Below are 55,564 nucleotides of genomic sequence, written 5' to 3'. Positions count from 1 at the left end.
GATCGCGTGCGGGTATTCGCTGCGCACGTAGATGTAGCCGACGGTCGCGCCGGTCGCGACGCCCGCGATGATCATCCCTTCGATCAGGCAGTACGGATCGCATTCCATGATCAGGCGGTCGGAGAAGGTGCCCGAATCGCCTTCGTCTGCATTGCAGACGATGTATTTCTGCGCGGCGCGCGCCTGCCGGACCGTGCGCCACTTGATGCCGGCCGGGAACGCTGCACCACCGCGGCCGCGCAGCCCCGATTCGATCAGCGTTTCGCACGCGGCATCGCCGTCGAGCGCGAGCGCGTTCTTCAGGCCGGCGAGCCCTTCGTATCGCAGGTAATCGTCGATCGACAGCGGGTCCGTCAGGCCGATGCGTGCGAACGTGAGGCGTTGCTGGCGCGCGAGATAGGGCAGTGCGTCGACGAGCCCAACACCGCTCGGATGCGTGCCGCCTTCGAGCCAGTTCGCGTCGAACAGGGCCGGCACGTCGGCGGCCGACAGGTTCGCATAGCCGACGCGGCCGGCGGCCGTGCCGACCTCGACGAGCGGCTCGAGCCACAGCAGCCCGCGCGAACCGTTGCGGACCAGTTCGATGGCGATGCCGCGGCGTTCGGCTTCCGCCTCGATCGCGGCGGCGAGCGCGTCGGCGCCGAGTGCCAGAGCGGACGAATCGCGTGGAACGTAGATGCGGGTCGTCATGCGGCCTCCGGGGTGTGAGCGGCCGCGTCGGCGAGCAGGGCGTCGAACTTCTCCGGCGTGACCTTCGCGTGCAGCACGCCATTGACCGTCATCGACGGCGACTGCGCACACAGTCCGAGGCAGTAGACCGATTCAAGCGCGACGTCACCGGGCGCATGCGCATCGGCGGCATCGCCGTGCGCCGCGTCGAACCGGCAACCCGTGCGGGCTTCCGCATGCGCGGCCAGCGCTTCGCAGCCCATGCTGCGACACGCTTCGGCACGACACATCTGGATCGTCACGCGGGCGGGCGGTGCGGTGCGGAAGTGGTGGTAGTAAGTCAGGACGCCGTGCACTTCCGCGCGCGACAGGTTGAGTGCGCGGGCGAGCGGAGCGACGCAGCCTGGCGGCACGTAACCCGCGTCGTCCTGGATCGCGTGCAGGATCGCCACGAGCGACCGGCCGGCGCGTGCATGGCGCTCGACAAGTGCGTCGGGTGCTTGGGAATTCGGGGACATCAGTCGTGCTCCTCCAAAGCCTCATATGTGCTCGAGATTCATATAGTGCACATTGAAACTTCGTTCTGATTGATTTTGAACAACGATAAGCGGAAGATTTGGCGGTCGCAATAGGAAATCGGAGTGCATAATTGATTCGTATCGAATGCGACGCGTATCTGACCGTACGCGACACGGAAGGTCGTGCGGCCAGTCTGTCGGATGTCGCGCCGTTGCTCGAACTCGTGGCCGACACGGGCAGTATTGCGCAGGCCGCGCAAGCGAAAGGGCTGTCCTACCGGCACGCGTGGGGCATGCTGCGCGCGCTGGAGGCGTGCATCGGCGGGGAACTGATCGAAACCGCACGCGGCAAGGGCTCGACGCTGTCGGCGCTCGGGCTGGCTGTCGTCGATGCGCAGCGCCTCGCGCTCAGCCGTCTCGACGGGAACCTGCGCACGCTGGCGGCCGAAGTGGCAAGCGACCTGAACCGGCGGCTCGCGCAGCGCGACGGCGCCGTGCGCATCCACGCGTCGCACGGCTACGCGGTCGCGACGCTCGTCTCCGCGCTCGTCGATGCGCAGGCGGCCGTCGACATCAAGTATCGCGAGAGCGTCGAGGCCGTGCAGGCGCTTGGCCGCGGCGAGTGCGACCTGGCCGGCTTCCATCTGCCGCGCGGCGCGTTTCGCGCGCAGTGCGCGCAGATCTACCGGCCGTGGCTCGACGACACGCGCCATGTGCTGATCCACCTGACACGACGCCAGCAGGGGTTGTTCATTCCGCGCGGCAACCCGAAGCAGGTTCGCGGGCTCGCGGATCTCGCGCGCAATGACATCCGCTTCGTCAACCGCCAGCCGGGGTCGGGAACGCGCATGCTGCTGGATCTCGCGCTGCGCGCGATCGGCATCGATCCAGAGCGCATCGACGGCTATGCGTCGGCCGAGCTCACGCATTCGGCGATCGCGGCGTTCGTCGCGAGCGGGATGGCCGATCTCGGCTTCGGCGTCGAGCCGGCCGCCCGTCATTTCGGGCTCGATTTCATCCCGGTCGTGGACGAAGACTATTACTTTGCATGCGAACGCGCGCGGCTCGACGCGCGGCCGCTTGCCGGTGTGCTGGCGCTGCTGCGCGATGCGCGCTTTGTCGAGCGCGTCGCGCATCTCGACGGCTACGATCCGGCTGCGTGCGGAACGCTGACGAGCATCGCGTCGGGGCTCGCCGGCGGCGACGGCGCGAGCGTGCCGGAGGGCAATTCCCGGTAACGCGGACGCAATCTAACCGCGATGCAGCAGCAGGGGATTTGCGCTACGCTTGCCGCTTGACCAACGTTCCAACAAGCACGCCGTTCAAGCGTCATCCCGCCATGAAATTTTCCGTTCCCCTCACCGCGGCAGTGTTGACCGCGGGGCTGCTGGTCGCTGTTTCGCCGTTTGCGCTCGCGCAGAATTCGCCCGGGGTCCCCGGCGGTATCCTGAGCGAACAGTTTCGCCTGAACGAGCATCCGCAGATGCCGTTCGCGGCGTCTGCGCCGTCGCAGAAATACCAGAGCGGCAAGAAATCGGCCTTGCGCCGCAAGGGCGACCTGGGCGATCCCAACGGCTGCAACCTGAAGTGTCCGATGGATAGCCGGTAACGTGGCTGACGGGCGCCTTCGCACGAGGGCGCCCGCGGCACGGGTTCGACTGGCGGGTGTTGCGCTCGCACGCCGACCTGGCTGACCGGTGGCAGTCGGACTACCGTGCGATTCCGATTTTGTCCGAGCCCCGCGAAGCGTCGCCGTTTCGCGGGGCTTTTGCTTTCCGGCAGATCGTCATGCGATTCGATGCCGGGCGATGCAGGGATATGCGCATCGCCGGCCTGGTGGGTGATTTAGGGTTAACCCGTAAATCAGCAAGGATGACTTCCCGAAATCCGTCTTATTCTTAAGCATCCACCTACATAAACTTCGGGTTGTCAGCGATGAACAAGGTGTTCACCGCGAACACAGACAAATCTGGAGGTAGGTCATCATGAAGTCGCTCGTTCAAGCTGTTGTCGTTGCTGCCGCTCTCGTTGCCCCGGTCGTGTCGTTCGCCCAGTCGGGCTCGACGATCACCCGCGCGCAGGTTCGCGCCGAACTGGTCCAGTTGCAGCAGGCAGGTTACAACTCCGCTCGCGGCGAAGATCCGCACTATCCGGAAGCGATCCAGGCTGCCACGGCGCGTGTTGCAGAGCAGCAGCGTGCCGCGCTGGCGCAAGCGCAAGGCGCTGATGCCAGCGGTTACGGCGCACAGGCGCAGGGCGTATCGGCATCGGGTTCGCGTGCGATGGGCGTGCGTCCGGCGACCGCTGAAGAAATGAAGTCGCTGTATCGCGGCAGCTAAACCGCGTATCACCCGGTGTGCGTGAATACCGGGTGCGACGACGCGTCGCGCCTGGCGCCGCAGCATCCGGGCGGGCCGCTGCCCGGCGCGACCGATGAGTGCGCGGGCACGGCAGGACATCCGTCACCTCCTGTCGCCGGAAGTCCGGTGGCATTCCGCCCGGCCCACCCGTGGCTGGGCGCTTTTTCGAAAGGAGAGGGTGAGTGCGTTTCGCCGGCAACAAAAAACCCCGCAGACTTTCGTCATGCGGGGTTCGTGCGGCGAGCGCGGAATTTGGTGGAGGCGGCGGGAATCGAACCCGCGTCCAGAAGCGCTCCACGACTAGTTCTACATGTTTAGTTCAGTCATTTGATTTAACCGCAGCGACGCGGACGAACACGCTGCACTACGGCGATTCGCTAGGTTTTCGACCCTGGCGTCGCGACGCCGACAGGGCTTAACTGACGTAAATGACCTCTGGCGGTATTGCTACCGGTCTTGCGACACTAGCCCGTCAGTGAACTAGGCAGAGGACGGCGGCCGTTAGGCTGCCAGTGCGAACGTATCGTCGTTTGCAGTTACGATTTTCCCATTGATTAACGAGGTGACGGGTCCTCGACATGCCCTAGCCGCTTCACAACCCCTGTCGAAACCAGGTCGCCCCCGCGGATAAGATCAATCATTATAGCCCAACATCGCGCAGCAGTTCGCGCAGTTGCTGCGTCGTGTCGACGAGATGTTGCGCTTGCCAGTCGGCCGGTGCGGCGCCATCGCCGCAATAGCCGTACGCGGCCGCGACCGTCGCCATGCCGGCGGCGCTGCCGGCTTGGATGTCGCGCAGGTCGTCGCCGACATAGACGATGCGCGCAGGTGCGAGCGTCAACTGGTCGGCCGCATGCAGCAGCGGGGCCGGGTGCGGCTTCGAGTGCGGCGTTGTGTCGCCCCCGACGACGCAGGCGGCGCGTGGCGCGAGGCCGAGCAGGTCGACGAGCGGCGCCGTGAGCCGCATTGCCTTGTTCGTGACGATGCCCCAGCGCACGCCGCGCGCATCGAGTTCGTCGAGCACGTCGCCGATGCCGGGGAACAGCGTCGTATGCACGCACAGATCCGTCGCGTAGTTGGTCAGGAACTCGTCGCGCATTGCTTCGTAACCGGGCGTGTGCGGATCGATGCCGAACGCGCCGCCGAGCAGGCCGCGCGCGCCGGCCGAGGCCAGCGGCCGCAGCACGTCGAGCGGTGTTTCGGGCAGGTCGCGCATGCGTTGCATCTTGTTGACGGCAGCCGCGAGATCAGGGGCCGTGTCGGCGAGCGTGCCGTCCAGGTCGAACAGCACGGCATCGCAGTGCAGCAGGCGCGGTTCGTCGAATGCAGCCCGCGCGGTCGAGAGTGGAGTCGTCATGCCGGTTGGAGGGTCACGCGCCGCGACGGCACGCGACGAGGTAGTTGATGTCGGCGTCGTTCGACAGCGCGAAGCGCTTGCCGATCGGGTGATACGTGATGCCCTTGATTTCCACGATGTGCAGATCCGTTGCCCGCACGAAGCCGGCCAGTTCCGACGGACGGATGAAGCGCGCGTAGTCGTGCGTGCCCTTCGGCAGCATTTGCGCGATGTATTCCGCGCCGATCACGGCGAACAGGTAAGCCTTCAGGTTGCGGTTCAGCGTCGAGAAGAACACCCAGCCACCCGGCTTCACGAGCGTCGCGCAGGCGGCGACGATATCGCCGGGCGAAGGCACGTGCTCGAGCATCTCCATGCACGTGACGACATCGTAGGTGCCCGGTTCGCGCGCGGCGATCGCTTCGGCTGCGATGGCCTCGTAATCGACCGAGATGCCGCTTTCGAGACTGTGCAGGTCGGCGACGCCGAGTGCTTCGGTCGACAGGTCGATGCCTTTCACCTGCGCGCCGAGTCCAGCCATCGATTCGGACAGGATGCCGCCGCCGCAGCCGATGTCGAGTGCACGCTTGCCGGCGAGGTGCGCATGCGCATCGATCCAGCCGAGCCGGACCGGGTTCAGGTCGTGCAGCGGCTTGAATTCGGCATTCGGATCCCACCACCGATGGGCGAGGTCGCTGAATTTCTGGAGTTCGTGCGGATCGGCGTTGGTCATGTCGGCAAACGGGCTACGGGAGGAGGGCGGTGCTGCGATTCGTCAGCCCCGAGTATATAAGAAGCGGACGAGCGGCGAAGCGGCGAGCGCCTGGGCGGGCGTCAATGAAAAAGCCCCGCCGGAGCGGGGCTTTGAAGCAGTCGAAAACCGCGGCTTAGTTTGCCGGAACGGTCGTCTTCTGGACTTCTTGCGTACCGACCACTTCGACTTCCACGCGGCGGTCCGGTGCGAGGCAGGCGATGAGTTGCTTGCGGTTCTTCTGGTTGCAGCCAGTCGTAACCGGGTTGCGCTTGCCCTTGCCTTCCGTGTAGATCTTGTTGGCCGGCACACCCTTGCTGACCAGGTACGACTTCACGGCTTGCGCACGGCGCAGCGACAGACGGTCGTTGTACTTGTCCGAACCGATGCGGTCCGTGTAGCCCGTTGCGACGACCACTTCCGTGTTCATGCCCTGGATCTTCGACGACAGTTCGTCCAGCTTTTGCTTGCCCAGCGGCTTGAGCGTTGCCTTGTCGAAGTCGAACAAAGCGTCAGCTTGATACGTGATCTTCTGGCTCGTGATTGCCGGAGCGACCGGAGCGACCGGAGCCGGTGCCGGTGCCTGGGCGACCAGTGCGCCATCGCACTTCGCGTTGGCGGTGGCCGGCGTCCAGAACGCATCGCGCCAGCAGAGCTCGTTCGTGCCGTTCATCCACACCCATTCGCCCGTGCCGTTCACCCAGTTGTCATTGACGGCTTGACGCGACGCCGGCACCGACTGTGCCGAAGCGGATGCAGCCATAACTGCGGTAGCTGCAATGAACGCGAGCTTTGAAAGTTTATTCATATTTCTCCTCTCGAAATTGAGATTACCGCAGGTTTACTGCGAGCCTGTTGACGGTGACAAGTCATACATTGCTCGAAGTATAACATTGGTGCGGCACAAAAAACGCGGCACCGCTCTGTGTAGACTTCGAGCAGCGTCTAACTTTCAGTGCGTTGGCATTTTGCCATATCGTTCCCTTCCTACGAAAAAAAATCCTCCCCACCCCAAGATCGCTTCAACTTTGTGGTGCATGCGCAACACCGACCTGCCGTAACTTTTAGAGATTGTCAAGAGCGTGGCGGCGAAATTGCGCAATTGCATGCAGTTGTTTACTCGTGCGCACGAAGCGCGGCGGATGCAATCGCCTGCGACGTCGAGTCGCGCGCGATTTCAGCCGATGATTTCGCCGATTCGTCGCGGCCGCGATTTTTGCTGTTTACATATAGTGGGGGAAGCGAATTGCGGCTGATGGGCGCATGTTAGAATCTCGCGTTGCGTTGCGCATGCAGCGCCCACGCGAAAGGCGTTCGCCGTCTTCGCTCCGAAACGATACGGATACATGGATCAATTCGCCAAAGAGACCCTGCCCACCTCCCTAGAAGAGGAAATGCGCCGTTCGTATCTCGATTACGCGATGAGCGTGATCGTCGGACGTGCCCTCCCGGATGTCCGCGATGGCCTGAAACCCGTGCACCGGCGCGTGTTGTTCGCGATGCACGAACTGAACAACGACTGGAACCGCGCGTACAAGAAGTCGGCGCGTATCGTCGGCGACGTGATCGGTAAATATCACCCTCACGGCGACACCGCGGTCTACGACACGATCGTGCGGATGGCGCAGGACTTCTCGCTGCGCTACATGCTGATCGACGGGCAGGGCAACTTCGGCTCGATCGACGGCGACAATGCCGCGGCGATGCGTTACACCGAAATTCGCATGGCGAAGATCGGTCACGAGCTGCTCGCCGACATCGACAAGGAAACGGTCGATTTCGAGCCGAACTACGACGGCAACGAAATGCAGCCGTCGGTCCTGCCGTCGCGCATCCCGAACCTGCTGATCAACGGCTCGTCGGGTATTGCGGTCGGCATGGCGACCAACATCCCGCCGCACAACCTGAACGAAGTCGTTGACGCGTGCCAGCACCTGCTGGGCAACCCGGAGGCGACGATCGACGAGCTGATCGAGATCATCCCGGCGCCGGACTTCCCGACGGCCGGCATCATCTACGGCGTCGCCGGCGTGCGCGACGGATACCGTACCGGGCGCGGCCGCGTCGTGATGCGCGCGGCCACGCACTTCGAGGAAATCGACCGCGGCCAGCGGATGGCGATCATCGTCGACGAGCTGCCGTACCAGGTGAACAAGCGCTCGCTGCTCGAGCGGATCGCCGAGCTCGTCAACGAGAAGAAGCTCGAAGGCATCTCCGACATCCGCGACGAGTCGGACAAGAGCGGCATGCGGGTCGTGATCGAGCTCAAGCGCGGTGAAGTGCCGGAAGTGGTGCTGAACAACCTGTACAAGGCGACGCAGCTTCAGGATACGTTCGGCATGAACATGGTCGCGCTCGTCGACGGCCAGCCGAAGCTGCTGAATCTGAAGGAAATCCTGCAGTGCTTCCTGTCGCACCGACGCGAAGTGCTGACGCGCCGCACGATCTACGAACTGCGCAAGGCCCGCGAACGCGGCCACGTGCTCGAAGGTCTCGCGGTCGCGCTCGCGAACATCGACGAGTTCATCGCGATCATCAAGGCCGCGCCGACGCCGCCGATCGCGAAGGCGGAGTTGATGGCGAAGCCGTGGGATTCGTCGCTCGTGCGCGAGATGCTCACGCGTGCCGAGAGCGAGAACGCGGCGGCCGGCGGCCGCTCCGCGTACCGTCCGGAAGGCCTGAACCCGGCGTTCGGCATGCAGACCGACGGGCTGTACCGCCTGTCCGACACGCAGGCCCAGGAAATCCTGCAGATGCGTCTGCAGCGCCTGACCGGCCTCGAGCAGGACAAGATCATCGGCGAGTACCGCGAAGTGATGGCACAGATCGCCGACCTGCTGGACATCCTCGCGCGTCCCGGGCGGATCACGACGATGATCGGCGAGGAACTGACCTCGGTGAAGGCCGAGTTCGGCGATGCGCGCCGCTCGAAGATCGAGCTGAACGCGACCGAGCTGAACACCGAAGATCTGATCACGCCGCAGGACATGGTCGTCACGATGTCGCATGCGGGCTACGTGAAGTCGCAGCCGCTGTCCGAGTACCGTGCGCAGAAGCGCGGCGGTCGCGGCAAGCAGGCGACGCAGATGAAGGAAGACGACTGGATCGAGACGCTGTTCATCGCGAACACGCACGATTACATCCTGTGCTTCTCGAACCGCGGCCGCGTGTACTGGGTCAAGGTCTATGAGGTGCCGCAGGGCTCGCGCAACTCGCGCGGCCGCCCGATCGTCAACATGTTCCCGCTGCAGGAAGGCGAGAAGATCAACGTCGTGCTGCCGGTCAAGGAATTCTCGGCGGACAAGTTCATCTTCATGGCAACGTCGCTCGGCACCGTGAAGAAGACGCCGCTCGAGGCATTCAGCCGTCCGATGAAGAAGGGCATCATCGCGGTCGGTCTCGATGAAGGCGACTACCTGATCGGTGCGTCGATCACCGACGGCGCGCACGACGTGATGCTGTTCTCGGACTCCGGCAAGGCCGTGCGCTTCGACGAGAACGACGTGCGTCCGATGGGGCGCGAGGCGCGCGGCGTGCGCGGCATGCAGCTGGAAGACGGGCAGCAGGTCATCGCGATGCTGGTTGCCGGGAGCGAGGAGCAGACGGTGCTCACCGCGACCGAGAACGGTTACGGCAAGCGCACGCCGATCACCGAGTACACGCGCCATGGACGCGGCACGAAGGGTATGATCGCGATCCAGACGTCCGAGCGCAACGGCAAGGTCGTGGCTGCCACGCTCGTCGATGCAGAGGATCAGATCATGCTGATCACGACGGCCGGCGTGTTGATTCGCACCCGCGTTTCCGAGATTCGCGAGATGGGGCGCGCCACGCAAGGTGTTACACTCATCAGTCTCGATGAGGGTACGAAGCTCTCTGGCCTGCAGCAGATCGCCGAGGCCGAAGAGGGAGAGGGCGAAGCCGACGAGGCGTCGGACGGCGAAGCCTGAAGAACGGATGAGACTCTGGCCGCCGCGGGCGAAAAGCGCCGCGGCCGGCGAGCAACCATTCATATTTCCAAAAGGGAGTGATGATGCAAAAGCAATTCAAGCAACTGGTTCTGCTGGCTGCACTGGTGCCGACGTTCGCGATGGCGCAAGCGCTGTCGAATTCCGCACCGGCAGCTCCGGCGGCAGCTGCGCCGATCGACGCCGACAAGAAGGCAGCGATCAAGGATCTGCTCGACGCGATCGACGCGCCGAAGCTCGTGTCGGCAATCGGCAACAGCGCCGAAATGCAGGCCAAGCAACTCGTCCCGGCGATCCTGTCGGACGCACTGTCGGAAAACAAGACGCTGAACGACAAGCAGAAGCAGGCTGCCGTTCCGACGCTGCAGAAGAACGCGGTGCCGAAGCTGGTCGACGGCGCAGGCAAGGTGTTCGGTACGCAACAGTTCCAGAGCGACGCGATGTCGGCTCAGTACGACGCGTACGCGAAGTACTACAGCACGTCGGAGATCAAGGATCTGACGACGTTCTACAAGAGCCCGACGGGCCGCAAGTTCATCCAGGTTCAGGATCAGGTCGGTCGCGACGTGGTCAACGGCCTGATGCAGAAGTACATGCCGCAAGCGATCCAGGCAACGCGCACGCAGGCTGACAAGGAAGTCGCAGCAGTCAAGCCGGGCAAGTAAAGCCGTCCGGGCACGCCCCCGGCCGTTCGGCCGGGTTTGGCGGGAGCCTGACGACAGTGCGATAATGGCCGTTTGCGCGCGAGCGCAAACGGCCATTTCTTTTCTGGCGCGTTCTGCCGGCGGCGAGCCGGTCGCGTCCCTCCGAGGTTTTCACGATGCGCGTCTTTAATTTCTCCGCCGGCCCTGCGGCGATGCCCGAGGAAGTGCTGCGGCAAGCGGCCGACGAAATGCTCGACTGGCACGGCAGCGGCATGAGCGTGATGGAGATGAGCCATCGCGGCAAGGAATTCATGTCGATCCACGAGGCTGCGCTGACCGACCTGCGCGACCTGCTCGGCGTGCCGGCCAGTCACCGGATCTTGTTCCTGCAGGGCGGCGGCATCGCGGAAAACGCGATCGTACCGATGAACCTGCTCGGGTCGCGCACGACGGCCGACTTCGTCGTCACGGGCTCGTGGTCGCAGAAATCGTTCAACGAGGCGAAGAAATACGGCACGCCCCATCTCGCCGCAACCGGCAAGACGGAAGACGGCTTCACGCGTGCGCCCGCGCGCGCCGAATGGCAGCTGTCGGACGATCCGGCCTACGTGCATCTGTGTACCAACGAGACGATCGACGGCGTCGAGACGTTCGAGATTCCCGATCTCGGCGACGTACCGCTGGTTGCGGATGTCTCGTCGCACATCCTGTCGCGTCCGATGGACGTCGCGAAGTACGGCGTGCTGTTCGGCGGCGCGCAGAAGAACATCGGGATGGCCGGCGTGACGCTCGTGATCGTGCGCGAGGATCTGCTCGACCGCGCGCTGTCGATCTGCCCGTCCGCGTTCGAGTGGAAAACCATCGCGGCGAACAACTCGCTGTACAACACGCCGCCCACCTACGCGATCTACATCGCGGGCCTGGTGTTCCAGTGGCTGAAGCGGCAGGGCGGCCTCGAAGCGATCGAGGCCCGCAACATCGAAAAAGCGAAGCTGCTCTACGACACGATCGATGCGAGCAGTTTCTATCTGAACAAGGTCGAGCCGGCAGCACGTTCGCGGATGAACGTGCCGTTTTTCCTGGCCGACGAAACGCGCAACGAAGACTTCCTTGCCGGCGCAAAGGCGCGCGGGTTGCTGCAGCTGAAGGGCCACAAGTCCGTCGGCGGCATGCGGGCGTCGATCTACAACGCGGTGCCGCTCGAGGGCGTGAAAGCGCTCGTCGAGTACATGAAGGACTTCGAGCAGCGCGGCGCCTGACGGCGGCGCTGTTCAAACAGCACGGCAAAACGCATGGACGACGAACTGAATTCCCGCCTGAAACCGCTGCGCGATCGCATCGATGCGATCGACGCGCAGCTGATCGCGCTCCTGAACCAGCGCGCCGCGGTGGCGCTGGAGGTGGGCGAGGTCAAGAAGCATTTCAACGCGCCGGTGTTCCGGCCGGAGCGCGAGCTGCAAGTGATCGCGCGGCTGCAGGACATGAGCGCGGGGCCGCTCGAGAGCGAGCACATCAGCGCCATCTGGCGCGAGATCATGGCCGCGAGCCGCGCGCTCGAGCAGACGATCCACGTCGCGTTCCTCGGGCCGGTCGGCACGTATAGCGAGCAGGCGATGCTCGAGTATTTCGGCCAGTCGATCGAAGGGCTGCCGTGCCCGTCGATCGACGAGGTGTTCCGCTCGGTCGAGGCCGGTGCATCCGCATTCGGTATCGCGCCGGTCGAGAATTCGACCGAAGGCGCCGTCTCGCGTACGCTCGACCTGCTGCTGCAGACGCAACTGCTGATCAGCGGCGAACTCGCGCTGCCGATCCATCACAACCTGCTCACGCAGAGCGGCACGCTCGACGGCGTGAAGCGCGTCTGCGCACACGCGCAGGCGCTCGCGCAATGCCAGCAGTGGCTTGCGGCGAATGCGCCGCAGCTCGAGCGGCAGGCGGTGGCGAGCAACGCGGAGGCCGCGCGTCTCGCGGCGGCCGATCCGACCGTCGCGGCGATCGCGGGCGATCGCGCGGCCGCACACTACGGCTTGCAGATCGCGTTCTCGCTGATCCAGGACGATCCGCACAACCGCACGCGCTTCGTGATCATCGGCAAGCAGCCCGCGGGGCAGAGCGGTCACGACCAGACGTCGCTGATCGTGTCGGTGAAGAACGAACCGGGCGCCGTGTTCAAACTGCTCGAGCCGCTCGCGCGGCATGGCGTGTCGATGACGCGCTTCGAGTCGCGTCCGGCGCGCGTCGGCACGTGGGAGTACTACTTCTACATCGACATCGAAGGGCACCGGGACGATGCGTCGGTTGCGGCCGCGCTCGCGGAACTCGGCCAGAAGGCCGCGTTCCTGAAGATACTCGGTTCGTATCCGCGCGCACGCTGATGCGCGGCGGCCCGTCGCCTGTTCGCGCAGGCGTTGGGGCCGGGCGGGCAGGGCAGGCCGATCGGCGCTGCCGAAGGCGGGTTCGGGCCCGCATCCGGCGCAGGTTGCGCCGGATGCGGGCCCGTTGCCCGGAATCTGGAATTCCGCGTGCGGGGCGTCGTCCCGCGCGCGTAACTTGGCTCTTGTCGTGTCAGGCTTTGCATTCAACAAACTGGTCATCTTCGGCGTCGGCCTGATCGGCGGATCGCTGGCCCGCGCGCTGCGCGAGCGCGCGCCGGGCGGCGCGGGCGAGGTTGTCGGCGTGGGGCGTTCACGTACTTCGGTCGAGCGTGCGCTCGCACTCGGCGTGATCGACCGCGCGGCGGCGCTCGACGATGACGCGCAATTGCGCGACGCGCTGGCTGGCGCCGATCTGGTGCTGCTGGCCGCACCCGTCGCGCAAACGGGCCCGTTGCTCGCGCGCATCGCGCCGTGGCTTGAAGCGGCGACGATCGTCACCGATGCGGGCAGTACCAAGTCCGATGTCGTCGCGGCCGCGCGCGAAGCGCTCGGCGCGCGGATCGCGCAGTTCGTGCCGGGGCACCCGATCGCCGGTCGCGAGTCGAGCGGCGTCGAGGCCGCGTTACCGGATCTGTACGTCGGCCGTAACGTCGTGCTGTGCCCGCTGCCGGAGAACGCACCCGAATGGGTCGCGCGTATCGACGCGATGTGGCGCGCAACGGGCGCCGATGTGCGCACGATGAGCACGGAGCAGCACGATCGCGTGTTTGCGTCGATCAGCCATCTGCCGCACGTGCTGTCATTCGCGCTCGTCGAGCAGATCCTCGGCGAGGCCGACGCGGAACTGAAATTTTCGTACGCGGCGGGCGGCTTCCGCGATTTCACGCGCATCGCGGCGTCGAGCCCGGAGATGTGGCGCGACGTGTGCGTCGCGAACCGCGCGGCGCTGCTCGATGAACTCGATGGCTACACGCGTGTGCTCACGCGGCTGCGTGCGGCGATCGACGCCGGCGACGGCGCGGCGCTCGAAGCAGTGTTCACGCGTTCGCGCGCCGCACGCAAGGCATGGCAGGAGCGCGGCGGCGCGCCCGCTGCCGAACCGGTCAAGAAATAACAGGACGATTCCCATGGACTACCTCGATCTCGGCCCGTACTCCAGCGCTTCGGGCACCGTGCGCCTGCCCGGCTCGAAGAGCATTTCGAACCGCGTGCTGCTGCTCGCGGCGCTCGCCGAAGGCGAAACGACGATCACCAACCTGCTCGACTCCGACGACACGCGCGTGATGCTCGACGCACTCGGCAAGCTCGGCGTGAAGCTCGCGCGCGACGGCGACACCTGCGTGGTCACCGGCACGCGCGGCGCATTCACCGCGAAGACGGCCGACCTGTTCCTCGGCAACGCGGGCACGGCCGTGCGGCCGCTGACCGCCGCGCTCGCCGTGAACGGCGGCGATTATCGCGTGCACGGCGTGCCGCGCATGCACGAGCGGCCGATCGGCGATCTCGTCGACGGCTTGCGACAAGTCGGCGCGCAGATCGACTACGAACTGAATGAAGGCTACCCGCCGCTGCGGATCAAGCCGGCTAATATTTCCGTCGACGCGCCGATCAGCGTGCGTGGCGACGTGTCGAGCCAGTTCCTCACGGCACTGCTGATGACGCTGCCGCTCGTGAAGGCAAAGGACGGCAAGATCGTCGTCGAGGTCGACGGCGAACTGATCTCGAAGCCGTACATCGACATCACCATCCGGCTGATGGAGCGCTTCGGTGTGACCGTCGAGCGCGACGGCTGGCAGCGCTTCGTCGTGCCCGCCGGCGTCCGTTATCGTTCGCCGGGCCGGATCATGGTCGAGGGTGATGCGTCGTCCGCATCGTACTTCCTCGCGGCCGGCGCGCTCGGCGGCGGCCCGCTGCGCGTCGAAGGCGTTGGGCGCGCGAGCATCCAGGGCGATGTCGGCTTCGCGAACGCGCTGATGCAGATGGGCGCGAACGTGACGATGGGCGACGACTGGATCGACGTGCGCGGCATCGGCCACGACCATGGCAAGCTCGAGCCGATCGACATGGACTTCAACCTGATCCCCGATGCGGCGATGACCATCGCGGTCGCGGCGTTGTTTGCGAACGGCACGAGCACGCTGCGCAACATCGCGAGCTGGCGCGTGAAGGAAACCGACCGCATCGCCGCGATGGCGACCGAGTTGCGCAAGGTCGGCGCGATCATCGAGGAAGGCCCTGACTACCTCGTCGTCACGCCGCCGGAAAAGCTCACGCCAAACGCGGCGATCGACACGTACGATGATCACCGGATGGCGATGTGCTTCTCGCTCGTCAGCCTCGGCGGCGTGCCCGTGCGGATCAACGATCCGAAGTGCGTCGGCAAGACGTTCCCCGACTATTTCGACCGCTTCGCCGCGCTCGCCAAAGCCTGACCCCACTGTTCTGATGAAATCGACCCGCCCCTTTCACCCGACTCCCGTCATCACGATCGACGGCCCGACTGCTTCCGGCAAGGGCACCGTCGCCGCGCTCGTCGCCGCGCATCTTGGCTTCCACTTGCTCGACAGCGGTGCGCTGTACCGGCTCGCCGCGCTCGCAAGCGTGCGCTACGGCATCGAGGCGGAGGACATCGACGCGCTGGTGAAGCTGATCGACGATCTCCACATCACGTTCCGCGAAGGCTGCGCGCAGCTCGACGGCGTCGATGTGTCGAACGACATCCGCGCCGAGGCGGTCGGCAACCGCGCATCGGCGATTGCCGTGCACGGGCCGGTGCGCACCGCGCTCGTCGCGCGCCAGCGCGCGTTCCGCAAGACGCCGGGCCTTGTTGCAGACGGGCGCGACATGGGTACCGTGATCTTCCCGGACGCCGTGCTGAAGGTGTTCCTGACGGCCAGCGCCGAGGCGCGCGCGACCAGGCGGCATAAGCAATTGATGCAAAAAGGTTTTTCTGCTAATATAGATGACTTGCTCCGGGATCTTCGTGAACGTGACGCGCGCGACAGCAATCGCGCGGCCGCGCCGCTGAAGCCGGCGGCAGATGCCAAGCTGCTCGATACGTCGGCGCTTTCGGTCGATGAAGCCGTCGACCAGGTGCTGCAGTGGTACCGGGCGCTCGGCCAGCCCGCCTGAGAAGGCGGGTAGCGGTAGGTGCTCCGCGCGTAAGTGCGAAGCGTGTTTCGAACCCTTAACCCCGTGTGGACTTCGATCTGGCCCTTTCAGCCTGCCACTCCGGCCGGCGTGGCACAGCGATCCATGCACAATCAGATTTTTATGTCCGACCTGCAAACCTCTACCCCGAATACTGAATCTTTCGCGGCTCTGTTCGAAGAGTCGCTGACCCGCCAAGACATGCGCGCCGGCGAAGTGATCTCCGCCGAAGTCGTGCGCGTCGACCACAACTTCGTGGTCGTCAATGCAGGCCTGAAGTCCGAGGCTTACATTCCGATCGAGGAATTCCTGAACGATCAGGGCGAGGTTGAGGTGCAGTCGGGCGATTTCGTGTCCGTCGCGATCGACGCACTCGAAAACGGCTACGGCGACACGATCCTGTCGCGCGACAAGGCGAAGCGCCTTGCATCGTGGCTGTCGCTGGAAAAGGCGCTCGACAACAACGAACTCGTCACCGGCACGATCACCGGCAAGGTGAAGGGCGGCATGACCGTGATGGTCAACGGCATCCGCGCGTTCCTGCCGGGTTCGCTGGTCGACACGCGTCCGGTCAAGGACACGACCCCGTACGAAGGCAAGACGCTCGAGTTCCGCGTGATCAAGCTCGATCGCAAGCGTAACAACGTCGTGCTGTCGCGTCGTGCAGTGATCGAAGCAACCCAAGGCGAAGAGCGCGCGAAGCTGCTCGAGACGCTGAAGGAAGGCGCGATCGTCAACGGCGTGGTCAAGAACATCACCGACTACGGCGCGTTCGTCGACCTCGGCGGCATCGACGGCCTGCTGCACATCACCGACATCGCATGGCGTCGTGTGCGTCACCCGAGCGAAGTCCTGTCGGTTGGCCAGGAAGTCACCGCGAAGATCCTCAAGTTCGACCAAGAGAAGAACCGCGTCTCGCTGGGCATCAAGCAACTGGGCGACGATCCGTGGGAAGGCATCTCGCGCCGTTACCCGTCGGGCACGCGCCTGTTCGGCAAGGTCACGAACATCACCGACTACGGCGCATTCGTCGAAGTGGAATCGGGCATCGAAGGCCTGGTCCACGTGTCGGAAATGGACTGGACGAACAAGAACGTTGCTCCGTCGAAGGTTGTCCAGCTGGGCGACGAAGTCGAAGTCATGGTCCTCGAGATCGACGAAGACCGTCGTCGTATCAGCCTCGGCATGAAGCAGTGCAAGCCGAATCCGTGGGATGACTTCAGCCGCAACTTCAAGAAGGGCGACAAGATCACGGGCGCAATCAAGTCGATCACCGACTTCGGCGTGTTCATCGGTCTGCCGGGCGGCATCGACGGCCTGGTCCACCTGTCGGACCTGTCGTGGAGCGAAGCTGGCGAAGAGGCTGTTCGCAAGTACAAGAAGGGCGACGAAGTCGAAGCAATCGTGCTCGGTATCGACGTCGAGAAGGAACGCATTTCGCTCGGCATCAAGCAGCTCGAAGGCGATCCGTTCAGCAACTACGTTGCAATGAACGACAAGGGCTCGATCGTCGACGGCGTCGTGAAGACGGTCGATGCGAAGGGTGCGGTCGTTACGCTGACGGGCGACATCGAAGGCTACCTGCGTGCGTCGGAAATCTCGCAGGATCGCGTCGAAGACGCACGCAACGTGCTGAAGGAAGGTGACAAGGTCAACGCGATGGTGATCAACATCGATCGCAAGTCGCGCGGCATCAACCTGTCGATCAAGGCGAAGGATTCGGCCGAACAACAGGAAGCGATCCGCGGCCTGCAGTCGGACTCCAGCGCTGCTGCGACCGGTACGACCAACCTCGGCGCGCTGCTGAAGGCGAAGCTCGACGGCCAGAACCAGTAAGCCTCACGAGGTCTGCTGAAGTATGACCAAATCCGAGTTGGTCGCGCAGCTGGCATCGCGATTTCCGCAACTTGTCCTCAAGGATGCGGATTTCGCGGTGAAAACGATGCTCGATGCGATGTCTGACGCCCTGGCGAAAGGGCATCGCATTGAAATTCGGGGTTTCGGCAGCTTTGGCCTCAACCGTCGCCCGGCGCGCGTCGGACGCAACCCGAAGTCAGGAGAGAAAGTGCAGGTGCCCGAGAAGTTCGTGCCGCACTTCAAGCCTGGCAAGGAATTGCGCGAACGCGTCGACGGCCGCGCCGGTGAGCCGCTGAAGGCTGATGATCCGGACGACGAGCGTTAAGCGTCACCCGGTTTGCCCGGAACCCATCCGGCGAAGGCTGAAAAGAAAAGCGCCCCTTGCGGGCGCTTTTTTCATTTCCGGCGATCGCCGCGCGACGGATGCGCGCAGGATCTGCGCAGCCGCGGAAACGCATCCTTTACAATACGGGTCGATTCGGCGCGACGAAGGGGAGTCGCGCGCCGCGGCAAACCTCAACAAAGAGAGGGCTTCATGAAGTTTATCGTCTGGCTGATCCGGGTATTGGTGTTCGTACTGCTGCTGGTGCTTGCGCTGGCCAATACGCAAACCGCGACGCTGAATTTCGTTGCCGGCTATTCATGGCAAGCGCCGCTGATCCTGATCGGCCTGGCGTTCTTCGCCGTGGGGCTGCTGGCCGGCTTGCTGTCCGCGTTGCCTTCGATCTTCCGCCTGCGTCTCGAGAACGGGCGCCTGAAGCGCGATCTGCGTGCGGCGCGCGAAACGCCGGCCGTCATCGACCAGCCGCCGATGCCGCCCGTCATTTAACACGGACGCCGCGCGATCATCGCGCGGTTTTCGTCTCTGCTTCGATATTTCGCATGGATCTGGATTTCTGGTGGTTGCTCGCGATTCCGGTCGCGTTCGCGCTTGGTTGGGCGGCGTCTCGCTACGACCTGAAGAATCTCCTGTCGGAGAGTGCCAACCTGCCGCGATCGTATTTTCGCGGCCTGAATTTTCTGTTGAACGAACAACCCGACAAGGCGATCGATGCGTTCATCGAGGTCGCCAAGCTCGATCCCGAGACGGTCGAGCTGCACTTCGCGCTCGGCAACCTGTTTCGCCGCCGGGGCGAGACCGATCGCGCGATCCGCGTGCACCAGAACCTGCTGAGCCGCACGGACCTGCCGGTCAACGAGCGCGATCACGCGCTGTACGAGCTTGGCCAGGACTTCCTGAAGGCCGGGTTGCTGGATCGTGCCGAAGAGGCGTTTCACAAGCTCGCCGACGGCGATTACGCGCTCGGTGCGCAGCGGGCGCTGCTGACGATCTACGAGATCGAGAAGGACTGGAACAAATCGATCGATACGGCGAAGCGCATCGAGTCGATGAGCGACAAGCCGCTCGGCGTCGAAATTGCCCAGTTCCACTGCGAACTCGCTCAGGACGCGCTGCAGCGCAAGAACGCGATAGCGGCCGCCGAACAACTGCGCCTGGCGCTGACCGTGAACCCGCAGAACGTTCGCGCGACGGTGCTGTCCGGCGACGCGGCGGAAGCCGAGGGCAACCACGCGGCCGCGATCGAGTACTGGAAGCGCGTCGAAGCGCAGAATCCTGCGTATCTGCCGCTCGTCGCCGACAAGCTGATGAAGGCGTATGTCGCGCTCGGCAAGAATGTCGAAGGCGCCGAACTGCTGATGGGGTATATCGACCGCTATCCGTCGAACGACCTGCTCGACATCGCGTATCAGCACATTGCGGGGTTGCGTGGCCAGGACGCGGCGCACACGCTCGCGCGCACGCAGATGGAGAAGTCGCCGAACCTGTCGGGGATGCTGCATCTGCTCGACGCGCAAATTGCGGCGGCCGACGAACCGCGTCGTAAGGAACTTGAAATGATGCGTGCGCTGATCAAGCAGCGCACGAAGAATCTGCCGCGGTATACGTGCCAGAATTGCGGTTTCCGGGCACGGCTCTTCTATTGGCAGTGCCCAGGATGCAGCGGCTGGGAAACCTATGCGCCGCGCCGCGTCGAACCTGCGATGCCGGGCTGATCCCGGCACGCGGAGCCAACGCGCTGCGGTTGCCGCCGGGCTCGTCCCGGCGGCCAAGTTAGTCAATTACCGGGAAGTACCGGAACATCTATGAAAATCACCATCATCGGCACCGGCTATGTCGGTCTCGTCACGGGCGCCTGCCTCGCGGAGATCGGTCACGACGTCTTCTGTCTCGACGTCGATCAGCGCAAGATCGACATCCTGAACAACGGCGGGATGCCGATTCACGAACCGGGGCTGCTGGACATCATCGCGCGCAACCGCGCGGCGGGGCGCCTGCGCTTCTCGACCGATATCGAGGCGAGCGTCGCGCACGGCGAGATCCAGTTCATCGCCGTCGGCACGCCGCCCGACGAGGACGGCTCGGCCGACCTGCAGTATGTGCTCGAAGCCGCACGCAACATCGGCCGCCACATGACGAGCTTCAAGGTGATCGTCGACAAGTCGACGGTGCCGGTCGGCACCGCGCAGCGCGTGCGCGGCGTGGTCGACGAGGCGCTTGCCGCCCGCGGTCTGGCAGGCAGCGTCGCGCATCGCTTCTCGGTCGTGTCGAATCCGGAGTTCCTGAAGGAAGGCGCCGCGGTCGAAGACTTCATGCGTCCGGACCGGATCATCATCGGCGTCGACGGCGACGAGACGGGCACGATCGCGCGCGAGAAGATGAAGAAGCTTTACGCGCCGTTCAATCGCAACCACGAACGCACGATCTACATGGACGTGCGTTCGGCCGAATTCGCGAAATATGCGGCGAACGCGATGCTTGCAACGCGCATCTCGTTCATGAACGAGATGTCGAATCTGGCCGACAAGGTCGGCGCCGACATCGAGGCCGTGCGCCGCGGGATCGGCTCCGATCCACGCATCGGCTATCACTTCCTGTACGCCGGCGTCGGCTACGGCGGCTCGTGCTTCCCGAAGGACGTCCAGGCGCTGATTCGCACGGCCGGTGAGAATGGCCAGCCGCTGCGCATCCTGGAGGCCGTCGAGGCGGCCAACCATGCGCAGAAGGACGTGCTGATCAGCAAGATCGAGCAGCGCTTCGGCGCCGACTTGACCGGCCGCGAGTTCGCGGTCTGGGGCCTGGCGTTCAAGCCGAACACCGACGACATGCGCGAGGCGCCGAGCCGCCGCCTGATCGCGGCGCTGCTCGAACGCGGCGCGACCGTACGTGCGTACGATCCGGTCGCGGTCGACGAGGCGCGGCGTGTGTTTGCGCTCGATTTCGGCGCCGATGCGGACGCGCTGGCACGGCTGCATCTCGTCGAGACGCAGGACATCGCCGTGACGGGCGCGGACGCGCTCGTGATCGTGACCGAGTGGAAGGAGTTCCGGAGCCCCGACTTCACGCGCCTGAAGGCCGAACTGAAGGCGCCGGTGATCTTCGACGGTCGCAACCTCTATGAGCCGGATGCGATGGCCGAACTGGGCATCGACTACTACGCGATCGGCCGGCCGTATGTCGATCCCCGGTCGTTCACCCGTGGCTGACCACACGATGAATACTCTCCGCGAAGTCGTTCCGGTGCCGCGCGAGCAGCTCGCGCGTTCGCGCGTGCTTGTCGTCGGCGACGTGATGCTCGACCGTTACTGGTTCGGCAACGTCGATCGCATTTCGCCTGAAGCGCCGGTGCCGGTCGTGCATGTGCAGCGTCAGGAAGAGCGCCTCGGCGGTGCGGCCAACGTTGCGCGCAACGCCGTGACGCTCGGCGGCCAGGCCGGATTGCTGTGCGTCGTCGGTTGCGACGAACCCGGCGAGCGGATCGTCGAGCTGCTCGGCAGCAGCGGCGTGACGCCGCATCTCGAGCGCGACCCGGCGCTGCCGACCACGATCAAGCTGCGCGTGCTCGCGCGCCAGCAGCAACTGCTGCGCGTCGACTTCGAGGCCATGCCGACGCACGAGGTGCTGCTCGCGGGGCTCGCGCGTTTCGATGCGCTGCTGCCGCAGCACGACGTCGTGCTGATGTCGGATTACGCGAAAGGCGGCCTGACGCACGTCACGACGATGATCGAGAAGGCGCGTGCGGCCGGCAAGTCCGTCCTCGTCGACCCGAAGGGTGACGACTGGGCACGCTATCGCGGCGCGTCGCTGATCACGCCGAATCGTGCGGAACTGCGCGAAGTGGTCGGGCAGTGGAAGTCGGAAGACGATCTGCGCGCGCGCGTCGCGAAGCTGCGTGCGGAGCTCGGCATCGACGCGCTGCTGCTCACGCGTTCGGAAGAAGGGATGACGCTGTTTTCCGCCACCGGCGAACTGCACGCACCGGCGCTCGCGCGCGAGGTGTTCGACGTGTCGGGCGCGGGCGATACCGTGATTGCAACGGTCGCGACGATGCTCGGCGCGGGCGTGCCGCTCGTCGACGCCGTCGTGCTCGCGAATCGTGCGGCAGGCATCGTGGTCGGCAAGCTCGGCACGGCCACGGTGGATTACGACGAACTGTTTCACTGAGCGCATGCGGTGGCGCGACGAGCGCGCCGCACGCATGGCTCGCACTTTTCAGGCAGGACGATCATGACCCTCATCGTCACCGGCGCAGCCGGTTTTATCGGCGCGAACATCGTCAAGGCGCTCAACGAGCGCGGCGAAACGCGCATCATCGCGGTCGACAACCTGACGCGCGCGGACAAGTTCCGGAATCTCGTCGATTGCGAGATCGACGACTATCTGGACAAGACGGAATTCGTCGAACGTTTCGCACGCGGCGATTTCGGCAAGGTACGCGCGATTTTCCATGAAGGCGCCTGTTCGGACACGATGGAAACCGACGGCCGCTACATGATGGACAACAACTTCCGCTACAGCCGCGCGGTGCTCGACGCCTGCCTCGCGCAGGGCACGCAGTTCCTGTACGCATCGTCGGCCGCGACCTACGGCGGATCGACGCGCTTCGTCGAGGAGCGCGAGGTCGAGGCGCCGCTGAACATCTACGGCTATTCGAAGTTCCTGTTCGACCAGGTGATCCGCCGCGTGCTGCCGACCGCGACGAGCCAGATCGCCGGCTTCCGCTATTTCAACGTGTATGGCCCGCGCGAGACGCACAAGGGGCGCATGGCGTCGGTCGCGTTCCACAACTTCAACCAGTTCCGTGCAGAAGGCAAGGTGAAGCTGTTCGGCGAGTACAACGGCTATGCACCGGGAGAGCAGACGCGCGACTTCGTGTCGGTCGAGGACGTGACGAAGGTGAATCTGTTCTTCTTCGATCATCCGGAGAAGTCGGGCATCTTCAACCTCGGCACGGGCCGTGCGCAGCCGTTCAACGACATCGCATCGACGGTCGTGAATACGCTGCGTGCACTCGACAACCAGCCGCCGCTGACACTCGCGCAGCAGGTCGAGCAAGGGCTGATCGAATACGTGCCGTTCCCCGATGCACTGCGCGGCAAGTACCAGTGCTTCACGCAGGCCGATCAGACGAAGCTGCGTGCGGCCGGTTACGACGCACCGTTCCTGACCGTGCAGGAAGGCGTCGACCGCTATGTGCGTTGGCTATCTGGCCAGGTTTAAGCGGAAGCGTTGCATCGATAGACTGGGTCTCACGGTCGGCAGCCGCCGGCCGTTTTTCATCGGAGATCCAGCACATGATCAGGAAATGGTTGGCCGCAGCGGCAATGCTCGGCACGATCGCGTCGGCCTGGGCGGCCGTTGATGTCAACACCGCGAACGAGGATGCGCTCGTCGGCATCAAGGGCATCGGCCCGGCACGGGCGAAAGCGATTCTCGACGAACGCGGCGCACGCGGTCCGTTCAAGAATGCGGATGATCTCGCATCGCGCGTGAAAGGCATGGGTGGCCATACCGTCGAGCGGCTTCAGCAGGAAGGCCTGACGATAGGCGCGGCCGGCACGGGTGCTACGCCGCCGGCACCGGGCAAACCGCTCGGCAAGCCAGCGGCACCACCCGCCCGCACGGCACAGAAGTAACGCGTCGCGCGCGACCGACAACGAGCTCCTTCAGTCGCCGTCGTTGCGACGGCTTCCCGCGGCATGCCGCGGGTTTTTTGCGTGGGCACTGCATATGGCCACCATGCGCTGCACGGTGCGTGTATTCCATCGTCGCAATGGGGTTGCCGGCGCGAGCAGCGGTGCTGGTTTACAATCGATCGATTGATCGGCCTCGTACTCACGGTATATCCATGGCTTACAAAACTATCGAAGATACGATCGGCAATACGCCGCTCGTCCAACTGGTCCGCTTGCCGGACGATGAAATTCGCGCACGCAACAACGTGGTGCTCGCGAAGCTCGAAGGCAACAATCCGGCTGGTTCCGTGAAGGATCGTCCGGCACTGTCGATGATCAGCAAGGCCGAGGCACGCGGGCGCATCAAGCCGGGCGATACGCTGATCGAGGCGACGAGCGGCAACACGGGTATCGCACTCGCGATGGCCGCGGCGATCCGCGGCTACAAGATGGTACTGATCATGCCGGAGGACCTGTCGGTCGAGCGCCGCCAGAGCATGGCCGCCTACGGGGCCGAAATCATCCTGACCCCGGTGAAGGGCGGGATGGAACTGGCACGTGATCTGGCGGACCAGATGCAGCGCGAAGGCAAGGGTGTGATCCTCGATCAGTTCGCGAACCCCGACAATCCGATTGCGCACTACGAAGCGACGGGCCCGGAAATCTGGCGCGATACCGAGGGGCGCATTACGCATTTCGTGTCGGCCATGGGCACGACGGGCACGATCATGGGCACGTCGCACTATCTGAAGGAACAGAATCCGGCGATCGAGATCATCGGTGCGCAGCCGGAAGACGGTTCGCGCATCCCGGGCATCCGCAAGTGGCCGGAAGCGTACATGCCGACCATCTTCGATCGCAGCCGCGTCGACCGCGTCGAGAACGTGAGCCAGGCCGCGGCGGAAACGATGGCGCGCCGGCTCGCGTCGGTCGAAGGCATCTTCGCGGGCATTTCGTCGGGCGGCGCATGTGACGTCGCAATACGCATCGCGCGTCAGGTCGAAAATGCGACGATCGTGTTCATCATCTGCGATCGCGGCGACCGCTACCTGTCCACGGGCGTGTTTCCCGCCTGAACGCAGGCAGGTGCGCGCCGTGCGCGTGCGATAAAAAAAGCGCCGCTAGTGCGGCGCTTTTTCTTTGAGCGGTTGGCGCTTATTGCGGCTCGGTGTCGACGGTGGCCGGCTGAAGTGCGCCGCTCGCTTCCATCTGCGCCTTCACCGCCTCGCCAAGCTGGTACACGGTGAGCGCGTAGAAGAAGCTGCGGTTGTAGCGCGTCAGCACATAGAAATTCTTGAGACCGAGCATGTACTCGGTCGCACGCCCCGGCGACGGCAGGTCGACCACCGTCACAGGGGTACCGCCTTCGGTCGTGATGTTGACCGTCGGCTCGTTCAGCGTCATGCCCGCGCGCAGCAGTTGCGAGAGTGCCCAGTGCGGCTCGGGCTGGCCGTCGGCGGCGGCCTGGGCGATCCCCAGGCTGCCCGTATCGGGCGTGATCTGCCAGACCACCGGTCGGTCGGTTTCCCAGCCGTGTTGCTTCAGGTAGTTCGCGACGCTGCCGATCGCATCGACAGGACTGCTGCGCAGGTCGACATGGCCCGTGCCGTCGAAGTCGACCGCATATTCGCGGATGCTGCTCGGCAGGAACTGAGGGATCCCGATCGCGCCCGTATACGAGCCGAGCACGGTGGTCGGGTCGAGCTGGTTGTCGCGCGTCCAGACCAGGAAATCCTCGAGGTTCTTGCGGAACGTCGCCTGGCGGCTGTCGCGATTCGGCGTGTCCGGATAGTCGAACGTGAGCGTCGTCAGCGCGTCGAGCACGCGGAAATTGCCCATGTAGCGGCCGTAGATCGTCTCGACGCCGATGATGCCGACGATCACCTCGGGCGGCACGCCGAACTGCTCGGATGCGCGCTGCAGCGTTGCCTGGTTCGCCTTCCAGAATTTCACGCCCGCGTTGATGCGGATCGGCTCGATGAAGCGCGAGCGATAGACGCGCCAGTTCTTGACCGTCGGCGACGGGGCCGGCTTCACGAGCTTGACGGCCGTCGCCGAGTAGCTGATGCGCGAGAACAGCGCGTGCAAACTGGTGGAGTCGAAGCCGTTGCGGCTTACCATCTCGTCGATGAACGCATCAACCTTCGCGTTGTTCGCGTAACGCTGCGGAACAATTTCCTCTTCGAAGGTCTGGCCTTGCGGTGTCGGCTGCTGCGGCTGGGCCTGTGCGACGAGCTTGCCCGCGGACTTCGCGGGTTGCGTCTGCGCGCCGGCAGGCGTGGTGCCGAGGGCCGCGACCACGGCGGCCGCAACGAGCGGCGCGCGAGCACGGAACAGCGCGGAGAGAAGGGCGGCAGGCTTGCTGGGATTCATGTCGAAGCGGGCGGACAAGGCGATTGGGTTCGGCGCAGTATACCCGACGGATCCGGCGCGCCGGGGCGTGGCGGCCCCCCGTTGTGGTAAGTTAGCGGCGAATTCGCGGCAGACGATGGACATCATTGATGGAGACCTGTGGCGCACCGCGCGCCGCGGATGACAGCTTATGGCAACCGCTTTCTATACGCACCCCGACTGCATGCTGCACGAGATGGGGGAATGGCATCCGGAATGCCCGGCCCGCCTGTCGGCGATCCAGGATCAACTGATCGCGAGCCGCATCGACGACCTGATCGTGCATGAAACCGCACCGTTTGCGAGCGAGGTGGCGCTGGGCCGGGTGCATACGCAGGCGCACATCGATTACATCCGGAGCATGACGCCGGTCGACGGCTATGTCGAGATCGATCCCGATACGCTGATGAACCGCGATACGTGGCGTGCGGCGCTGCGCGCGGCTGGTGCCGCGATCGCGGCGACCGACGCGGTGATCGAAGGCCGCTATGCGAATGCGTTCTGCGGCGTGCGCCCGCCTGGCCACCATGCGGAACCTGCGCGCGCGATGGGTTTCTGCTTCTTCAACAACGTCGCGATCGCCGCGCGGCATGCGCTCGACGTACACGGTCTGGAGCGCGTGGCGATCATCGATTTCGACGTGCATCACGGCAACGGCACCGAGGCCGCATTCGCGAATGACGAGCGCGTGCTGATGTGCAGCTTCTTCCAGCATCCGCTGTACCCGTTCTCGGGTGTCGATCATCAGGCGCCGAACATGGTCAACCTGCCGATGCCCGCGCGCAGCAACGGGATGGCGATCCGCGAGGCCGTCGACATGTTCTGGCTGCCGCGCCTCGATGCGTTCAAGCCGCAGATGCTGTTCGTGTCGGCGGGTTTCGATGCGCATCGCGAGGACGACATCGGCAACCTCGGCCTCGTCGAAGCCGACTTCGAATGGCTGACCGCGCAGATCGTCGACGTGGCGCGCCGGCATGCGCAGGGCCGCATCGTGAGCTGCCTCGAAGGCGGCTACAACCTGTCTGCGCTCGGGCGCAGCGTCGTCGCGCACCTGCGCGTGCTGGCCGGTATCTGATTATCGATTGACCGGGGCTGTGTCGTGCGTGCTCAGCGCACCGGCGCGCGGGCGTGAATCCACGCGATCAGCGCGTCGATCACGCGGTCGCGTTCGAGATCGTTCATCGTTTCGTGAAAGCCGCCTTCGTATAGCGTCAGCGTGCGATCGGGCGAGCCGACACGCGCGCCGAATGCCCGGCTGCCGTCGGGCTCGGTCAGCTTGTCCTCGGTACCGTGATAGACGAGCACCGGGACGCGGAGCCCACCGCGGCCGCTTTCGATGCGCGCCATCGCGTCGAGAATCTCCGCACCGGTGCGTGCGGGCACAGCACCGTGATGCACGAGCGGATCGGCACGGTTGGCCGCGACGATGGCCGGATCGCGCGACAGCAGCGCCGCATCGATCTTGATGGCAGGGAAGGTCGGCCAGACGCGGCTGATGACGCGGCTCACCGCGAGCATCCAGCGCGGCACGTCGCGCCCCGGCGCGAGCGCCGGGCTCGACAGCACGAGGCCAGCCAGCGCGTGGCCGCGCGTCGGCGCGCGTTCGATCGCGTAGAGCGCCGCGACCGCGCCGCCCATGCTGTGCCCCATCAGGAACAGCGGCGAATTGCCGCGCGCGGCTTCGGCGACAAGCGCATCTGCATCGTTCAGGTAGCCGTCGAAGCGCTCGACCCACGCGCGCTTGCCGGGTGACTGGCCGTGCCCGCGCAGGTCGATCGCGAGCACGTCGATGCCGGCCGCATTCAGCCGGCCCGCGAGTGCGGCATAGCGGCCTGCGTGTTCTGCAAGACCGTGAACGAGCGCGATCGTCGCGCGCGGCGGCGCGGTGCCGTCGCCGGCGGGCCACCGGTACGACGCCAGTTCGAGCCCGTCCGCGGTACGCAGGCGGCCCATGGTCGGCGCGGGCGACGACGCAGGGCCCGGTCCTGCGGTGGCGGGTGCGGCGGCCGGCGTAGTGGTGGCGGTCATCTGGCGTGTCCCCTGTCGGTTGGCATGTGTGTTCCGGATCATAGTCGCGGCACCGTCGCGGCGCGCCAGCGGTGCTCCTCTAATTTCGTGTGGTTATGAAAAGATCGAAATCGATTATTAAGGGGAATGAGGGGTTTGCGGTAAAATCGGCGGCTATTCCAGATGCATCGGCGGCCGACTGGCGGGCCAACTCGCCAGCCGGGCCGCCGTTTTGTTTACATGATCGAATTACGCAATCTTTCGCAGCGATTTCCCGGGCCGGGTGGCTGGGTCGAGGCGCTGCGCAACATCAACCTGACGATCCCGCAGGGCGAGGTGTTCGGCATCATCGGCCGAAGCGGCGCCGGCAAGAGCACGCTCGTGCGCACCATCAACCTGCTCACGCGGCCGACCGAAGGCAATGTCGTCGTCGGCGGGCGCGATCTCACGCTGCTGCCGGCTGGCGCGCTGCGCGAGGCGCGCCGCGAGATCGGCATGATCTTCCAGCACTTCAACCTGCTGTCGTCGCGCACGGTGTTCGACAACGTCGCGCTGCCGCTCGAACTGGCCGGTGCAAGCCGTGCCGAGATCGAGGCCGCCGTGCTGCCGCTGCTCGACCTCGTCGGGCTGTCCGCGCAGAAGGATCGCTATCCGTCGCAGATCAGCGGCGGGCAGAAGCAGCGCGTCGGCATCGCACGCGCGCTCGCGAGCCAGCCGAAGGTGCTGCTGTCGGATGAGGCGACGTCCGCGCTCGATCCCGAGACCACGCGTTCGATCCTCGACCTGCTGAAGCGCATCAACCGCGAACTCGGGCTGACGATCGTGCTGATCACGCACCAGATGGAGGTGATCAAGCAGGTGTGCGATCGCGTCGCGGTGCTCGATGCGGGGCGCGTGGTCGAGGAAGGTCGCGTGATCGACGTGTTCCTGCAACCGCATCACGAAGTGACGCGCGCGCTGATCGGCGACGTGATCGCGCAGGAGTTGCCGCCCGCGCTGAAGGTGCGCGTGGCCGAGCGGCTGAAGACGGGCAGCGGGCATCTGCTGCGGCTCGCGTTCACGGGTTCGGGTGTCGACCAGCCGATCCTGTCGGAGACGATCCGCCGGTACGAACTCGATTTCAACATCCTGCACGGCCAGATCGACGAGATCCAGGGGCAGGCGTTCGGTTCGCTCGCGGTGCTCGCGGGCGGCGAACCGGGCAAGGTCGGGCAGGCGCTCGCGTTCCTGCGCGAGCAAGGTGTGGTGGTAGAGGAGCTTTCGTATGTTGAGTGAGATGTTCGATATGTTCGTGCAGTCGTTCTGGGAGACGCTGATCATGGTCGGCATCTCCGGAGTGGTCGGCGCGCTCGTCGGCCTTCCGCTCGGCGTGCTGCTCTACCTGACCGACCGCCAGGGCGTGCTGCAGAACCTCGCGGTGAATCGCGTGCTCGGCGGCATCGTGAATGCCGTCCGCTCGACGCCGTTCATCATCCTGCTGGTCGCGGTGATTCCGTTTACGCGGCTCGTCACGGGTTCGTCGATCGGCACGGCCGCGGCGGTCGTGCCGCTGACGCTCGCGGCCGCGCCGTTCATCGCGCGTCTCGTCGAGACGGCGTTGCGCGAAGTCGACCGCGGGCTGATCGAGGCTGCGCAGTCGATGGGCGCGACCACGTCGCAGATCGTCTTCAAGGTGCTGCTGCCCGAATCGCTGCCGGGCGTCGTCGCAGGCCTGACGATCACGTTCGTGTCGCTGGTCGGCTATTCGGCGATGGCGGGCGCGATCGGCGGTGGCGGCCTCGGCGATCTCGGGATCCGCTATGGCTACCAGCGCTATCTGCCCGAAGTGATGTGGACGGTGGTTGCGATCCTGATCGTGTTCGTGCAGATCGTGCAGTCGTTCGGCGACTGGCTCGTCCGCCGGCTGAGCCACAAGTAAAACAAGATTGATCCATTAGGGGACACTCGATGCAACGACGCTTCATGCTGAAATTCGCGGCGGCACTGGGCGCGGCCGCGCTGTTCGCGGGCGCACACGCGCAGGCCGAAACCATCAAGGTGGGTGTGACGGGCGGGCCGCACGCGCAGATCATGGAAGCGGTGAAGAAGGTCGCGGCGAAGAGCGGCCTCGACATCCGCATCGTCGAATTCTCGGATTACGTGCAGCCGAATGCCGCGCTCGCGTCGGGCGACCTCGACGCGAACAGCTACCAGCACGATCCGTATCTGCAGGCACAGGTGAAGGATCGCGGCTACAAGCTGATCAAGGTCGCGGATACCGTCACGTTCCCGATGGGCATCTATTCGAAGCGTGTGAAATCGCTGGCCGAACTGAAGCCGGGCGCGCGCATCGCGGTCCCGAACGATCCGACCAACGGCGGCCGTGCGCTGCTGTTGCTGCAGAAGCAGGGCCTGCTGAAGCTGCGCGCCGACGCAGGGCTGAAGGCGACGCCGCTCGATATCGTCGACAATCCGCGCAAGCTGAAGATCGTCGAACTCGACGCGGCGCAGATTCCGCGGTCGCTCGGTGACGTCGACGCGGCCGCGATCAATACCAACTACGCGATGGAAGCGGGGTTGAAGCCGAAACAGGACGCGATCGCGATCGAGGGCCCGAACGGCCCGTATGCGAACATCCTCGCGATCCGCGAGGCGGACCGGAACAAGCCGTGGGTCGCGAAACTGGTCGCGGCCTACCATTCGGCCGAGGTGAAGCAATTCATCGAAGGCAAGTTCGGCGGCGCGGTCATCGCCGCCTGGTAACAGGCGAAGCACGGGGCGCCCGGCGCGATTAGAGTCGATGATCGAAAACCCGGGCTTTGCGTCCGGGTTTTTTCTCTTTTAAAATAGAACGACCGTTCGCTATCATTGGCGCGTCGCCAAGAAGCGGTATCCTCGACAACCACGAAGGTTGGGTCCGCTTGGCCGCGCAGTCATGAGGCCTCGCTATAAAATGGCCTCTGGTCGTATTCGTAACTTTGGAGCGTGTGCATGAAAATCCTGGTGCCAGTGAAAAGAGTGGTCGATTACAACGTGAAGGTCCGCGTGAAGTCGGACAACACGGGTGTCGACATCGCGAACGTGAAGATGTCGATGAACCCGTTCGACGAAATCGCGGTGGAAGAAGCGGTGCGCCTGAAGGAAGCGGGCGTCGCGACCGAAGTGATCGCGGTGTCGGTCGGCGTCGCGCAAGCGCAGGAAACGCTGCGTACGGCGCTGGCGATCGGTGCGGATCGCGCGATCCTCGTCGAGTCGAACGATGGCGTCGAGCCGCTGGGCGTCGCGAAGATCCTGAAGGCGCTGGTCGACAAGGAACAGCCGCAACTGGTGATCCTCGGCAAGCAGGCGATCGACGACGATTCGAACCAGACGGGCCAGATGCTGGCCGCTCTGGCAGGCCTGCCGCAAGCGACGTTCGCGTCGAAGGTGACGGTGGCCGACGGCCGTGCAACCGTTGCACGCGAAGTCGACGGAGGCGCGGAAACGCTGTCGCTTCAACTGCCCGCCGTCATCACCACGGACCTGCGCCTGAACGAGCCGCGCTACGTGACGCTGCCGAACATCATGAAGGCGAAGAAGAAGCCGCTCGAAACCGTGAAGCCGGAAGACCTGGGCGTGGACGTTGCGTCGCGTCTGAAGACGCTGAAGGTGGTCGAGCCGCCGAAGCGCGCAGCCGGCGTGAAGGTGCCGGACGTGAAGACGCTGGTCGAGAAGCTGAAGACCGAAGCCAAGGTGCTGTAAGAGGGAGCGGAAAGAAATGACGATTCTGGTGATTGCAGAACACGACAACGCGTCGATCAAGGCCGCGACGTTGAACACCGTGGCGGCGGCGGCCGAGGTTGGCAAATTCGTCGGCGGCGACATTCACGTGCTGGTCGCGGGCCACAATGCGCAAGCGGCTGCGGACGCAGCAGCGAAGATCGCAGGTGTGTCGAAGGTCCTCCTGGCCGACGCGCCGCAACTCGAAGCGGGTCTCGCGGAAAACGTCGAAGCGACCGCGCTGAACATCGCGAAGGACTACTCGCACATCCTCGCGCCGGCGACGGCCTACGGCAAGAACATCGCCCCGCGTATCGCCGCGAAGCTCGATGTTGCACAGATCTCGGACATCACGGCGGTCGATTCGGCCGACACGTTCGAGCGCCCGATCTACGCGGGCAACGCGATCGCGACGGTGCAGTCGAGCGATCCGATCAAGGTCATCACGGTGCGTGCAACGGGTTTCGATCCGGTGGCCTCGGAAGGCGGCAGCGGGTCGGTCGAGAAGATCGACGCGGCGGCCGATGCCGGCAAGTCGCAGTTCGTGAGCCGTGAAGTGACTAAGCTGGACCGTCCGGAACTGACGAGCGCAAGCATCATCGTGTCGGGCGGCCGTGGTCTGGGCAGCGGCGAGAACTACACGAAGGTGCTGGAGCCGCTGGCGGACAAGTTGTCGGCAGCACTGGGCGCCTCGCGCGCGGCAGTCGACGCAGGCTACGTGCCGAACGACTACCAGGTCGGCCAGACCGGCAAGATCGTCGCACCGCAGCTGTACATCGCGGTCGGTATCTCGGGTGCAATTCAGCATCTGGCCGGCATGAAGGATTCGAAGGTGATCGTTGCGATCAACAAGGATCCGGAAGCGCCGATCTTCAGCGTGGCCGATTACGGCCTCGTCGGCGATCTGTTCGCACTCGTGCCGGAGCTCGTGGCCGAGCTCGGCTAAAGCAGTGTGACGCTTCAGCGGTAAGCACACGAGAAGAGGGGGCGCGACGAGCGCCCCTTTTTTTTGGTTCATCGCGGATTCCCGGGGCGACGCGAGGAAGGGCGTCGGCGATCGGCCGGATGCGGTCGCTTGCCCCTCCGCCAGAGCCGTCACTGGAAGGGCAGGTTCGTTTGGCTCGCGGCCATCGAGGGGGGCGACGGACAGCCAGGGGCGGGTAGTGACGCTCCGTTGTCGCCTTCATGGTCAGCGCGCTTGCTGCCGCGTCAAGGCAGCTCGGTGCGCCGTCAAGAACTCGTAGCATCGTTGACGGCGCTATCAGGTCTATTGGCCCTGAAGCAGCATCCCGAGCGGCTTGAGCGGGCCGACCAGCAGGAACTCGAAGTCGAGGAAGCCCCCGGCCGCGAGGGGCATTGCGCGGACAATCGCCTTGGCTTCATCGACCGATTCGGCGTTCATCAGGAAGACCACCCCCGGATTGCCGTCGATAAAGTAAAACTGCTCGATCTTGCCTTCGAGGTAGAGCTTGAGCGTGTGGGGGACCTCCTTCGGCATGATTTGCTGCCGAACTTCGTCCGTGATGGGTTTCACGCCCTTTCCGATTGCGAAAACTTTCATTTGTCGTCTCCTTGTTGAATCGACGAGGCTGAGTCTAGTTCCCGCATTCGAAAGAAGGTACAGTCGTAAATGCCAATTTTTGGGTCGTTTACGCCATGCGAATCACGCTGATTGCTCTCGATGGAGTGTTTGACACCGGGTACACTGCGACGCTCGATGCGCTCAGGATCGCGAACGGTTTCGCGGCCCGGGAAGGCAGGCAACTACCGTTTGAAATAAGCGTGGTGGGAGTGCGCAAGAAGGTGCGGACCAATGGCGGACTGGTGATCCCCGTGCAGCCCATAACGTCGGCATTGATGCCGGACTGGGTGATCCTTCCGGCCCTGGCGACCTCGACACCAGAACTTCTGATTCCAGCGCTCGAGCGGTCCGACGTAAAGCAGGCCGTTGTGGAACTCAGGAGGTGGCATGGGCAGGGCGCGAAGATCGCCACGTCGTGTATCGGGGCGTTCGTGTTCGCCGAAACCGGTCTTCTCGATGATCGCGAGGCGACGACGACCTGGTGGCTTGCGCCGCTGTTCCGGCAACGCTTCCCCAAGGTGCAACTCGAAGAGTCGCGAATGCTGGTGCCGACCGATATCGGCGTAACAGCCGGCGCGGCGATGGGGCATCTCGACCTTGCGCTTTGGCTGATTCGCAAGGCTAGTCCGGAGTTGGCCGGTGTGGTCTCGAGATATCTGCTCGCCGACCTGCGTTCGTCGCAGGCGCAATACATCATCCCTAACCATCTGGCGCAGGCCGATCCCCTCGTCCTGCGTTTCGAGCGCTGGGCAAGGGATCATCTCAAAGACGGATTCTCCCTGCAGGATGCCGCTTCTGCGGTAGGGACCAGTACGCGCTCATTGCAGCGGCGATGCCAAGCCATACTGGGAAAATCACCCCTGTCGTATTTCCAGGACCTACGCGTGGAGCACGCCCAAGCGCTGCTCCATGGCGGCATGGACCTGGAAGCCGTGGCCGCCCAGGTGGGCTACATCGACGGGGCGACGTTGGGCGCGCTCCTGCGCCAGAGGACGGGGCGCGGTGTGCGCGACCTTCGCGCCGATCTGCGCTGACGGTTCGTCAACAGATCAGCGCGTCCAGTCGGCCGACGATGTGCGAAGCCTGCCCGGGAGGAAAAGGCCAGGGAACACTGCGCCGCGCAAGCCCGGCAAATCGCGACGACGAATACTGCCTCCTCGAGATCCGCGCCGCGTTCCCCGGAAATCCGCGATGAACCTTTTTTTTGCCGTCGACAGGAGGGGAAGAGGGTGACGCCTCATGAACCGTCGCGCCTCTCACCGGCATGACGACGATTCGATGAAATGAAAAAGGCGCCCTGAAGGGCGCCGTCCTATTTGATGCCGGCCGGCTGCGGCCTGCGTCGGCTTATGCGTATGCCGGGCGCGTCTGGCCGGCCACGTCCTTCAGGTAACGATGCACCGACAGGTCGTCGGCCTGGATCGCCGGCATCTTGCCGGAGATCAGGTCTGCGAGCAGTTGGCCCGAACCGCACGACATCGTCCAGCCGAGCGTGCCGTGGCCGGTGTTCAGGAACAGGTTCGACACCGGCGTGCGGCCGACGATCGGCGTGCCGTCCGGCGTCATCGGGCGCAGGCCCGTCCAGAACGTTGCCTTCGACGTGTCGCCGCCACCCGGGAACAGGTCGTTCACGCACATTTCGAGCGTTTCGCGGCGAGCGGCGCGCAGCTTCTTGTCGAAGCCGACGATTTCCGCCATGCCGCCGACGCGGATGCGCTGGTCGAAACGCGTGATCGCGATCTTGTAGGTTTCGTCGAGCACGGTCGACACGGGCGCGGCCGCTTCGTTGACGATCGGCGCGGTGATCGAATAGCCCTTCAGCGGATAGACGGGGATCTTCATCAGGTTCGAGATGAAGCTGGTCGAGTACGAGCCGAGCGCAACGACATACGCGTCCGCGCGCACCGTCTCGCTGCCGCACTGCACGCCGGCGATCTTGCCGCCGGCGATCGCGAGCGCGTCGATAGGCGTGTTGTAGCGGAACTTCACTCCAAGCGATTCGGCAAGCGCTGCAAGGCGCGTCGTAAACAGCTGGCAGTCGCCCGTTTCGTCACCCGGCAGGCGCAGGCCGCCCGTCAGCTTGTGCGAGACGGCGGCAAGCGCCGGTTCGGCTTTCTTCAGGTCGGCCGGGGAAAGCAGTTCGAACGGCACGTTCGCTTCCTGCAGGACGGCGATGTCCTTCGCCGCGCCGTCGAGTTGCTGCTGCGTGCGGAACAGTTGCAGCGTGCCGCCCGTGCGGCCTTCGTACTGGATGCCGGTGTCGGCGCGCAAGGCCTGCAGGCAGTCGCGGCTGTATTCGGCGAGGCGAACCATGCGCCCCTTGTTGACCGCGTAGCGCTCGGCCGTGCAGTTGCGCAGCATCTGATACATCCACTGGAGCTGGAAGCGCGTGCCGTCGAGGCGGATCGCGAGCGGCGCGTGCTTTTCGAACATCCACTTGACGGCCTTCAGCGGCACGCCGGGTGCAGCCCACGGCGCGGCATAGCCGGGGGAGATCTGGCCTGCGTTCGCGAAGCTCGTCTCGAGCGCCGGGCCGGCTTCCCGGTCGATCACCGTGACTTCATGGCCGGCGCGCGCGAGGTAATACGCGCTTGCCACGCCCACCACACCGCTGCCCAGAATGACGACTCGCATAGCTGCTCCAGATGGAAGGGACCAGATCGAGGCCGGGCGCACCTGCGTCTCCGTGTAACCTCTAGCTGATCTAGTTTTTTGCGCTATGGTATTGTCGAATGTGTAGGTTTTGTTATCGTATTTTTCAGGTTTTCAGCATAAACAAATGAGAACGCAACGTCAGCCCGTACGCTCGCTCGACAAGCTCGACCGACGCATCCTGAAACTGCTCCAGGACGACGGCCGGATGGCGATGAAAGACCTTGCGGAACAGGTTGGACTGACCGTCACGCCGTGTATCGAGCGTGTGCGGCGCATGGAGCGCGATGGCGTGATCACCGGCTATCACGCGCGGGTCGACCCGCACCAGCTGGATGCCGCGCTGCTGGTGTTCGTCGAGATCACGCTCGGCCACAAGGGCGGCAACATGTTCGAGCAGTTCCGCCGGGAAGTGATGAAGATCGACGAGGTGCTCGAGTGTCATCTCGTGTCCGGCGATTTCGACTACCTGATCAAGGCACGGATCGGTGAGATGGCCGACTACCGGAAGCTGCTCGGCGACATCCTGCTGCAGCTGCCCGGCGCCGTGCAGTCGAAGAGCTATGTGGTGATGGAGGAAATCAAGGAGACGCTGACGATCGCGGTGGGCGACTGACGCGCCTGCGGCAGGCCGTCGGGCCCTTTATCCCGCCCTTGGCATGCTGCACCCAATACTGTATAAACATACAGTATTGGGTGCAGGCGAATGGGTGGGCACATGGACGATCGATCCGACAACGAATTTCCGGTAGCGCCGCCCGCGCCCCGCAAGGGGCGCGGTGCGGTCGACAACCTGCAGGGGCGATATGAAATCGCGCAACGCGAAGCGGTCGACGACGGCTGGACACACGAGTCCGACGATGCCGACTTCCCCGCGCCGCTGCGCACGCAGGTCTTCGAGGAGCGCGCGAAGAGCATCCTGACGCACAACCAGTCGCCCGACATTCCATTCAGCGTATCGCTCAATCCATATCGCGGCTGCGAGCACGGCTGCATCTACTGCTTCGCGCGGCCGACGCACAGCTATCTCGGCCTGTCGCCGGGGCTCGATTTCGAAAGTCGCATTTATGCGAAGGTCAATGCGGCCGAACTGCTCGAGCGCGAGATTTCGCGCAAGCGGTACGTGCCGGAGCCGATCGCGCTCGGCGTCAACACCGACGCATACCAGCCGGTCGAGCGTGACCTGCGTATCACGCGCAGCGTGATCCAGGTGATGCACGATCGCGGGTTGCCGTTCGCCGCGATCACGAAGTCGTCGCTGATCGAACGCGATCTCGACCTGCTCGCGCCAATGGCCGAACGCGGTCAGGTGATGGCGGCGGTCACGATCACGACGCTCGATGCCGATCTTGCGCGCACGCTCGAGCCGCGCGCGGCAACGCCGGCGCGGCGGTTGCGCACGATTCGTGCGCTGAGCGAGGCGGGTGTGCCGGTCGGCGTGAGCATCGCACCGATGATTCCGTTCGTCACCGAGCCCGACATGGAGCGCGTGCTCGAGGCGTGCGCGGAAGCCGGCGCGACGCACGCAAGCTACATCATCCTGAGGCTGCCGTGGGAAGTCGCGCCGCTGTTCAAGAACTGGCTTGCCGCGCATTTTCCCGATCGCGCGGAGCGTGTGATGAACCGCGTGCGCGACATGCGCGGCGGGAAAGACTACGACTCGGATTTCTCGAAACGGATGAAGGGCGAGGGGGTCTGGGCCGACTTGCTGCGGCAGCGCTTCCGCCAGGCCGTCAGGCGGCTGGGGCTGAACGAACGCACGAACGGGATTCTCGATCTGTCGCAGTTTCGCGGCGCGTCGGCCACCGCGGCGCCGCGTGTTGCTGTTCGTGCTGCAGCGACGCGGTCGACGCAGACGCGTGACGACACGCAATTGAACCTGTTCTGACCGGCCTGCCAAACCGGCGCAGGGCGCCGGTGCGTAGCGGCCGTTGCGCTTACTGCGAAATCTGCTTGGCTGCTTCGACCTGCGACTCGAAGTACGTCTGGAACGACAGCGCGAGTGCGGTCATCAGCAGGAATGCACCGATCAGCAGCGAGAAGATCACCACGAAGATCACGGTCCAGCCCGACTTGCTGTGCTTGCCCGTTTCCACGTTGAATTGCGCGTCCCATTTTTCGTCGGGGCGCAGCCCGTAGACGAGCGCGGCGAGGAACGCTGCCAGCAGCGAGATCGCACCGGGAACGGCAAGCCACCAGCCGAGGCCCGCGCTGCGCTGGGTTGCGGCGAGCAGGAGGAAGCCCGGGATGCCGACGATCGTCGCGAGCAGGTGAGCCCAGCCGAACACGTCGCGGAAGCCATACAGGTAGAAGCGGTGCGCGCCGAGCGATCCGAACAGGAACGCAAGGGCGGCGGTGAGCGTCTTGGAGCGAAAGCGGCGGGACGGTGCGGTGCTGCTGGACATGGATGGCGGCGTATTGTCGTTGGCATGGGCGGCCGGCGGGCCGGCGCGGGCGCGCGGCCCGGCACGCATTCTACGATGCCCGGTCGGGCCCGGTCATCCCTGTCCTGCGTCAAGGTGCCGCATAGGTCACACGGTAGATCGCACCCGCGTAGTCGTCGCTGACGAGCAGTGAGCCATCCGGCAGCGGTAGCACGTCGGCAGGGCGTCCCCACACCGTGCCGTCGGGGCGCAGCCAGCCCGTGACGAATGGGGTCTGGTGTGCCTGGCTGCCATCCGCCGAGACGACGACGCGCATCACGCGGTAGCCGACCTTCGTGCTGCGATTCCACGAGCCGTGTTCGGCGATGAAGACGTTATTGCGATATGACGCCGGAAACATCGACCCTGAATAGAAGCGCATGCCGAGTGCTGCGACGTGTGCGCCGAGTTTCAATACGGGCGGCACATAGCGGCGGCATACGTCGGCGCCACCGTATTCGGGGTCGGGCGTGTCGCCGCCATGGCAATACGGGAAGCCGAAGTCGAGGCCCGCGCGCGGTGCGCGGTTCAGCTTGTCGTCGGGCACGTCGTCACCCATCATGTCGCGCCCGTTGTCGGTAAACCAAAGCTCGCCCGAATCGGGGTGCCATGCGAAGCCGACCGTATTGCGTACGCCGCGGGCGACAACCTCGCTCCCGCTGCCGTCCGCCTTCATGCGTGCGATGATCGCGTAGCGGCTGCGATCGGCGAGACAGACGTTGCACGGTGCGCCGGTCGGTACATATAGCTTGCCGTCGGGGCCGAACGCGATGAATTTCCAGCCGTGATGGTGTTCGGTCGGCAGCGCGTCGGTGACGACGGCGGGTTTGGGTGGTTTAGCGAGCCGATCGTCGATGTGATCGAGACGCAGGATGCGTGAGACGGCGGATATATAGAGTGCGCCGTCACGGTAGGCGACACCGACCGGCATGTCGAGCCCGGAAGCGATCACATAGCGTGCGCTGATCCGGCCCTCATGCATCACGAGCGCATGCACGCGGCCTTCCCGGGTGCCGACATAAAGAATGCCGCGCGGCGACCACGCCATTTCGCGTGCGGTCGGTACCGCGTCGGCCAGCACTTCGACGTGGAAGCCGGGCGGCACGACCAGTTCGCCCACCGGCAACGGCGCGGCAAACGCCGGTGCGGACACGAGGCAGGCAAGGCCGGCAAGCAGCGCCGCGAAACGGTGCTGCGCGCGGCGCATCGAAGCGGCGCGAAGGGGCGGCATGGCGGTGTGGAACGTCTCGGACACGACGATTGTATGCCCGGCGGACAGGCCGCCTCCCGATTTTTTACGCGTAAGTGTTTGTTGTACCTCTGGTTTCCGGCTATAATCGCGTGTTTCAGTAGTTTCGAACCCGGTTTTCCCGAAGGACATCATATGGTTATCATCCGTCTGGCTCGTGGCGGCTCGAAGAAGCGCCCGTTCTACAACATCGTTGCTACCGATTCGCGCAACCGTCGTGACGGCCGCTTCATCGAGCGCGTCGGCTTTTACAATCCGGTCGCTACGAAGGGCGAATCGCTGCGTATCGCTCAGGATCGCCTGACGTACTGGCAAGGCGTTGGCGCGCAACTGTCGCCGACCGTCCAGCGTCTCGTGAAGGAAGCGCAAAAGGCGCAACCGGCTGCCTAACATGGCACGGTGTGCCGGTCGTGCCGGCTGTGAGGTGAATTAATGGCGGGTCACGATTCCGGTAATGCAAGGCGCGGGCGTGCGTCGTTTGGCGCATTCGTCCGCAAGCCGGTCGAACGCGACGCTGTCGCGGACGCCGGTCAGGCTGCCGAGCAGGGCAGTCTCGAAGTGGCGCAAGCCTGGCCCGACGATGCCGTCGAGGTCGGAGCGGTGGTCGACGCCTATGGCCTGAAGGGTTGGGTCAAGGTGGCGACGCATGCCGACGCCGGCCGCGGCGGCGATGCGCTGCTCAAGGCGCGCCACTGGTGGCTGGAACGCGGTGCGGAGCGGCTTTCCGTCCGCATCATGCAGTCGAAGGCGCACAGCGACACCGTCGTTGCGCAACCCGCGGGCGTCAGCGACCGCGATGCCGCGTACGCTATGCGCGGCTTTCGCGTGTTCGTGCGCCGGGAAGATTTCCCGGCATTGGCCGCGGACGAATTCTATTGGGTCGACCTGATCGGTCTCGACGTCGTCAACGAGCAATCGGTGGCACTCGGGAAGGTGAGCGGGATGATCGACAATGGCGTGCATTCGATCATGCGTGTCGAGTATCCGGCAACCGGCAAAGACGGTCAGCCGACCACCGACGAGCGGTTGATTCCGTTCGTCGGCGTATACGTCAAAACGGTGGATCAGGCGGCGCGTCGTATAGTCGTCGACTGGGAAGCCGATTACTGAAATGAACCAGGTTACCGAGAGCGCGGTGCAGTTCGACGTCGTCACGCTCTTTCCCGAGATGTTCCGTGCACTGACCGACTGGGGGATCACCAGCCGGGCCGTCAAGCAAGGGCGCTTCGGGCTGCGCACCTGGAACCCGCGTGATTTCACGACGGACAACTACCGCACGGTCGACGATCGTCCGTACGGCGGCGGTCCGGGCATGGTGATGCTGGCCAGGCCGCTCGAAGCCGCGATCGATGCCGCGAAAGCGGCGCAGGCGGAGCAGGGGATCGCGAGCACGCGTGTCGTGATGATGTCGCCGCAGGGCGCGCCGCTCACGCACGATCGTGCGCTGCGGATGGCGCAGGAACCCGGTGTCGTCGTGCTGTGCGGCCGCTATGAAGCGATCGACCAGCGCCTGCTCGATCGATGCGTCGACGAGGAAATCAGCCTCGGCGATTTCGTCCTGTCCGGCGGAGAATTGCCGGCGATGGCGATGATGGATGCTGTCGTGCGGTTGCTGCCCGGTGTGCTGAACGATTCGCTGTCGGCCGTGCAGGACAGTTTCGCTGACGGCCTGCTCGATTGTCCGCACTACACGCGCCCGGAGGAATACGACGGCGTGCGCGTGCCGGACGTGCTGCTCGGCGGGCATCATGCCGAGATCGAGAAGTGGCGGCGGCAGGAAGCATTGAGGAATACGTTGCGGAAGCGGCCGGACCTGATCGTCCGGGCGCGCCGCGAGAAGTTGTTGAGCCGCGCCGACGAGGCGTGGCTTGCGAACCTCGCACGCGAAGCGAAGGACGCCTCCTGAGGCGGCTGCGCGAGCGGGAATTGGCGGTGCCGTGCATGCGTGTGCGGCGCCTGATGTGAATCCATCCTCTATCGGGGCCAGGCCTGGAAGCAGGCGGGTGTCAACGCCGACACGATGGCATAAGGAGTCAGTAATGAATCTGATCGCAAAACTTGAGCAGGAAGAAATCGAGCGCGCGCTCGCCGGCAAGACGATCCCCGAATTCGCCCCGGGCGACACGGTGATCGTGAACGTGAACGTGGTTGAAGGTAACCGCAAGCGCGTTCAGGCTTACGAAGGCGTCGTGATCGCGATTCGCAACCGTGGCCTGAACTCGAACTTCATCGTCCGCAAGATCTCGTCGGGCGAAGGCGTCGAGCGTACGTTCCAGACGTACTCGCCGCTGCTGGCAAGCATCGTCGTGAAGCGCCGCGGTGATGTGCGTCGTGCGAAGCTGTACTACCTGCGCGAGCGTTCGGGCAAGTCGGCTCGTATCAAGGAAAAGCTGGTGTCGAAGGATCGCGCCGCAGCAGCTTCCCAAGAGTAAGAGCTGTAAGGAAAAAGCACCCAACCGGGTGCTTTTTTCATTCTGGCGCGACAATATGCTCGATACGACACGAACCCGAGAGCCCCATTGAATCGCCGCCCCATCATCGATCCCGAAGTCCTGCCGGTCGAAGGCACCGGCGCCGGCCTGCCGGCCATCGATTCCCGCCTGATGACGCCGTCCGGCCTGCGCGACCGTTTCGCGCGCACCCTCGAATGGAGCGTCGAGCCCGGCGAGGCGAGGTTGCAGGAGGGCGTCGATCCACGCAGCGCGGCCGTCCTTGTGCCGCTCATCGTCCGCGAGTCCGGTCTCACCATGCTGCTGACCCAGCGCGCCGACCATCTGAACGACCACGCCGGACAGATCAGCTTCCCCGGCGGTCGTCGCGAACCGTTCGATCTCGATGCAACCGCAACCGCGTTGCGCGAGGCGAAGGAAGAGATCGGTCTGGCAGACGAGCGTGTCGAGATCCTCGGCGCGCTGCCCGACTACCTGACCGGTACGGGTTTTTGCGTGACACCGGTGGTCGGCCTCGTGCATCCGCCGTTCACCGTGCAGGCCGACACGTTCGAAGTGGCCGAGATTTTCGAGGTCCCGCTTGCGTTCCTGATGAATCCCGCGAACCATCAGGTCCGTGTGTTCCGCTGGGAAGGCGGCGAGCGTCGTTTTTTTGCGATGCCCTATCCGAATGGCGAGCCCGGCGGGCATTACTTCATCTGGGGCGCAACTGCCGCCATGTTGCGCAATCTGTACCGCTTCTTGGCCGCCGGCTAGGCGTGCACGGCTGTCGGCGTGCGGGGCCGGCTGGCCGGCGACTGCACCGGCAGCCATCCGGTGCTTACGCTGTGCTATCGTTATGCAAAAAATGACATAACTCCGAAGACGGCGCCACGCATGACTTTCTTTTCGGTTCTCCTCGCTCTCATCATCGAACAGGTCCGCGCGTTGTCGCCGAACAATCCGGTGTTCGCGCTGTTCCAGTTTCATGCGGAAACCGTCGCGCATGGTCTCGACGCGGGCAAGCAGAAGCACGGCATCCTCGCGTGGCTCGCGGTCGTGCTGCCGTGGGTGCTGATCGTCGCGCTGATCTATTTCCTGCTGTTCAAGGTGAGCTTCGTGCTCGCATTCATCTGGAACGTCGTCGTCGTGTATTTCACGCTCGGCTTCCGCCAGTTCAGCCATTACTTCACCGACATTCACCTCGCGCTCAACAACGACGACGTGCCGCGTGCACGCGAAATCCTGCACGAGTGGACGGGCATCGACACGGTCGACATGCCGGTCGGCGAAATCGTCCGCCATACGCTGATTCACGCCGTCGTCGCATCGCATCGCCACGTGTTCGGCGTGTTCTTCTGGTATGTGTTGCCGATCGGGCCGGCCGGGGCCGTGCTGTACCGAATCTCCGAATACCTCGCGCGCAGCTGGTCGACGCCCGGCGACGACCGCACGGCGGCATTCTCGACGTTCGCGCAGCGCGCGTTCTTCGTGATCGACTGGATTCCCGCGCGATTGACCGCGCTCGGCTTCGCGATCGTCGGCAATTTCGAGGACGCGATTTATGCGTGGCGCAACCACACGCGCCAGTGGCCCGATCCGAACGATGGCGTCCTGCTCGCAGCCGGCAGCGGCGCGCTCGGCGCACGCCTCGCGGGGCCGCTTGCCGAACCGTCGAGTCTCGATGCGCTGGCAGTCGGCGACAGTGGTCCGCTGACGGTCGGTGACGATTGCACGCCGCGTACGCTGCAATCCGCGGTGGGCCTCGTCTGGCGTGCGGTGATCCTGTGGATGATTCTGCTGCTGATGCTGACGCTCGCCGTCTGGGTGTCGTGACGGTGCGGTACCCGATGAAAGGCAGAAGGCCGGCTTGAAGCCGGCCTTTTTGCTGTGGGTCAGTCGTCCAGCGGATCGCGCACGGCGCCGCATTGCCAGCACGCGGTGAACTGGGCTTCGAGCGCTTCGCCGCACTGCCGGCAGCGCCACGCTGCGGCGCCGGCCGACGGGCCGTGCGACGCGGCATCGAGGAGCCGGCGCGCGAGCGCGTCGTCGCGTTCATCGTCGAGCCACAGTTCGGGCGTGCACGCGTCCGCGGGCAGGCCGCCGAGCGCGCCGGTCGCGTAGCAGTTATGCAGCTCGCAACCGATGCCGGCCACCTGAAGCACGTTGGCCCAATGCTGCGCCGTCGCGAGATCGGGTGCCTTGAAACGCATCACGGCTCCTGTCGGTGAACGCCGGCCCGCATGGTACCGGCTGGCCGCCGCGCGCGTGCCGCGCGGTCAGCGGACGATCTGGCTCGCCTCGTGCACGAGCTGCGCATACAGCGCATGCCGTGACGGCGCGATGCGGCCGTCGGCGACAGCGTCGAGAATCGCGCAGCCGGGTTCGTGCAGATGATGGCAATTATAGAAACGGCAGTCGGCCAGCAGCGGCCGGAACTCCGGAAAGGCGCGCTCGAGACGGCCTTCCGTCAGGTGGTAGAGGCCGAATTCCTGGAAGCCCGGCGAATCGATCAGCGCGCCGCCGCCCGCCAATGGGTAGAGGCGCGTGAACGTCGTCGTGTGACGGCCGCTGTTGAGCGCGGCCGAAATCTCGCGTGTGGCGGCTTCGGCATCGGGAACGAGCAGGTTCACAAGCGTCGACTTGCCCATCCCGGACTGGCCGAGCAGGATCGTCGAATGCCCGGAGAGGTGCGGCATCAGTTGTGCGCGTGCGTCGTCGGGCGAGCCCTTCACCGACAGCTCGAGCACGTCGTAACCGAGGGTGCGGTAGGGCGCGAGGCGCTCGCGCGCGACCGGCAGCGCGGCTTCGACGTCGATCTTGTTCAGCACGACGAGCGGCTTCAGCTCGTTCGCCTCGGCGGCGATCAGCGCGCGGCCGAGTAGGTCCTCGCTGAAGTAGGGCTCGGTCGCGAGTACGATCAGCAATTGATCGAGGTTGGCCGCGAACAGCTTCGACTTGAACTGGTCGGAGCGGTACAGCAGGTTGCGCCGTTCGCCGATCTCGACGATGACGCCCTGGTCGGCCGACGCGAGTTCGTACGCGACACGGTCGCCGACCGCGATATCGCTCTTCTTGCCGCGCGGGAAGCACTGCAGCATCGGGCTGCCGTCGTCGGGCGCGACGATGTAGTGGCGCCCGTGCGCCGCGATCACGCGGCCTTCGGCACGTTGCGCGCCCGACGCGCGCGGGGCCGGCTTGCGGGAGGTCGGCCGGCTCATGCGTGCTGCATCAGGCGGTCGATCCGCTGCGACGCAGGCGGATGCGAGTAGTAGAAGGCCGTGTAGACGGGGTCGGGTGTCAGCGTCGACGCGTTGTCCTCGTAGAGCTTCACGAGCGCGCTGACAAGATCCTGCGCGTCGGTCTGGCTGGCCGCGAATGCGTCGGCCTCGAATTCGTGCTTGCGCGACGTAAGGCTGCCGAACGGCGTTGCGAAGAACAGGAACACGGGAATCGCGAGGAAGAACAGCACGAGCGCGGCGCCCGCGTTGCTGGTGTCGAGCGACGGCGTGACGCCGAGCCCCGTATAAAACCACGTGCGTTGCGCGAGCCAGCCGAGCAGCGCAAGCAGCACGAGGCTCAGCACGAACGACACGAGCATCCGCTTCATCACGTGGCGGCGCTTGAAGTGGCCGAGTTCGTGCGCGAGCACGGCTTCGATTTCCTCGCCGGACAGGCGCGCGAGCAGCGTATCGAAGAACACGATCCGCTTCGATGCGCCGAAGCCCGTGAAGTACGCGTTGCCGTGCGCGGAGCGGCGGCTGCCGTCCATCACGAAGAGGCCCTTTGCCGCAAAGCCGCAGCGCTTCATCAGCGACTCGATGCGCGCGCGCAGCGCGTCGTCCTTCAAAGGCTCGAACTTGTTGAAGATCGGTGCGATGAAGGTCGGGTAGATCAGCAGGACGAGCATCTGGAACGCGACCCAGACGATCCAGGTCCACAGCCACCACAGGCTGCCGGCCTGGTTCATCAGCCACAGCACGACGAACAGCAGCGGCAGGCCGAGCGCAGCGCCGAGCAGGGAATTTTTCAGCATGTCGGTGAAGAACAGCCGCTTCGTCATCCGGTTGAAGCCGAACCGCTGTTCGATTCCGAACTGACGGTAATACTCGAACGGGACGTCGATGACGCTCGTGATCACGAGCACGGCGGCGACGAGCGCGACCTGCTGCCCGTAGCCGCGGCCGATCCAGCCGGTGAGCAGCGTGTCGAGTGCGCCGACGCCGCCGAGCAGCGTAAGGCCGACCAGCACGGCCGCGCTGACGACGATTTCCAGCATCGTCAGCCGGGTGCGCTCGACCGTATAGTCGGCCGCGCGCTGGTGGGCGGTCAGCGGGATGGTTGCGCTGAACTGCGCGGGGACGCCGTTGCGGTGCGCCGCAACGAAGCGGATCTGCCGCGACGCGAGCCACAGCTTGGTGACGACCATCGCGAGCACGGCGAGCGCGAACAGCAGGGTGAACGAAAAGGGTGACATCGAAGGCGCCAAAGGGTTCTATGCGAGAATTATATGTTCTTGCGGACCGGCCCCGCTGACGCGATGCCGGCCGCCCGGGCGGCGCCGCGCGCCGTCCGCCATTTTCCAGGATGACTCATGACCGATACCGCCGCTTCCGCCAGCCAGCCCGCGCTCGTGCGCAACGAGTTGAACCTCGTCTGGCTCGACATGGAGATGACGGGCCTCGACCCGGATAACGACCGCATCATCGAGATCGCGGTCGTCGTGACCAATTCCACACTCGACATCGCGGTGGAAGGCCCCGTGTTCGCGATCCACCAGAGCGACGAAACGCTCGCCAAGATGGACGACTGGAACAAGTCGACGCATGGCCGCTCGGGCCTGATCGACCGCGTGCGCGCATCGACCGTGACCGAGGCGGAAGCCGCCGAGCAATTGCAGGCCTTCCTCGCGCAGTATGTGTCGCCCGGCAAGTCGCCGATGTGCGGCAACTCGATCTGCCAGGACCGTCGCTTCATGGCGCGCTGGATGCCCGAATTCGAGCGGTTCTTCCACTACCGCAACCTCGATGTCAGCACGCTCAAGGAGTTGTGCCGACGCTGGCAGCCCGCGATCTACAAGGGCTTCCAGAAGCGGGCGATGCACACGGCGCTCGCGGACATCCACGAGTCGATCGACGAACTGAAGTACTACCGCGAGCATTTCCTGATTCCGGCCGCGTCGGCTTCGGCAGGCGAGTCCGCGCCGGCCGCCTGAGCGGGCCGGCATGCGCTTAGCGCGGTGCGCGCTGAGCGCTTTTCGGCCGGAACGCCGCGACCACCGCGGCGTCGGTCTCGATGTACGGGCCGCCGATCAGGTCGATGCAGTAGGGCACAGCGGCGAAGATGCCGGGCACGGTCGACTTGCCGTCGGCATCGCGCAGCCCTTCGAGCGTTTCCCGGATCGACTTCGGCTGGCCAGGCAGGTTGATGATCAGCGCCGCGTGGTCGGCCGTCTCGCGGATCACCGCGACCTGCCGCGACAGGATCGCGGTCGGCACGAAATTCAGGCTGATCTGCCGCATCTGTTCACCGAATCCCGGCATTTCCTTCGTCGCCACGGCCAGCGTGGCCTCGGGCGTCACGTCGCGGCGCGCCGGGCCCGTACCGCCGGTCGTCAGCACGAGGTCGCACCCCGCGACGTCGACGAGTTCGGCGAGCGTGGCGGAGATCGTCGGCGCGTCGTCCTGGATCAGGCGCGTTTCGGCGCGCCACGGCGACACCAGCGCGCCGGCGAGCCATTCCTGCAGTGCCGGAATGCCCTTGTCTTCGTAGACCCCCGTGCTCGCGCGGTCGCTGATCGACACGAGGCCGACGACGAGCTCGTCCGGGTGGTTACGCTTCGTCGTCGTCATGGTCGTCTCCGGCGTCGTCCGCCGCTTCGTCGTCCGCATGGGACGTGCCGCCGGCGGTCTTGATCCACTGGAACAGCTCGCGGAAATAGCGCGGCGGCTTGCCTTGCTGCGCTTCCTTGCGTGCGTTGCGGATCAGCGTGCGGCCTTCCTGGATGTCGGCTTCCGGGTGCTGGCGCAGGAATTCGGTCAGCGCGTCGTCGCTCGCCAGCAACTGTTCGCGGGTGCGTTCGATCCAGTGCAGGCGGGCCGTCGCGGCCTTGTTCACGCCGCGCTGCGCGTCGAGCGCGGTGCGCAGCGCGGCCGTCTCGTCGTCGGTCAGCGAGCGCATCACGCGGCCAACGTACTGGAGCTGGCGGCGCTTGCCTTCGTGATCGGTGATCCGGCGCGCCTCGCGCACGGCGTCGCCGAGGCTTTCGGGCATCGGCATGCGTTTCAGCGCGTCTTTCGGCAGATCGACGAGTGCCTGGCCGAGCACCTGCAACTCGTGCATCTCGCGCTTCAACTGGGATTTGCTGGGGCGATCATAGCCATTGTCGTCGTCTTCGGCGGCATGCTCGATCGGCTGGATTCGGGTTTTGCGTGTCATGGACGGCATTGTATCGCGCCGCGGACACCCCAAGCTTGTCGGTGTCCGGCCCCGGACCTTGCTATGATCGCGGGATACGCAATATTTTGAACATGCGGGCGCCCGCCCGCCACCGGATATCTAGACGATGGCAGCCAATCTCGACGTACAAGCGCGCTATTTCCCGCACACGCAGGACCAGCTCAAAGAAATCGCCTCGGACATCCTTCGCCATGCGAAGGCGCTCGGCGCGACGGACGCCGCGACCGAAATCTCCGAGGGCGACGGCCTGTCGGTGTCGGTGCGCCGCGGCGAAGTCGAAACGATCGAGCACAACCGCGACAAGATGGTCGGTGTGACCGTGTTCATCGGCAAGAAGCGCGGCAACGCGAGCACGTCGGATTTCTCGCCGGGCGCGATCAAGGATACCGTCGCCGCCGCGTACAACATCGCGCGCTTCACGGCCGAGGACGAGGCGGCCGGCCTGGCCGAAGCCGAGCTTCTCGAAACCAACCCGCGTGACCTCGACCTCTACCACCCGTGGGCGCTGTCGGCCGACGAGGCCGTCGAGCTCGCCCGCCGCGCGGAAGACGCCGCATTCGCGGTCAGCCCGCAGATCCGCAACTCGGAAGGCGCGAGCGTGTCCGCCCAGCATTCGCAGTTCGTGCTGGCCACGTCGCGCGGCTTCCTGTCCGGCTACCCGTACTCGCGTCATTACATCGCATGCGCGCCGATCGCGGGCAGCGGCCGTCACATGCAGCGCGACGACTGGTATTCGTCGAAACGCAGCGCGATCGATCTCGCGGCACCCGAAGCGGTGGGCCGTTACGCGGCCGAGCGTGCGCTCGCTCGGATGGGCGCACGCCGCCTCGATACCCGCAAGGTGCCCGTGCTGTTCGAAGCGCCGCTCGCGGCCGGCCTGCTCGGCGCGTTCGTGCAGGCGGTGAGCGGCGGTGCGTTGTACCGCAAGACGTCGTTCCTCGTCGACAGCCTCGGCAAGCCGGTGTTCGCGCCGCACATCCAGGTCGTCGAGGATCCGCACGTGCCGCGCGCGATGGGCAGCGCGCCGTTCGACGAGGAAGGCGTGCGCACGCGTGCGCGCAGCGTCGTCAAGGACGGCGTCGTCGAAGGCTACTTCCTGTCGACCTATTCGGCGCGCAAGCTCGGCACGCAGACCACCGGCAACGCGGGCGGCTCGCACAACCTCGCGCTGCGCAGCTCGAACACGCAGGCGGGCGACGATTTCGACGCGATGCTGAAGAAGCTCGGCACGGGCCTGTTGCTGACCGAGCTGATGGGGCAGGGCGTGAACTACGTGACGGGCGACTATTCGCGCGGTGCGGCGGGCTTCTGGGTCGAGAACGGCGTGATCCAGTATCCGGTCGAGGAAATCACCGTCGCGAGCACGCTGCAGGAAATGTTCCGGCATATCGTCGCGATCGGTGCCGATTCGATCGTGCGCGGCACGAAGGAAACGGGCTCGGTGCTGATCGAGCAGATGACGATCGCCGGGCAGTAAGCGGCGCACGGCATCGGCCGCCATCAAACGAAAAAGCCCGACCGGCTCGCGCCGGTCGGGCTTTTTTCATGATGCGTGACGCGTCAGCCGCGCTTGCGCTCGTAGACGACGAACGCATAGCCGAACGTATTCGGCGCGGCCGCCTGGTGCGCATCGCGCGACACTTCCTGCCACTGCGCGGCGTCGGGTGCCGGGAACGTGGCGTCACCGTCGAAGTCGGCATCGATCTCGGTGACGACCAGCTTGTCGGCGAGTGCGAGACCTTCCGTGTAGAGCTGCGCGCCGCCGATCAGGAACGCCTCGGGTACGCCGTCGCGCGCGGCGAGCGTCAGCGCATCGGCGAGCGACGTGACCGTGTCGCAGCCGTCGAAGCGACGCGTCGCGTCACGCGTGACCACGATATTGCGGCGGCCCGGCAGCGGCCGGCCGATCGACTCGTGGGTCTTGCGGCCCATCACGATCGGTGCGCCCATCGTCGTGCGCTTGAAGAAGGCGAGATCCTCGGGAAGTTTCCAGGGCAACTGGTTGTCGCGGCCGATGATGCCGTTGCGGGCACGCGCGACGATCAGGGTCAACGTCGTCATGAAGGTCGGGGGAAAGGAAAGCCGGAATGGCGCCGATTTTACCGGAACGGCGGCACGCGCCGGATCCGGGCGCGCGCATCCGCCTTTCCGAACTGCGCGCCGCGACGCTCGAGGCAATGCGTCGCGGCGACGGAATGAATAAAAAGAGTGCCCGCCGGGGGACGGAGCACAAAAAACCGTTTCGTGTTGCGAGCGCGATGATGCCGGCATCTTGTCGATGTTGTCCGGCTCGCTCAAATCAATATGTCATCCTGATTAAGTGGATCGAATCGTGCGTCACTGATGGGTACTGCCGTGCGTGGCGCCTTCCATCGCGTGCTGCACGTCGCCCGGCTGCGGCGCCGGAAGTGGCATCGGCAATTGAGGCGGTGGCGGGATCTCGTCCCACAGCGTCACCGACGTCTTGCCGGCCGGCAACGGTTGCGGTGACGACACGGTCACGATGCCGTGCTGCATGCTCGGCGCGTTTGCCGCAAGCAGCATGGCACGATCCGGATTCGTGCTTTCGTCTGCGCGTGCGGGCGCGGGCGGGCCAGCGGCCGCGACCGCAATGGTCACCGGCACGAAAGAAAGTAAAAGATGTTTTCGCATGGTCGCTGTCTCCGACGGTGTTCATGTTCAGCGAAATACATGCCATCGCGCCGGGACCGTTGTCGAGACTACGATTCGTGCTCAGGCGTTGCGAATTGTGTCGGAAAACGGCCGGAAATGTTTCAGGCCTGAAACGAGGGGGCTCGGGAATACTGCGGATTCAATCGATACGCTTCAAGGACGAAAATCGTCGCAAGTGTTGATGACAGAGCGTATCGCTGCGCCGGGGCTATGTGCAGACGATTGACATGCATCGACCTCTTGAGCGATACGGCCGCATCGCCCACCGCGCTGAAATAGGATTGTCGTATTCAGTGCCTATAACTAAGCTGTCTTGATCAAAATAACTGGACGCGAGATAAGCGCCATCATGCGAGGCTTTGTCGTCGCCACGCATCGGCATGGCGAATCGAGCCGCCTTCGGCTGACCCGATTCGATCCTTTTCGCACGTGACCTGGCGTGCACGGCAATCGTTAGACGGTTGATGAACGGGGTGAGCATATGGGCGCCGATCAGCGGCACGTGATCTACTATTCGCGCGAACCGAACGACGCGTTGCGCGGCCATTTCGACGAATGCGGTTGGCGTGTCGATCTCGCGGAGACCGTGCGAGACGTACGGCGCGTCGTGCAGCATGGTGTCGCAACGGCCGGGCTGCTCGATTTTTCGCCGGGTTTCAAGCCTTCCGACCTGCGCGAACTCGAATCCTGTCTGAGCATTCAGCACATCGGCTGGATCGCGGCGACGCGCCGCGGCCAGTTGCAGGACGTTACGCTGCGCCATCTCATTCGCGACTACTGCTTCGACTACGTGACGATGCCGTACGAGACGGCGCGGATCGTCGAGACCGTCGGCCATGCGCACGGGATGATCGCGCTGACCGAAACCGTTGCACCGCCCGTCGGCGCCGGACGCAGCGAAGGCGAAATGGTCGGGACCTGCGATGCGATGCTCGGGCTCTTCAGGACGATACGCCGCGTCGCGGCGACCGACGCGCCGGTGTTCATCTCCGGCGAATCGGGTACGGGCAAGGAGTTGACGGCGGTCGCGATTCACGAACGTTCGTCGCGCGCGCAGGCGCCTTTCATCGCGATCAATTGCGGTGCGATTCCGTCGACGCTGCTGCAGGCCGAACTGTTCGGCTATGAGCGCGGCGCGTTCACCGGCGCGAACCAGCGCAAGATCGGCCGCGTCGAGGCAGCCAACGGCGGCACCCTGTTTCTCGACGAGATCGGCGACTTGCCGCTCGAAAGCCAGGCGAGCCTGTTGCGCTTCCTGCAGGAAGGCAAGATCGAGCGGTTGGGTGCTCATGTGTCGGTGTCCGTCGACGTGCGCGTGATCTGCGCGACGCACGTGGACATGGAGGCGGCGCTGCGCGAAGGGCGGTTCCGCGAGGACCTGTTCCATCGCCTGTGCGTGCTGAAGATCGAGGAGCCGCCGCTGCGCGCGCGCGGCAAGGACATCGAGGTGCTCGCGCGCCACATGCTCGAACGTTTCAAGGGCGACGCGCATCGTCGCTTGCGCGGCTTTTCCCCTGACGCGGTCGCGTCGCTGTACGGCTATTCGTGGCCGGGCAACGTGCGCGAGCTGATCAATCGCGTGCGCCGGGCGATCGTCATGTCGGAGGGCCGGCTGATCACCGCGGCCGATCTCGAGCTGAACGACTTCGCGACGCTCGCGCCCGTGTCGCTGCTGGAGGCACGCGAGGCGGCCGAACGGCAGGCGATCGAGCAGGCGCTGTTGCGTCATCGAGGCCGTTTCGCGGATGCAGCGCGCGAGCTCGGCGTGTCGCGCGTCACGCTCTACCGGCTGATGTGCGCACACGGCATGCGCGATCGCGGCGACCCGCTGGCAGGGTTTTCGGCGCCGTTGCCGGAGCTTCCTCGCCACGCTTGCTAAAATTGGCGGGTACGGTCGCCCTCGCGGCCGAAGGAACCCGCATGAAACAGTATCTCGATCTCGTCCGTACCATTCTCGATACCGGCACCTGGCAGGAGAACCGCACGGGGATCCGCACCATCAGCATGCCGGGCGCGATGCTGCGCTTCGACCTGCAGCAAGGCTTCCCGGCCGTGACGACCAAGAAGCTCGCATTCAAGTCAGCGATCGGCGAACTGGTCGGCTTCCTGCGCGCGACGCGCAGCGCGGCCGATTTCCGCGCGCTCGGCTGCAAGGTGTGGGACGCGAACGCGAACGAGAACGCGCAATGGCTCGCGAACCCGTATCGCCAGGGCGTCGACGATCTCGGTGACGTGTACGGCGTGCAATGGCGCCAGTGGCCGGGCTACAAGGTGCTCGACGCGGGCGCCGACGCGCAGATCGCCGATGCGACGCGCCGCGGCTTCCGGATCGTTACGCGTTTCGACGAAGACGGCGCGCCGAAGGTGCTGCTGTACAAGGCGATCGACCAGTTGCGCCAGTGCCTGGACACGATCATGGAGAATCCGTCCGACCGCCGCATCCTGTTTCACGCGTGGAATCCGGCCGTGCTCGACCAGATCGCGCTGCCCGCATGCCACTTGCTGTACCAGTTCCTGCCGAATCCGACGAAGCGCGAAATCTCGCTGTGCCTGTACATCCGCAGCAACGACGTCGGCCTGGGTACGCCGTTCAACCTGACGGAAGGGGCCGCACTGCTGGAACTCGTCGGCCGGCTGACGGGCTACACGCCGCGCTGGTTCACGTACTTCATCGGCGACGCGCACATCTACGAGAACCAGCTCGACATGCTGCAGCGCCAGCTCACGCGAGAGCCGTATGACAGCCCGCGGCTCGAGATCGCCGAGCGCGTGCCGGAATACGCGAAGACGGGCGTCTATGCACCCGAGTGGCTGGAGCAGATCGAACCGTCCGATTTCTCGCTCGTCGGCTACCGCCACCATGAGCCGCTGACCGCGCCGATGGCGGTCTGATCGAGCAATCCGGGCCGCGCGGATGCATCGATCCGCACCCGGCAGGAAAAAGGCCCGACCGGCTGATCCCGGTCGGGCCTTTTTGTTTCACGTTTGCGGCGCTTACTGGCGATGCCGCTCTTCGTGACCACCTTGCGGCGGGTTGCTCGGGTGGGGCGCCTCGACGTGCGGCGCCGGTTGCGGCCGCGGCTCCATGTGCGGTGCGGGCATCGACGGGCGCGGTTCCATGCGAGGCGCCGGCTGCGGTCGCGGCTCCACACGCGGTGCGGGCTGCGGCCGCGGCTCCATGCGCGGCGCCTGCGGTTGCGGGCGCGGCACGTCATGCACGGCGGGGGCCGGCGGACGGTACTCGTTCACACGGGGCGGCGCGACTTCGCGATGCGGCGCCGGTTGTGCGAAATCGGCGTGCGGTTGCGGCGCAGGTGCCGCCCGTTCCGGTTGCGATTGCCCATGTTGGGCCGGCGACTGGAAATCGGGGCGCGGACGCGGCTGCGGAATCTGTGCCGTGTTGTCGAGCCGCGGTTGCGGCAGTGCACGCGGCGCTTCGTTCCGGCTGCCGGGCTGCGCACCCTGCGCAGTCGGCATGCCGTCCGGATGCGGGACCGCTGCGCTGCGCACCGGCGGCAGCCCATTCTGTCCTGCGGCATGCAGCGCGGTCGGCGGAGCAGGGCGCTGACGTTCCATCGGCGTGTGCGGCTGCATCCACGCGGGCGACGGCGCTTCGGCTGCGCGCGCATTGCCGATCCCGGCCTGACTGTTGTTCGCTACCGGCGGATGCGGGACGCCGTTGCCGGGCCCGAATGCCTGATGCGGCATCGCGTTGCCGGGTGCCTGCGGCACGGTGCCGTTGGCGAAACGCGGTGCGTTGGGGTTTTCGCCGTTCGCTGGTCGCGCGACATTCGGCATGCCCGGCATCGGTGTGCCCGGCCGCCCGGCCTGTACGGCGGCCGGCTGGCCTTCACGAGGCGCGCGAGCCGGTTGCACGACGGGGCCGTGCGGATTCACGAGCTGCACGTTGTGCATCGCCCACGCGCCGCCGCCCGGCTTGCCCGGTACGCGGACCGGGCGAGCCGTATAGTCGGCCGGCACGTTCGTCTTCACGACGGGTGCGCCGGCACCCGGTACGCGCCCGCCTTGCTGCGCGAGGTGGGCCGCCGCGTGGTCGCGATACGCGGCCGGCACGGCGGGGTTGCGCGTCGCGACGAACGGGTGCTGGGCAATCGCTGCAGGCGGACGGTAGCTCGCATTGCGCAGCCCGCCGGTGAAGCTTTGGCGCACCGGTGCAATGCCCGGTGTCCCCGGCGTGACGTGCGCGTTGCGCCATTGTTGCGGATCGACGTGCTGCGAGAAGTGCGCGACCGGCTGGCCGTGCACGAACGCGGAGGCCGGTACGGCCGTGATCGCGTGCGGCGCGCGGAAGTTCACG

Annotated in this window: 57 protein-coding genes and 1 other RNA gene (2 of these 58 running past the window's edge); 38 read left to right on the top strand and 20 right to left on the bottom strand. The window is 65.2% G+C overall.

Annotated features, from left to right (window positions below; all coding sequences use genetic code 11):
• Window positions 1-690: the start of a formate dehydrogenase beta subunit gene (locus C5O79_RS03330; protein ID WP_046545182.1), read on the bottom strand. 888 nt of this gene lie to the left of the window's left edge; 690 of the gene's 1,578 nt are visible here — the first part of the coding sequence; the start codon lies at window positions 688-690; the stop codon falls past the left edge of the window.
• Window positions 687-1,187: an NAD(P)H-dependent oxidoreductase subunit E gene (locus C5O79_RS03325; RefSeq protein ID WP_046545183.1), complete on the bottom strand. Its 501-nt coding sequence runs from the start codon at window positions 1,185-1,187 to the stop codon at window positions 687-689. Before C5O79_RS03325 ends, C5O79_RS03330 begins: the two co-directional genes overlap by 4 nt.
• A 131-nt stretch (window positions 1,188-1,318) precedes the next feature.
• Between C5O79_RS03325 and C5O79_RS03320 the strand changes: the two genes are divergently transcribed.
• From C5O79_RS03320 to C5O79_RS03310, 3 genes are all read left to right on the top strand, one after another.
• On the top strand, window positions 1,319-2,425 hold the full coding sequence (locus tag C5O79_RS03320) for a substrate-binding domain-containing protein (protein WP_131931171.1): 1,107 nt from the start codon (window positions 1,319-1,321) through the stop codon (window positions 2,423-2,425).
• Between the two features lie 101 nt (window positions 2,426-2,526).
• A complete protein-coding gene (locus tag C5O79_RS03315; protein ID WP_046545185.1) occupies window positions 2,527-2,796 on the top strand; it encodes a hypothetical protein in 270 nt (89 codons plus the stop codon).
• 376 nt (window positions 2,797-3,172) lie between these two features.
• Window positions 3,173-3,526, top strand: a complete 354-nt coding sequence (locus C5O79_RS03310; RefSeq protein ID WP_046545186.1) for a DUF4148 domain-containing protein — start codon at window positions 3,173-3,175, stop codon at window positions 3,524-3,526.
• Between the two features lie 274 nt (window positions 3,527-3,800).
• Here the strand turns inward: C5O79_RS03310 and ssrA are convergent.
• The 4 genes from ssrA to ompA form a co-directional block, all read right to left on the bottom strand.
• Window positions 3,801-4,170: a transfer-messenger RNA gene (gene ssrA / locus C5O79_RS03305) on the bottom strand.
• Window positions 4,171-4,187: 17 nt separating this feature from the next.
• Window positions 4,188-4,904 (bottom strand): phosphoglycolate phosphatase, encoded by a 717-nt coding sequence (gph, locus tag C5O79_RS03300; protein ID WP_046545187.1) that lies wholly within the window; start codon window positions 4,902-4,904, stop codon window positions 4,188-4,190.
• Window positions 4,905-4,917: 13 nt separating this feature from the next.
• Window positions 4,918-5,616, bottom strand: a complete 699-nt coding sequence (ubiG, locus tag C5O79_RS03295) for a bifunctional 2-polyprenyl-6-hydroxyphenol methylase/3-demethylubiquinol 3-O-methyltransferase UbiG (RefSeq protein ID WP_039343286.1) — start codon at window positions 5,614-5,616, stop codon at window positions 4,918-4,920.
• 154 nt (window positions 5,617-5,770) lie between these two features.
• Window positions 5,771-6,442, bottom strand: a complete 672-nt coding sequence (ompA, locus tag C5O79_RS03290) for an outer membrane protein OmpA (RefSeq protein ID WP_039343284.1) — start codon at window positions 6,440-6,442, stop codon at window positions 5,771-5,773.
• Between the two features lie 538 nt (window positions 6,443-6,980).
• On the opposite strand from ompA, the gene gyrA reads away from it, so the two are divergent.
• From gyrA to cysM, 16 genes are all read left to right on the top strand, one after another.
• Complete coding sequence (gyrA, locus tag C5O79_RS03285) at window positions 6,981-9,584, top strand: DNA gyrase subunit A (protein ID WP_122473681.1); 2,604 nt, start codon at window positions 6,981-6,983, stop codon at window positions 9,582-9,584.
• An 83-nt stretch (window positions 9,585-9,667) separates the two neighbouring features.
• Window positions 9,668-10,267, top strand: a complete 600-nt coding sequence (locus tag C5O79_RS03280) for a DUF2059 domain-containing protein (protein ID WP_006486966.1) — start codon at window positions 9,668-9,670, stop codon at window positions 10,265-10,267.
• Window positions 10,268-10,422: 155 nt separating this feature from the next.
• Window positions 10,423-11,505, top strand: a complete 1,083-nt coding sequence (gene serC / locus C5O79_RS03275) for a 3-phosphoserine/phosphohydroxythreonine transaminase (protein WP_046545189.1) — start codon at window positions 10,423-10,425, stop codon at window positions 11,503-11,505.
• Between the two features lie 33 nt (window positions 11,506-11,538).
• Window positions 11,539-12,621, top strand: a complete 1,083-nt coding sequence (gene pheA / locus C5O79_RS03270) for a prephenate dehydratase (RefSeq protein WP_039343277.1) — start codon at window positions 11,539-11,541, stop codon at window positions 12,619-12,621.
• A gap of 187 nt (window positions 12,622-12,808) precedes the next feature.
• Window positions 12,809-13,735 carry a prephenate dehydrogenase/arogenate dehydrogenase family protein gene (locus C5O79_RS03265; protein ID WP_047851105.1) on the top strand — a complete coding sequence of 309 codons (927 nt, stop codon included), beginning with the start codon at window positions 12,809-12,811 and terminating at the stop codon, window positions 13,733-13,735.
• 13 nt (window positions 13,736-13,748) lie between these two features.
• Window positions 13,749-15,053 (top strand): 3-phosphoshikimate 1-carboxyvinyltransferase, encoded by a 1,305-nt coding sequence (gene aroA / locus C5O79_RS03260; protein ID WP_046545191.1) that lies wholly within the window; start codon window positions 13,749-13,751, stop codon window positions 15,051-15,053.
• 13 nt (window positions 15,054-15,066) lie between these two features.
• The gene (gene cmk / locus C5O79_RS03255) at window positions 15,067-15,753 is read left to right on the top strand and encodes a (d)CMP kinase (RefSeq protein WP_039343267.1); all 687 of its coding nucleotides are present in this window, start codon (window positions 15,067-15,069) and stop codon (window positions 15,751-15,753) included.
• Between the two features lie 123 nt (window positions 15,754-15,876).
• Complete coding sequence (rpsA, locus tag C5O79_RS03250; RefSeq protein WP_011694214.1) at window positions 15,877-17,607, top strand: 30S ribosomal protein S1; 1,731 nt, start codon at window positions 15,877-15,879, stop codon at window positions 17,605-17,607.
• A 22-nt stretch (window positions 17,608-17,629) separates the two neighbouring features.
• On the top strand, window positions 17,630-17,953 hold the full coding sequence (locus tag C5O79_RS03245; protein WP_006486894.1) for an integration host factor subunit beta: 324 nt from the start codon (window positions 17,630-17,632) through the stop codon (window positions 17,951-17,953).
• Window positions 17,954-18,163: 210 nt separating this feature from the next.
• Window positions 18,164-18,457, top strand: coding sequence for a LapA family protein (locus C5O79_RS03240; protein WP_021157458.1), 294 nt, complete (start codon window positions 18,164-18,166; stop codon window positions 18,455-18,457).
• A gap of 53 nt (window positions 18,458-18,510) precedes the next feature.
• Window positions 18,511-19,683, top strand: a complete 1,173-nt coding sequence (gene lapB / locus C5O79_RS03235) for a lipopolysaccharide assembly protein LapB (RefSeq protein WP_039343261.1) — start codon at window positions 18,511-18,513, stop codon at window positions 19,681-19,683.
• Between the two features lie 90 nt (window positions 19,684-19,773).
• Window positions 19,774-21,174, top strand: coding sequence for a UDP-glucose/GDP-mannose dehydrogenase family protein (locus C5O79_RS03230; protein ID WP_047850529.1), 1,401 nt, complete (start codon window positions 19,774-19,776; stop codon window positions 21,172-21,174).
• A gap of 7 nt (window positions 21,175-21,181) precedes the next feature.
• A complete protein-coding gene (gene rfaE1, locus C5O79_RS03225; protein ID WP_011351339.1) occupies window positions 21,182-22,132 on the top strand; it encodes a D-glycero-beta-D-manno-heptose-7-phosphate kinase in 951 nt (316 codons plus the stop codon).
• A 63-nt stretch (window positions 22,133-22,195) separates the two neighbouring features.
• The gene (gene rfaD, locus C5O79_RS03220) at window positions 22,196-23,188 is read left to right on the top strand and encodes an ADP-glyceromanno-heptose 6-epimerase (RefSeq protein WP_122473682.1); all 993 of its coding nucleotides are present in this window, start codon (window positions 22,196-22,198) and stop codon (window positions 23,186-23,188) included.
• Window positions 23,189-23,262: 74 nt separating this feature from the next.
• Complete coding sequence (locus tag C5O79_RS03215; RefSeq protein WP_047850528.1) at window positions 23,263-23,604, top strand: helix-hairpin-helix domain-containing protein; 342 nt, start codon at window positions 23,263-23,265, stop codon at window positions 23,602-23,604.
• 212 nt (window positions 23,605-23,816) lie between these two features.
• A complete protein-coding gene (gene cysM, locus C5O79_RS03210) occupies window positions 23,817-24,719 on the top strand; it encodes a cysteine synthase CysM (RefSeq protein WP_046545195.1) in 903 nt (300 codons plus the stop codon).
• 79 nt (window positions 24,720-24,798) lie between these two features.
• On the opposite strand, the gene mltB is transcribed toward cysM, so the two are convergent.
• On the bottom strand, window positions 24,799-26,142 hold the full coding sequence (gene mltB / locus C5O79_RS03205; protein ID WP_082138536.1) for a lytic murein transglycosylase B: 1,344 nt from the start codon (window positions 26,140-26,142) through the stop codon (window positions 24,799-24,801).
• A gap of 43 nt (window positions 26,143-26,185) precedes the next feature.
• On the opposite strand from mltB, the gene C5O79_RS03200 reads away from it, so the two are divergent.
• Window positions 26,186-27,109, top strand: a complete 924-nt coding sequence (locus C5O79_RS03200) for a histone deacetylase family protein (RefSeq protein ID WP_011351344.1) — start codon at window positions 26,186-26,188, stop codon at window positions 27,107-27,109.
• Window positions 27,110-27,141: 32 nt separating this feature from the next.
• On the opposite strand, the gene C5O79_RS03195 is transcribed toward C5O79_RS03200, so the two are convergent.
• Window positions 27,142-28,062, bottom strand: a complete 921-nt coding sequence (locus C5O79_RS03195; RefSeq protein ID WP_046545197.1) for an alpha/beta hydrolase — start codon at window positions 28,060-28,062, stop codon at window positions 27,142-27,144.
• A 219-nt stretch (window positions 28,063-28,281) separates the two neighbouring features.
• Here C5O79_RS03195 and C5O79_RS03190 point away from each other — a divergent pair, with 219 nt between their 5' ends.
• The 5 genes from C5O79_RS03190 (at window position 28,282) to C5O79_RS03170 (ending at window position 32,725) form a co-directional block, all read left to right on the top strand.
• Complete coding sequence (locus tag C5O79_RS03190; protein ID WP_046545198.1) at window positions 28,282-29,316, top strand: methionine ABC transporter ATP-binding protein; 1,035 nt, start codon at window positions 28,282-28,284, stop codon at window positions 29,314-29,316.
• Window positions 29,306-29,959: a methionine ABC transporter permease gene (locus tag C5O79_RS03185; RefSeq protein ID WP_011351347.1), complete on the top strand. Its 654-nt coding sequence runs from the start codon at window positions 29,306-29,308 to the stop codon at window positions 29,957-29,959. Before C5O79_RS03190 ends, C5O79_RS03185 begins: the two co-directional genes overlap by 11 nt.
• Before the next feature lie 29 nt (window positions 29,960-29,988).
• Complete coding sequence (locus C5O79_RS03180) at window positions 29,989-30,783, top strand: MetQ/NlpA family ABC transporter substrate-binding protein (protein ID WP_047850524.1); 795 nt, start codon at window positions 29,989-29,991, stop codon at window positions 30,781-30,783.
• Between the two features lie 228 nt (window positions 30,784-31,011).
• Window positions 31,012-31,761, top strand: coding sequence for an electron transfer flavoprotein subunit beta/FixA family protein (locus tag C5O79_RS03175; RefSeq protein ID WP_122473684.1), 750 nt, complete (start codon window positions 31,012-31,014; stop codon window positions 31,759-31,761).
• A gap of 16 nt (window positions 31,762-31,777) precedes the next feature.
• Window positions 31,778-32,725, top strand: a complete 948-nt coding sequence (locus C5O79_RS03170; RefSeq protein WP_122473685.1) for an FAD-binding protein — start codon at window positions 31,778-31,780, stop codon at window positions 32,723-32,725.
• A gap of 321 nt (window positions 32,726-33,046) precedes the next feature.
• Here the strand turns inward: C5O79_RS03170 and C5O79_RS03165 are convergent, their stop codons facing one another.
• Window positions 33,047-33,340: a hypothetical protein gene (locus C5O79_RS03165; protein WP_046545201.1), complete on the bottom strand. Its 294-nt coding sequence runs from the start codon at window positions 33,338-33,340 to the stop codon at window positions 33,047-33,049.
• A 95-nt stretch (window positions 33,341-33,435) separates the two neighbouring features.
• On the opposite strand from C5O79_RS03165, the gene C5O79_RS03160 reads away from it, so the two are divergent.
• Window positions 33,436-34,395: a helix-turn-helix domain-containing protein gene (locus C5O79_RS03160; protein ID WP_046545202.1), complete on the top strand. Its 960-nt coding sequence runs from the start codon at window positions 33,436-33,438 to the stop codon at window positions 34,393-34,395.
• Window positions 34,396-34,708: 313 nt separating this feature from the next.
• Here C5O79_RS03160 and C5O79_RS03155 read toward each other — a convergent pair whose 3' ends face one another.
• The gene (locus tag C5O79_RS03155) at window positions 34,709-35,995 is read right to left on the bottom strand and encodes a D-amino acid dehydrogenase (RefSeq protein WP_011351352.1); all 1,287 of its coding nucleotides are present in this window, start codon (window positions 35,993-35,995) and stop codon (window positions 34,709-34,711) included.
• A 145-nt stretch (window positions 35,996-36,140) separates the two neighbouring features.
• Between C5O79_RS03155 and C5O79_RS03150 the strand changes: the two genes are divergently transcribed.
• On the top strand, window positions 36,141-36,629 hold the full coding sequence (locus tag C5O79_RS03150; protein ID WP_011351353.1) for an Lrp/AsnC ligand binding domain-containing protein: 489 nt from the start codon (window positions 36,141-36,143) through the stop codon (window positions 36,627-36,629).
• A gap of 90 nt (window positions 36,630-36,719) precedes the next feature.
• Window positions 36,720-37,901 carry a PA0069 family radical SAM protein gene (locus C5O79_RS03145; RefSeq protein WP_122473686.1) on the top strand — a complete coding sequence of 394 codons (1,182 nt, stop codon included), beginning with the start codon at window positions 36,720-36,722 and terminating at the stop codon, window positions 37,899-37,901.
• A gap of 49 nt (window positions 37,902-37,950) precedes the next feature.
• On the opposite strand, the gene C5O79_RS03140 is transcribed toward C5O79_RS03145, so the two are convergent.
• Together C5O79_RS03140 and C5O79_RS03135 are read right to left on the bottom strand one after the other, a co-directional pair.
• On the bottom strand, window positions 37,951-38,418 hold the full coding sequence (locus C5O79_RS03140) for a TM2 domain-containing protein (protein ID WP_046545205.1): 468 nt from the start codon (window positions 38,416-38,418) through the stop codon (window positions 37,951-37,953).
• A gap of 109 nt (window positions 38,419-38,527) precedes the next feature.
• Window positions 38,528-39,667, bottom strand: a complete 1,140-nt coding sequence (locus tag C5O79_RS03135) for a sorbosone dehydrogenase family protein (protein WP_122473687.1) — start codon at window positions 39,665-39,667, stop codon at window positions 38,528-38,530.
• Window positions 39,668-39,820: 153 nt separating this feature from the next.
• Here C5O79_RS03135 and rpsP point away from each other — a divergent pair, with 153 nt between their 5' ends.
• The 6 genes from rpsP (at window position 39,821) to C5O79_RS03105 (ending at window position 43,950) form a co-directional block, all read left to right on the top strand.
• Window positions 39,821-40,075, top strand: a complete 255-nt coding sequence (rpsP, locus tag C5O79_RS03130; protein ID WP_006476550.1) for a 30S ribosomal protein S16 — start codon at window positions 39,821-39,823, stop codon at window positions 40,073-40,075.
• A 42-nt stretch (window positions 40,076-40,117) separates the two neighbouring features.
• Complete coding sequence (gene rimM / locus C5O79_RS03125) at window positions 40,118-40,795, top strand: ribosome maturation factor RimM (protein ID WP_046545207.1); 678 nt, start codon at window positions 40,118-40,120, stop codon at window positions 40,793-40,795.
• Between the two features lies 1 nt (window position 40,796).
• Complete coding sequence (gene trmD, locus C5O79_RS03120; protein ID WP_046545208.1) at window positions 40,797-41,591, top strand: tRNA (guanosine(37)-N1)-methyltransferase TrmD; 795 nt, start codon at window positions 40,797-40,799, stop codon at window positions 41,589-41,591.
• A 133-nt stretch (window positions 41,592-41,724) separates the two neighbouring features.
• The gene (gene rplS / locus C5O79_RS03115) at window positions 41,725-42,117 is read left to right on the top strand and encodes a 50S ribosomal protein L19 (RefSeq protein WP_006753174.1); all 393 of its coding nucleotides are present in this window, start codon (window positions 41,725-41,727) and stop codon (window positions 42,115-42,117) included.
• Between the two features lie 87 nt (window positions 42,118-42,204).
• Window positions 42,205-42,891, top strand: coding sequence for a CoA pyrophosphatase (locus C5O79_RS03110; protein WP_047850521.1), 687 nt, complete (start codon window positions 42,205-42,207; stop codon window positions 42,889-42,891).
• A gap of 120 nt (window positions 42,892-43,011) precedes the next feature.
• Window positions 43,012-43,950, top strand: a complete 939-nt coding sequence (locus C5O79_RS03105; RefSeq protein ID WP_011351361.1) for a CobD/CbiB family protein — start codon at window positions 43,012-43,014, stop codon at window positions 43,948-43,950.
• A 59-nt stretch (window positions 43,951-44,009) separates the two neighbouring features.
• Here the strand turns inward: C5O79_RS03105 and C5O79_RS03100 are convergent, their stop codons facing one another.
• From C5O79_RS03100 to C5O79_RS03090, 3 genes are all read right to left on the bottom strand, one after another.
• The gene (locus tag C5O79_RS03100; RefSeq protein WP_039370951.1) at window positions 44,010-44,327 is read right to left on the bottom strand and encodes a hypothetical protein; all 318 of its coding nucleotides are present in this window, start codon (window positions 44,325-44,327) and stop codon (window positions 44,010-44,012) included.
• 66 nt (window positions 44,328-44,393) lie between these two features.
• Entirely contained in the window at window positions 44,394-45,335 is a 942-nt protein-coding gene (gene rsgA, locus C5O79_RS03095; protein ID WP_047850520.1) for a ribosome small subunit-dependent GTPase A, read from the bottom strand.
• Window positions 45,332-46,591, bottom strand: coding sequence for a M48 family metallopeptidase (locus C5O79_RS03090; RefSeq protein WP_046545211.1), 1,260 nt, complete (start codon window positions 46,589-46,591; stop codon window positions 45,332-45,334). Before C5O79_RS03090 ends, rsgA begins: the two co-directional genes overlap by 4 nt.
• Window positions 46,592-46,708: 117 nt before the next feature.
• Between C5O79_RS03090 and orn the strand changes: the two genes are divergently transcribed.
• The gene (orn, locus tag C5O79_RS03085) at window positions 46,709-47,329 is read left to right on the top strand and encodes an oligoribonuclease (protein WP_046545212.1); all 621 of its coding nucleotides are present in this window, start codon (window positions 46,709-46,711) and stop codon (window positions 47,327-47,329) included.
• A 16-nt stretch (window positions 47,330-47,345) separates the two neighbouring features.
• Here the strand turns inward: orn and mog are convergent, their stop codons facing one another.
• Both mog and yjgA read right to left on the bottom strand, forming a co-directional pair.
• Complete coding sequence (mog, locus tag C5O79_RS03080) at window positions 47,346-47,966, bottom strand: molybdopterin adenylyltransferase (protein ID WP_046545213.1); 621 nt, start codon at window positions 47,964-47,966, stop codon at window positions 47,346-47,348.
• Window positions 47,947-48,552: a ribosome biogenesis factor YjgA gene (yjgA, locus tag C5O79_RS03075; RefSeq protein WP_272482667.1), complete on the bottom strand. Its 606-nt coding sequence runs from the start codon at window positions 48,550-48,552 to the stop codon at window positions 47,947-47,949. The genes mog and yjgA overlap by 20 nt, the downstream gene beginning before the upstream one ends.
• Window positions 48,553-48,679: 127 nt before the next feature.
• Between yjgA and pmbA the strand changes: the two genes are divergently transcribed.
• Entirely contained in the window at window positions 48,680-50,050 is a 1,371-nt protein-coding gene (pmbA, locus tag C5O79_RS03070; RefSeq protein ID WP_122473688.1) for a metalloprotease PmbA, read from the top strand.
• Window positions 50,051-50,133: 83 nt separating this feature from the next.
• On the opposite strand, the gene C5O79_RS03065 is transcribed toward pmbA, so the two are convergent.
• Window positions 50,134-50,634 (bottom strand): dihydrofolate reductase, encoded by a 501-nt coding sequence (locus tag C5O79_RS03065; protein WP_046545215.1) that lies wholly within the window; start codon window positions 50,632-50,634, stop codon window positions 50,134-50,136.
• Between the two features lie 276 nt (window positions 50,635-50,910).
• Window positions 50,911-51,225, bottom strand: a complete 315-nt coding sequence (locus C5O79_RS03060) for a hypothetical protein (protein ID WP_046545217.1) — start codon at window positions 51,223-51,225, stop codon at window positions 50,911-50,913.
• A gap of 502 nt (window positions 51,226-51,727) precedes the next feature.
• Between C5O79_RS03060 and C5O79_RS03045 the strand changes: the two genes are divergently transcribed.
• Together C5O79_RS03045 and C5O79_RS03040 are read left to right on the top strand one after the other, a co-directional pair.
• Window positions 51,728-53,125, top strand: coding sequence for a sigma-54 dependent transcriptional regulator (locus C5O79_RS03045; RefSeq protein WP_046545218.1), 1,398 nt, complete (start codon window positions 51,728-51,730; stop codon window positions 53,123-53,125).
• 41 nt (window positions 53,126-53,166) lie between these two features.
• A complete protein-coding gene (locus C5O79_RS03040) occupies window positions 53,167-54,138 on the top strand; it encodes a thymidylate synthase (protein ID WP_046545219.1) in 972 nt (323 codons plus the stop codon).
• A gap of 102 nt (window positions 54,139-54,240) precedes the next feature.
• Here the strand turns inward: C5O79_RS03040 and C5O79_RS03035 are convergent, their stop codons facing one another.
• Window positions 54,241-55,564, bottom strand: partial view of a DUF6600 domain-containing protein gene (locus C5O79_RS03035; protein ID WP_047851103.1) — the 3' portion only. It continues 1,247 nt past the right edge of the window; the window shows 1,324 of its 2,571 coding nt (coding positions 1,248-2,571); the start codon falls outside the window, past its right edge; the stop codon is at window positions 54,241-54,243.

This window comes from Burkholderia sp. SRS-25 (genome assembly GCF_004343765.1).
Lineage (GTDB): Bacteria > Pseudomonadota > Gammaproteobacteria > Burkholderiales > Burkholderiaceae > Burkholderia > Burkholderia contaminans.
This window is presented reverse-complemented; position numbering and strand designations above follow the sequence as displayed.

Bases quoted from the DNA above. Each gene is read 5' to 3' on its own strand.
- C5O79_RS03160 (WP_046545202.1), top strand. From the start codon at position 33,436: ATGCGAATCACGCTGATTGCTCTCGATGGAGTGTTTGACACCGGGTAC.
- C5O79_RS03065 (WP_046545215.1), bottom strand. From the start codon at position 50,634: ATGACGACGTTGACCCTGATCGTCGCGCGTGCCCGCAACGGCATCATC.
- lapB (WP_039343261.1), top strand. From the start codon at position 18,511: ATGGATCTGGATTTCTGGTGGTTGCTCGCGATTCCGGTCGCGTTCGCG.
- rfaE1 (WP_011351339.1), top strand. From the start codon at position 21,182: ATGAATACTCTCCGCGAAGTCGTTCCGGTGCCGCGCGAGCAGCTCGCG.
- C5O79_RS03315 (WP_046545185.1), top strand. From the start codon at position 2,527: ATGAAATTTTCCGTTCCCCTCACCGCGGCAGTGTTGACCGCGGGGCTG.
- C5O79_RS03140 (WP_046545205.1), bottom strand. From the start codon at position 38,418: ATGTCCAGCAGCACCGCACCGTCCCGCCGCTTTCGCTCCAAGACGCTC.
- gph (WP_046545187.1), bottom strand. From the start codon at position 4,904: ATGACGACTCCACTCTCGACCGCGCGGGCTGCATTCGACGAACCGCGC.
- gyrA (WP_122473681.1), top strand. From the start codon at position 6,981: ATGGATCAATTCGCCAAAGAGACCCTGCCCACCTCCCTAGAAGAGGAA.
- aroA (WP_046545191.1), top strand. From the start codon at position 13,749: ATGGACTACCTCGATCTCGGCCCGTACTCCAGCGCTTCGGGCACCGTG.
- C5O79_RS03040 (WP_046545219.1), top strand. From the start codon at position 53,167: ATGAAACAGTATCTCGATCTCGTCCGTACCATTCTCGATACCGGCACC.
- C5O79_RS03165 (WP_046545201.1), bottom strand. From the start codon at position 33,340: ATGAAAGTTTTCGCAATCGGAAAGGGCGTGAAACCCATCACGGACGAA.
- mltB (WP_082138536.1), bottom strand. From the start codon at position 26,142: ATGATGTCCATCGTCTGCCGCGAATTCGCCGCTAACTTACCACAACGG.
- ompA (WP_039343284.1), bottom strand. From the start codon at position 6,442: ATGAATAAACTTTCAAAGCTCGCGTTCATTGCAGCTACCGCAGTTATG.
- C5O79_RS03145 (WP_122473686.1), top strand. From the start codon at position 36,720: ATGGGTGGGCACATGGACGATCGATCCGACAACGAATTTCCGGTAGCG.
- rsgA (WP_047850520.1), bottom strand. From the start codon at position 45,335: ATGAGCCGGCCGACCTCCCGCAAGCCGGCCCCGCGCGCGTCGGGCGCG.
- C5O79_RS03200 (WP_011351344.1), top strand. From the start codon at position 26,186: ATGGCAACCGCTTTCTATACGCACCCCGACTGCATGCTGCACGAGATG.
- C5O79_RS03150 (WP_011351353.1), top strand. From the start codon at position 36,141: ATGAGAACGCAACGTCAGCCCGTACGCTCGCTCGACAAGCTCGACCGA.
- C5O79_RS03310 (WP_046545186.1), top strand. From the start codon at position 3,173: ATGAAGTCGCTCGTTCAAGCTGTTGTCGTTGCTGCCGCTCTCGTTGCC.
- cmk (WP_039343267.1), top strand. From the start codon at position 15,067: ATGAAATCGACCCGCCCCTTTCACCCGACTCCCGTCATCACGATCGAC.
- rplS (WP_006753174.1), top strand. From the start codon at position 41,725: ATGAATCTGATCGCAAAACTTGAGCAGGAAGAAATCGAGCGCGCGCTC.
- pheA (WP_039343277.1), top strand. From the start codon at position 11,539: ATGGACGACGAACTGAATTCCCGCCTGAAACCGCTGCGCGATCGCATC.
- C5O79_RS03100 (WP_039370951.1), bottom strand. From the start codon at position 44,327: ATGCGTTTCAAGGCACCCGATCTCGCGACGGCGCAGCATTGGGCCAAC.
- C5O79_RS03195 (WP_046545197.1), bottom strand. From the start codon at position 28,062: ATGACCGCCACCACTACGCCGGCCGCCGCACCCGCCACCGCAGGACCG.
- C5O79_RS03060 (WP_046545217.1), bottom strand. From the start codon at position 51,225: ATGCGAAAACATCTTTTACTTTCTTTCGTGCCGGTGACCATTGCGGTC.
- C5O79_RS03240 (WP_021157458.1), top strand. From the start codon at position 18,164: ATGAAGTTTATCGTCTGGCTGATCCGGGTATTGGTGTTCGTACTGCTG.
- rpsA (WP_011694214.1), top strand. From the start codon at position 15,877: ATGCACAATCAGATTTTTATGTCCGACCTGCAAACCTCTACCCCGAAT.
- yjgA (WP_272482667.1), bottom strand. From the start codon at position 48,552: ATGACACGCAAAACCCGAATCCAGCCGATCGAGCATGCCGCCGAAGAC.
- C5O79_RS03135 (WP_122473687.1), bottom strand. From the start codon at position 39,667: ATGCCGCCCCTTCGCGCCGCTTCGATGCGCCGCGCGCAGCACCGTTTC.
- rpsP (WP_006476550.1), top strand. From the start codon at position 39,821: ATGGTTATCATCCGTCTGGCTCGTGGCGGCTCGAAGAAGCGCCCGTTC.
- C5O79_RS03045 (WP_046545218.1), top strand. From the start codon at position 51,728: ATGGGCGCCGATCAGCGGCACGTGATCTACTATTCGCGCGAACCGAAC.
- cysM (WP_046545195.1), top strand. From the start codon at position 23,817: ATGGCTTACAAAACTATCGAAGATACGATCGGCAATACGCCGCTCGTC.
- trmD (WP_046545208.1), top strand. From the start codon at position 40,797: ATGAACCAGGTTACCGAGAGCGCGGTGCAGTTCGACGTCGTCACGCTC.
- C5O79_RS03175 (WP_122473684.1), top strand. From the start codon at position 31,012: ATGAAAATCCTGGTGCCAGTGAAAAGAGTGGTCGATTACAACGTGAAG.
- rimM (WP_046545207.1), top strand. From the start codon at position 40,118: ATGGCGGGTCACGATTCCGGTAATGCAAGGCGCGGGCGTGCGTCGTTT.
- serC (WP_046545189.1), top strand. From the start codon at position 10,423: ATGCGCGTCTTTAATTTCTCCGCCGGCCCTGCGGCGATGCCCGAGGAA.
- C5O79_RS03245 (WP_006486894.1), top strand. From the start codon at position 17,630: ATGACCAAATCCGAGTTGGTCGCGCAGCTGGCATCGCGATTTCCGCAA.
- C5O79_RS03325 (WP_046545183.1), bottom strand. From the start codon at position 1,187: ATGTCCCCGAATTCCCAAGCACCCGACGCACTTGTCGAGCGCCATGCA.
- C5O79_RS03280 (WP_006486966.1), top strand. From the start codon at position 9,668: ATGCAAAAGCAATTCAAGCAACTGGTTCTGCTGGCTGCACTGGTGCCG.
- C5O79_RS03090 (WP_046545211.1), bottom strand. From the start codon at position 46,591: ATGTCACCCTTTTCGTTCACCCTGCTGTTCGCGCTCGCCGTGCTCGCG.
- C5O79_RS03230 (WP_047850529.1), top strand. From the start codon at position 19,774: ATGAAAATCACCATCATCGGCACCGGCTATGTCGGTCTCGTCACGGGC.
- ubiG (WP_039343286.1), bottom strand. From the start codon at position 5,616: ATGACCAACGCCGATCCGCACGAACTCCAGAAATTCAGCGACCTCGCC.
- C5O79_RS03155 (WP_011351352.1), bottom strand. From the start codon at position 35,995: ATGCGAGTCGTCATTCTGGGCAGCGGTGTGGTGGGCGTGGCAAGCGCG.
- rfaD (WP_122473682.1), top strand. From the start codon at position 22,196: ATGACCCTCATCGTCACCGGCGCAGCCGGTTTTATCGGCGCGAACATC.
- mog (WP_046545213.1), bottom strand. From the start codon at position 47,966: ATGACGACGACGAAGCGTAACCACCCGGACGAGCTCGTCGTCGGCCTC.
- C5O79_RS03105 (WP_011351361.1), top strand. From the start codon at position 43,012: ATGACTTTCTTTTCGGTTCTCCTCGCTCTCATCATCGAACAGGTCCGC.
- C5O79_RS03170 (WP_122473685.1), top strand. From the start codon at position 31,778: ATGACGATTCTGGTGATTGCAGAACACGACAACGCGTCGATCAAGGCC.
- pmbA (WP_122473688.1), top strand. From the start codon at position 48,680: ATGGCAGCCAATCTCGACGTACAAGCGCGCTATTTCCCGCACACGCAG.
- C5O79_RS03180 (WP_047850524.1), top strand. From the start codon at position 29,989: ATGCAACGACGCTTCATGCTGAAATTCGCGGCGGCACTGGGCGCGGCC.
- orn (WP_046545212.1), top strand. From the start codon at position 46,709: ATGACCGATACCGCCGCTTCCGCCAGCCAGCCCGCGCTCGTGCGCAAC.
- C5O79_RS03185 (WP_011351347.1), top strand. From the start codon at position 29,306: ATGTTGAGTGAGATGTTCGATATGTTCGTGCAGTCGTTCTGGGAGACG.
- C5O79_RS03215 (WP_047850528.1), top strand. From the start codon at position 23,263: ATGATCAGGAAATGGTTGGCCGCAGCGGCAATGCTCGGCACGATCGCG.
- C5O79_RS03190 (WP_046545198.1), top strand. From the start codon at position 28,282: ATGATCGAATTACGCAATCTTTCGCAGCGATTTCCCGGGCCGGGTGGC.